General features: G+C 58.3%; 43 protein-coding genes and 3 pseudogenes (1 of these 46 running past the window's edge). 28 read left to right on the forward strand and 18 right to left on the reverse strand.

Annotated features, from left to right (window positions below):
• Positions 1-252, forward strand: a 252-nt coding sequence (locus YUU_RS60110; RefSeq protein WP_035661609.1) for a hypothetical protein, incomplete at its 5' end; no start/stop codon positions are given.
• On the opposite strand, the gene YUU_RS50235 is transcribed toward YUU_RS60110, so the two are convergent.
• The gene (locus YUU_RS50235; RefSeq protein ID WP_051389644.1) at positions 239-766 is read right to left on the reverse strand and encodes a reverse transcriptase domain-containing protein; all 528 of its coding nucleotides are present in this window, start codon (positions 764-766) and stop codon (positions 239-241) included. The two genes, YUU_RS60110 and YUU_RS50235, sit on opposite strands and share 14 nt — an antisense overlap.
• Before the next feature lie 1,918 nt (positions 767-2,684).
• Here YUU_RS50235 and YUU_RS0108040 point away from each other — a divergent pair.
• Positions 2,685-4,118, forward strand: coding sequence for an MATE family efflux transporter (locus YUU_RS0108040; RefSeq protein ID WP_035661616.1), 1,434 nt, complete (start codon positions 2,685-2,687; stop codon positions 4,116-4,118).
• A 379-nt stretch (positions 4,119-4,497) separates the two neighbouring features.
• On the opposite strand, the gene YUU_RS0108045 is transcribed toward YUU_RS0108040, so the two are convergent.
• Together YUU_RS0108045 and YUU_RS0108050 are read right to left on the reverse strand one after the other, a co-directional pair.
• Complete coding sequence (locus YUU_RS0108045; RefSeq protein WP_027521941.1) at positions 4,498-5,091, reverse strand: mobile mystery protein B; 594 nt, start codon at positions 5,089-5,091, stop codon at positions 4,498-4,500.
• Entirely contained in the window at positions 5,088-5,555 is a 468-nt protein-coding gene (locus YUU_RS0108050; RefSeq protein WP_027521942.1) for a mobile mystery protein A, read from the reverse strand. Before YUU_RS0108050 ends, YUU_RS0108045 begins: the two co-directional genes overlap by 4 nt.
• A 216-nt stretch (positions 5,556-5,771) precedes the next feature.
• On the opposite strand from YUU_RS0108050, the gene YUU_RS58430 reads away from it, so the two are divergent.
• From YUU_RS58430 to rfbC, 9 genes are all read left to right on the forward strand, one after another.
• Positions 5,772-5,945 carry a hypothetical protein gene (locus YUU_RS58430; protein WP_156944161.1) on the forward strand — a complete coding sequence of 58 codons (174 nt, stop codon included), beginning with the start codon at positions 5,772-5,774 and terminating at the stop codon, positions 5,943-5,945.
• Between the two features lie 271 nt (positions 5,946-6,216).
• Entirely contained in the window at positions 6,217-6,543 is a 327-nt protein-coding gene (locus YUU_RS0108060; RefSeq protein ID WP_027521943.1) for an HU family DNA-binding protein, read from the forward strand.
• Between the two features lie 444 nt (positions 6,544-6,987).
• Positions 6,988-7,224, forward strand: coding sequence for a hypothetical protein (locus YUU_RS58435; protein ID WP_156944162.1), 237 nt, complete (start codon positions 6,988-6,990; stop codon positions 7,222-7,224).
• Positions 7,225-7,633: 409 nt separating this feature from the next.
• Positions 7,634-8,827 (forward strand): hypothetical protein, encoded by a 1,194-nt coding sequence (locus tag YUU_RS0108075; protein ID WP_027521945.1) that lies wholly within the window; start codon positions 7,634-7,636, stop codon positions 8,825-8,827.
• A gap of 803 nt (positions 8,828-9,630) precedes the next feature.
• Complete coding sequence (locus YUU_RS0108080) at positions 9,631-10,854, forward strand: strawberry notch-like NTP hydrolase domain-containing protein (protein ID WP_027521946.1); 1,224 nt, start codon at positions 9,631-9,633, stop codon at positions 10,852-10,854.
• Positions 10,854-11,909: a toprim domain-containing protein gene (locus YUU_RS0108085; RefSeq protein ID WP_027521947.1), complete on the forward strand. Its 1,056-nt coding sequence runs from the start codon at positions 10,854-10,856 to the stop codon at positions 11,907-11,909. The genes YUU_RS0108080 and YUU_RS0108085 overlap by 1 nt, the downstream gene beginning before the upstream one ends.
• A 472-nt stretch (positions 11,910-12,381) precedes the next feature.
• On the forward strand, positions 12,382-12,969 hold the full coding sequence (locus YUU_RS0108090) for a LuxR C-terminal-related transcriptional regulator (RefSeq protein WP_245287966.1): 588 nt from the start codon (positions 12,382-12,384) through the stop codon (positions 12,967-12,969).
• A gap of 44 nt (positions 12,970-13,013) precedes the next feature.
• Positions 13,014-13,985: a glycosyltransferase family 2 protein gene (locus tag YUU_RS0108095; RefSeq protein WP_027521949.1), complete on the forward strand. Its 972-nt coding sequence runs from the start codon at positions 13,014-13,016 to the stop codon at positions 13,983-13,985.
• A gap of 177 nt (positions 13,986-14,162) precedes the next feature.
• Entirely contained in the window at positions 14,163-14,735 is a 573-nt protein-coding gene (gene rfbC / locus YUU_RS0108100) for a dTDP-4-dehydrorhamnose 3,5-epimerase (protein ID WP_027521950.1), read from the forward strand.
• A gap of 425 nt (positions 14,736-15,160) precedes the next feature.
• On the opposite strand, the gene YUU_RS50245 is transcribed toward rfbC, so the two are convergent.
• The 7 genes from YUU_RS50245 to rfbB all read right to left on the reverse strand — a co-directional run bounded on the left by YUU_RS50245 (position 15,161) and on the right by rfbB (position 22,967).
• Positions 15,161-16,168 (reverse strand): glycosyltransferase family A protein, encoded by a 1,008-nt coding sequence (locus YUU_RS50245; RefSeq protein ID WP_051389646.1) that lies wholly within the window; start codon positions 16,166-16,168, stop codon positions 15,161-15,163.
• A 279-nt stretch (positions 16,169-16,447) separates the two neighbouring features.
• The gene (locus tag YUU_RS0108110; RefSeq protein WP_027521951.1) at positions 16,448-17,230 is read right to left on the reverse strand and encodes an ABC transporter ATP-binding protein; all 783 of its coding nucleotides are present in this window, start codon (positions 17,228-17,230) and stop codon (positions 16,448-16,450) included.
• 2 nt (positions 17,231-17,232) lie between these two features.
• Entirely contained in the window at positions 17,233-17,952 is a 720-nt protein-coding gene (locus YUU_RS0108115) for an ABC transporter permease (RefSeq protein ID WP_371260475.1), read from the reverse strand.
• 205 nt (positions 17,953-18,157) lie between these two features.
• Positions 18,158-20,167, reverse strand: a complete 2,010-nt coding sequence (locus YUU_RS56125; RefSeq protein ID WP_084801349.1) for a glycosyltransferase — start codon at positions 20,165-20,167, stop codon at positions 18,158-18,160.
• Positions 20,154-21,026: a glucose-1-phosphate thymidylyltransferase RfbA gene (gene rfbA / locus YUU_RS0108130; protein ID WP_027521955.1), complete on the reverse strand. Its 873-nt coding sequence runs from the start codon at positions 21,024-21,026 to the stop codon at positions 20,154-20,156. The genes YUU_RS56125 and rfbA overlap by 14 nt, the downstream gene beginning before the upstream one ends.
• On the reverse strand, positions 21,023-21,916 hold the full coding sequence (rfbD, locus tag YUU_RS0108135; protein WP_027521956.1) for a dTDP-4-dehydrorhamnose reductase: 894 nt from the start codon (positions 21,914-21,916) through the stop codon (positions 21,023-21,025). Before rfbD ends, rfbA begins: the two co-directional genes overlap by 4 nt.
• A gap of 7 nt (positions 21,917-21,923) precedes the next feature.
• Entirely contained in the window at positions 21,924-22,967 is a 1,044-nt protein-coding gene (gene rfbB / locus YUU_RS0108140; RefSeq protein WP_027521957.1) for a dTDP-glucose 4,6-dehydratase, read from the reverse strand.
• Between the two features lie 1,379 nt (positions 22,968-24,346).
• Here rfbB and YUU_RS50250 point away from each other — a divergent pair.
• Entirely contained in the window at positions 24,347-25,585 is a 1,239-nt protein-coding gene (locus YUU_RS50250; protein ID WP_198031713.1) for an O-antigen ligase, read from the forward strand.
• Between the two features lie 458 nt (positions 25,586-26,043).
• On the opposite strand, the gene YUU_RS0108150 is transcribed toward YUU_RS50250, so the two are convergent.
• Positions 26,044-28,002 (reverse strand): glycoside hydrolase family 127 protein, encoded by a 1,959-nt coding sequence (locus YUU_RS0108150; RefSeq protein WP_027521958.1) that lies wholly within the window; start codon positions 28,000-28,002, stop codon positions 26,044-26,046.
• Between the two features lie 2,393 nt (positions 28,003-30,395).
• Here YUU_RS0108150 and YUU_RS61045 point away from each other — a divergent pair.
• Positions 30,396-31,031 carry a Ulp1 family isopeptidase gene (locus YUU_RS61045; protein ID WP_245287967.1) on the forward strand — a complete coding sequence of 212 codons (636 nt, stop codon included), beginning with the start codon at positions 30,396-30,398 and terminating at the stop codon, positions 31,029-31,031.
• A gap of 413 nt (positions 31,032-31,444) precedes the next feature.
• Here YUU_RS61045 and YUU_RS50260 read toward each other — a convergent pair.
• The 3 genes and pseudogenes from YUU_RS50260 to YUU_RS50265 all read right to left on the reverse strand — a co-directional run.
• Positions 31,445-31,594, reverse strand: a pseudogene (locus tag YUU_RS50260) (IS5/IS1182 family transposase); the annotation flags it as partial.
• Between the two features lie 263 nt (positions 31,595-31,857).
• Positions 31,858-33,585, reverse strand: coding sequence for an NEL-type E3 ubiquitin ligase domain-containing protein (locus YUU_RS0108175; protein WP_027521961.1), 1,728 nt, complete (start codon positions 33,583-33,585; stop codon positions 31,858-31,860).
• A 1,179-nt stretch (positions 33,586-34,764) separates the two neighbouring features.
• Positions 34,765-35,336 (reverse strand): annotated as a pseudogene (locus tag YUU_RS50265) (inner membrane-spanning protein YciB); the annotation flags it as partial.
• Between the two features lie 1,910 nt (positions 35,337-37,246).
• Here YUU_RS50265 and YUU_RS50270 point away from each other — a divergent pair.
• Both YUU_RS50270 and YUU_RS50275 read left to right on the forward strand, forming a co-directional pair.
• The gene (locus YUU_RS50270; protein ID WP_063621683.1) at positions 37,247-37,936 is read left to right on the forward strand and encodes a DUF6088 family protein; all 690 of its coding nucleotides are present in this window, start codon (positions 37,247-37,249) and stop codon (positions 37,934-37,936) included.
• A complete protein-coding gene (locus YUU_RS50275; protein WP_084801353.1) occupies positions 37,933-38,991 on the forward strand; it encodes a nucleotidyl transferase AbiEii/AbiGii toxin family protein in 1,059 nt (352 codons plus the stop codon). Before YUU_RS50270 ends, YUU_RS50275 begins: the two co-directional genes overlap by 4 nt.
• 975 nt (positions 38,992-39,966) lie before the next feature.
• Here YUU_RS50275 and YUU_RS50280 read toward each other — a convergent pair.
• Positions 39,967-41,826 (reverse strand): trehalose-6-phosphate synthase, encoded by a 1,860-nt coding sequence (locus YUU_RS50280; RefSeq protein WP_051389649.1) that lies wholly within the window; start codon positions 41,824-41,826, stop codon positions 39,967-39,969.
• A gap of 566 nt (positions 41,827-42,392) precedes the next feature.
• Between YUU_RS50280 and YUU_RS0108205 the strand changes: the two genes are divergently transcribed.
• Positions 42,393-43,331, forward strand: a complete 939-nt coding sequence (locus YUU_RS0108205) for a DUF2493 domain-containing protein (protein ID WP_027521962.1) — start codon at positions 42,393-42,395, stop codon at positions 43,329-43,331.
• Between the two features lie 277 nt (positions 43,332-43,608).
• On the opposite strand, the gene YUU_RS0108210 is transcribed toward YUU_RS0108205, so the two are convergent.
• The gene (locus YUU_RS0108210) at positions 43,609-43,941 is read right to left on the reverse strand and encodes a hypothetical protein (RefSeq protein WP_245287968.1); all 333 of its coding nucleotides are present in this window, start codon (positions 43,939-43,941) and stop codon (positions 43,609-43,611) included.
• 1,324 nt (positions 43,942-45,265) lie between these two features.
• Between YUU_RS0108210 and YUU_RS0108225 the strand changes: the two genes are divergently transcribed.
• The 3 genes from YUU_RS0108225 (at position 45,266) to YUU_RS0108235 (ending at position 47,625) form a co-directional block, all read left to right on the forward strand.
• Positions 45,266-45,511, forward strand: a complete 246-nt coding sequence (locus YUU_RS0108225) for a hypothetical protein (RefSeq protein ID WP_027521965.1) — start codon at positions 45,266-45,268, stop codon at positions 45,509-45,511.
• A gap of 812 nt (positions 45,512-46,323) precedes the next feature.
• Positions 46,324-46,749 (forward strand): hypothetical protein, encoded by a 426-nt coding sequence (locus YUU_RS50290; protein WP_063621675.1) that lies wholly within the window; start codon positions 46,324-46,326, stop codon positions 46,747-46,749.
• A gap of 555 nt (positions 46,750-47,304) precedes the next feature.
• On the forward strand, positions 47,305-47,625 hold the full coding sequence (locus YUU_RS0108235; protein WP_027521966.1) for a DUF736 domain-containing protein: 321 nt from the start codon (positions 47,305-47,307) through the stop codon (positions 47,623-47,625).
• Positions 47,626-48,009: 384 nt separating this feature from the next.
• Here YUU_RS0108235 and YUU_RS56155 read toward each other — a convergent pair whose 3' ends face one another.
• A complete protein-coding gene (locus YUU_RS56155) occupies positions 48,010-48,291 on the reverse strand; it encodes a helix-turn-helix domain-containing protein (protein WP_035661631.1) in 282 nt (93 codons plus the stop codon).
• Between the two features lie 103 nt (positions 48,292-48,394).
• Here YUU_RS56155 and YUU_RS56160 point away from each other — a divergent pair, with 103 nt between their 5' ends.
• The 3 genes from YUU_RS56160 (at position 48,395) to YUU_RS0108245 (ending at position 49,604) form a co-directional block, all read left to right on the forward strand.
• The gene (locus tag YUU_RS56160) at positions 48,395-48,673 is read left to right on the forward strand and encodes a DNA -binding domain-containing protein (RefSeq protein WP_084801355.1); all 279 of its coding nucleotides are present in this window, start codon (positions 48,395-48,397) and stop codon (positions 48,671-48,673) included.
• Between the two features lie 162 nt (positions 48,674-48,835).
• Complete coding sequence (locus tag YUU_RS61055; protein ID WP_084801356.1) at positions 48,836-49,024, forward strand: transcriptional regulator domain-containing protein; 189 nt, start codon at positions 48,836-48,838, stop codon at positions 49,022-49,024.
• Positions 49,025-49,082: 58 nt separating this feature from the next.
• Complete coding sequence (locus YUU_RS0108245) at positions 49,083-49,604, forward strand: DUF2285 domain-containing protein (protein WP_084801357.1); 522 nt, start codon at positions 49,083-49,085, stop codon at positions 49,602-49,604.
• 617 nt (positions 49,605-50,221) lie between these two features.
• On the opposite strand, the gene YUU_RS50300 is transcribed toward YUU_RS0108245, so the two are convergent.
• The gene (locus tag YUU_RS50300; RefSeq protein ID WP_051389650.1) at positions 50,222-51,427 is read right to left on the reverse strand and encodes a sulfotransferase; all 1,206 of its coding nucleotides are present in this window, start codon (positions 51,425-51,427) and stop codon (positions 50,222-50,224) included.
• Positions 51,428-52,711: 1,284 nt separating this feature from the next.
• On the opposite strand from YUU_RS50300, the gene YUU_RS0108260 reads away from it, so the two are divergent.
• The 6 genes and pseudogenes from YUU_RS0108260 to YUU_RS0108285 all read left to right on the forward strand — a co-directional run.
• Positions 52,712-52,990 carry an AlpA family transcriptional regulator gene (locus tag YUU_RS0108260; RefSeq protein ID WP_027521970.1) on the forward strand — a complete coding sequence of 93 codons (279 nt, stop codon included), beginning with the start codon at positions 52,712-52,714 and terminating at the stop codon, positions 52,988-52,990.
• Between the two features lie 91 nt (positions 52,991-53,081).
• Positions 53,082-53,893, forward strand: a pseudogene (locus YUU_RS50305) (replication initiator protein A).
• 331 nt (positions 53,894-54,224) lie between these two features.
• Positions 54,225-54,689 (forward strand): DUF2840 domain-containing protein, encoded by a 465-nt coding sequence (locus YUU_RS0108270; RefSeq protein WP_027521972.1) that lies wholly within the window; start codon positions 54,225-54,227, stop codon positions 54,687-54,689.
• Positions 54,689-55,195 carry a S26 family signal peptidase gene (locus YUU_RS0108275; RefSeq protein ID WP_035661635.1) on the forward strand — a complete coding sequence of 169 codons (507 nt, stop codon included), beginning with the start codon at positions 54,689-54,691 and terminating at the stop codon, positions 55,193-55,195. Before YUU_RS0108270 ends, YUU_RS0108275 begins: the two co-directional genes overlap by 1 nt.
• 188 nt (positions 55,196-55,383) lie before the next feature.
• The gene (locus YUU_RS56170; protein WP_084801358.1) at positions 55,384-56,106 is read left to right on the forward strand and encodes a lytic transglycosylase domain-containing protein; all 723 of its coding nucleotides are present in this window, start codon (positions 55,384-55,386) and stop codon (positions 56,104-56,106) included.
• A 241-nt stretch (positions 56,107-56,347) separates the two neighbouring features.
• Positions 56,348-57,671, forward strand: partial view of a DUF3363 domain-containing protein gene (locus YUU_RS0108285; protein ID WP_027521974.1) — the 5' portion only. 404 nt of this gene lie beyond the right edge of the window; 1,324 of the gene's 1,728 nt are visible here — the first part of the coding sequence; the start codon lies at positions 56,348-56,350; its stop codon lies beyond the right edge, outside the window.

Consider the following 57,671-nt stretch of genomic DNA (forward strand, 5'->3'; position numbering starts at 1 on the left):
ACACCTGGCGCGCCGTGGCGCATCCGTATCAATGACGAGTTGCGGTCGCGCTTTGTGGAGAGCGCGCCCGAAGGTTACGTGAAGATGTTCAGGGCCATGAATCTACTCGGCGTCTCGCGGCAAACCATCTTGCAACGTGTAAAGCGCGGCGAGCTTAAGGCCGTTCACGTCTATCGCGGACGGGCAAAAGGCATACGAATTCAAGTACCTGCAGTTGCTCCGGACCTCTTCGACCCTCTCAAAAAAAACTGAAGGTGTAGTATGACGCAACATCCAAGAACCCACGCACATCCACTTCGACCAACCACTTGCAGCCCGTCCAGGTCTTCTTGATGGACTTGAGTGCGGTATGACAGGATCGTCTCGGGCGGAACCCATGCGACTCATCGAGGAACACAGGCTCGTAGATCGCTTCGAGCAGAATCCTGACCGCCTCCTGAACGAGCCGGTCTTCCACCGTTGGGATACCCAGCGGTCGTGTTTTGCCGTTGTCTTTTGGGATATAGACCCGGCGGACTGGTCGGAAGCGATAAGTGCCATCCGCTACGCGCCTGGCGATGTCAGCGAGCTTCGCCAGCGACATGCCGTCGAAGGTCTTGCCATCTACACCGGGCGTCAGGGCTCCCTTGTTGCGGGAGACCTTTTCGTAGGCCCGCTCGAAGAGATGCGGAGATCTCATCAGGCGGTGAAGGCCATTTACGCACTTACCCGACCGCGACAAAGTCGGCAGTGATTCAATTCTTCTCTGGATGGTAGCGGCCTGCATCAGCAGAACCTCTCCGTCGAAGAATCTCTTCTACGCATACTGCAAATGCCGTTGTTGGCGGCATCGTCCTTCCCCCGATCGGAGGCGCTTTCGGTCCGGTCACCCGGCCTTATACGCATGATCGTCCACCTCGCGGCGGCTGTCCCGGCCATTACGCCGGGCGTTTGGGTACTATGACGGCTCCGTCGCCATACAGGTCCTCGAAAGAGCCTGCTGCAGGCGATCCCGTAGTTGCGTGTGCAGGAAGTTGTGGTGTGTTTAGATGTCCCATTCGTCTCCTTGACCCACCGATGGTGGTCGTCCCACGCGGACTGGTGGCAGGTCGCACTGGCCGGTGCGATCCGCCCCGCGTGGCATAGCGTGTCAGCCGCGTTCGCTACGGCCAGCCCTTTGGCAACTGGAAACTGGGATTCAGGCAATACAGCTTTCACCATGCACACCTTACTCTGTGCTCTCCACCGGGCTGCGGCGCCCGATTTTGAGACGTTTCCCGGCATGCTTTGGTCCCGTTCTCCTTTCGGAGTTTCAGTCGTTTCCGACACCGGTAAGCCGGGCAAGTAAGAGCCATAACCAGCAGGCTCCATCCTTTCGAACACTCCCTTCTTCTCCACGCCTCAACGGCGCACGCCATCCGGCTTCGATCCCGCGCGCTCAAGGTTGTGTCCCTCGCCGAAGGCACTCGGGTCCCGGGGGCCCGGCGGGTTCCGCGCCCGTGTATGTAGGGGGGCGCCTGCCGGTGTCTTTTTAAGCGATTTTGAGGACTGTCGTCGATCCTTGCGTCCCACCAACGGGTGACGCCGTGCAGCGCGCCAGCGGCTGCCTCCCTTGTGAGTTGCCGCGCCTAGCCCCTCTTCTTGCACCACACGATACATTCTCCCGGCTGCTGCAGCTCCACGTGTCAAGGAAGACCAGCAAGGCGGCAAATTGGATTCCCCGCTTTTTGTCGGAGGCCTGCCGACAGAGCTGAAGAGAAGAAGGTTGCGGCCCCGCGATCTTGCGCGAACTCTTCCTTTCTTGTTCGAGAGCAGAGTGGGACGGGTGGTGGGGCTTCCGCGACTGTTTGAGGGCGGGCCGAAAGCGAGGCTCGCGAGGCTCCTCGCCGACCGCCGAGGAGTATCGAATGATCAAAGCTATCGCTCTCCTATTCTTTCTCAGGCGACATGGTCTTCAACACAGCGGGTGCTGAGCCAGCCAATATTCGACCCATGAAGGCTGTCGCTTCAAGCCATTGGCGAAAGAGCATCGTGCCGCGCCCTTTGCAGGCTCAAAAGATCCGAGCGGTCGATGCCGAAGAGAGGACAGTGTTGGGCCACGCCTGAACGGTTTGCCTCAAACCACTGCAAGATCGAGATCACGCATCCCTGATGGCGGCTGTCGGATTTCTGACGTGCTGTCAGAGCCGCGACACGTCCGCTTCAGCGGATCGCCTTCTCGTTCAAGGCTTTCGCGTTGGCACGAGCTTTGAAGAGAGAAACTCGTTCAGGACGGAAGTTCAAGGATTCTCAGGTGACCGACGATATCAATTACCCGTATGCGAGGAACGTGATTTCGGGACATTTAACGCCGCTACCCTTTTGGCTGCGCGCTCTTGCGAGATTTTCCGACTAGATCGAGCACGCCGGGATCCAGTTCGCGCCGATACCCGTGTGCGATGTTGGTGATCGAGCATTTCGGTGTGTCGGCCAGCAGCCGCATCTCCTTCACACGAAGGCGGTGCCGCTGGCGGCAGTGACGGAGCGCTCTCATCAGTCGGCGAGCAGCGGGCGGGCCACGAGCTCAATGCGGATCTATCGCGCGCAATCGCTGATGTGAGCTCGCCTCAGTAGTCATCGCGAGTTTTAGGGCAGGGAAGCGAATCCTCTTCTCTGTGAAGCAGAAGTTGTGGGGCCGGCAAAACAAACCGGACAGCGTTATTTCTATGGACAAACTCGTCGAAAAGCCCCAGCTCACCTTCCAGCACAAACGGAAGACATGGGGGAAATACCATCACTTCGCTGTCGAGCTTGCCGAAGTTGCGAAGCTCGCATGGCCGATGGTGTTGACGCAGCTTGGGCAGGTCGCGATGATGACGACCGACCTTGCCTTGATCGGGCGCATCGGTCCTGAGGCGCTTGCTGCAGCAGCGCTGGGGGCCACGACCTACCTCGTTGGCTTCACTCTTGGCGTGGGTTTGCTGGCGCCGATCGCGCCCCTGGCAGCCCAGGCGTTCGGGGCGGAGGATCTTGCCGCGGTAAGACGCACGCTGCGCATGGGACTCTGGGCGGCGCTGCTGCTATCGCTCCCGATCATGGCATTCGCGTTTCACGGTGAGCAAATACTGCTCGCTTGCGGCGAAGCGCCCGACGTGGCGCGGCTTGCACAGCAATACCTGTTCGGACTAGCCGTTGGCGTGGTGCCGGCACTGTGGTTTCAGGGTTTCCGCAACTTCATGGCCGCGGTCCACCGGCCGCAGCCGGTGTTGTGGATTACGCTTGGGGCCATCCCCTTCAACGCCCTCATGGCTTATCTCTTGATCTATGGGAGGCTGGGCCTGCCGCCGCTTGGCCTGTTCGGGGCCGGTCTTGCAAGCACCTTCATGAACTTTGCGATGTTGCTGGCCGTTCTGTGGTTTACCACAATGCGTCGCCCTTTCCGAGATTATCACGTCCTTGCGCATTTCTGGCATTTCGATTGGCCCTTCATGCAGCGGTTGATCGTGACCGGGATTCCGATCTCACTGATTGTTTTGCTGGAATACGGATTGTTTTCCGCCGCGGGGCTGCTGGCCGGACTGGTCAGCGTCAGCGCACTCACTGCCCATCAGATCGCATTCCAGGTCGACTTGATGTTGTTCGTGGTTCCGCTAGGCATCAGCACGGCGGCGGCCGTGCGCGTTGGCCATGCAGTCGGCCGCGGTGACGGTCCCGGCGTCAAAAGGGCAGGGCTGATCGCTATACTGCTCGGCATTCTGGCTGCTGCACTGCTGACGACCGCGGTCGTCGCGATGCGTTTTCAGATTACCGGTCTTTTTCTGGACCAGACGGCTGACGGCACCGGCGCGACGACAGAACTGGCGGCAAACCTCCTTTTGATCGGCGCGAGCTTCTTTATCAGTGATGCCGCACAGCACATTGCGGCGGGCGGTTTGCGCGGACTGAAAGACACCCGCATCCCGCTACTGTTCGCCTGCATAGCCAATTGGGCGATCGGCTTCACCCTTAGCTACGTGCTTGGTTTGAAGATCGGGCTTGGCGCCATTGGTATCTGGATCGGATTGTCAATTGGGACGACCGTCTACGCGGGCTTTCTCGTTTTGCGTTTCCTGCTGCTGGCGAGCAGGTTTGCCCTTCAGAGATGTCCGTCAATCTCGTAAGTCAGGTTATTTGCGAGCCAGAATGCTCGGACCATCAACAAGGTTGGCTCATCCGATTAACCAATCAAGCCCTTTGCTTCGAAAGATGATGCTGCTGTCGGGCAACCTCATCCGATTGGGGGAGCCGAGCTGCCGCCAGTATTGTGTTGCGCAGACTGGCAATCTCAGCTTCTCGATCACGCAAGCGGCTTTTTAGGTGCTCTTCGCTCTCGCGCAATTCTCCTCGCAAGTGTTCAATCTTGCGATGTGCTGAACGCCTTTGTCGCGCGCGGTTTTAATCGGATCGTGCTTCTTCCGCGTGGTCTTAGATTTGTGGTTGAAGCCATGTCGGTCTTTTCTTTCTTGTGTTTTCGTAGTCAATCATTTGGCCGAGTGTTCATCACGCCTCGCCTACAAATTTCATTAAAGGACCGATATCATCCTGGTCCGCCGCCTTGAGCGCCGCGGTATACGCAGTTCGCCGTTCATTCATCTTTTGAAGTTCATGCCCGCCCGCCCAATCAATCGGCTTTGCGTTATAGACACGATCTAGAACCGTATCCGCCATGATGCGAGCATGCCTGCCGTTGCCGTTAGGAAACGGATGAATCTTTACAAGGCGATGGCGCAGGCGAACCGCTGCCTCTGAAGGCGAGTAAGTTTTGTTGTCAGCCCAGTACTTCGCATCGCCCATAAGGGTACGCAGCTCGACCGGGATGTGAATAGGATCGATGCCGAAGTTCTTGCCTGTCCTTCGCAACGTGCCCGCCCAGTCCCACACGTCACCGAACAGGCGCTTGTGTAACATAATGGCAAAATTGTCGGTAAGGACGTGTGCCCGCTGGCGACCAAGCCAACGCAGGCCAGACTCGATATTGGCCTGTTCCAATTGATCGAGTTCGCCTTGCGTTGTGATGTGCTTATGCTTCAGCCCGCCAAGCTCGTTTGGGTCAAGCGGCATCGCCCCTTGCGGATACTGAATATCCTCGATCATTTATCGTTCCAAAAATTCGGAGGCATTTCCAGCGCAATCTCTCGAGTGAGACGTTCGACTTCTTGAGCGATCTTGTCGTCTGGCAATTTCTGGTTTTCGAGGGCCATATGCTTGCTGGCGGTGCCGACGATCGCCATGGCCTTTTTGCGTGCCTGGGTCGTGATTATATCTTCGATGCGCCCCGACGCCGGGATGATCGCATAAACGAAGCGGCATCCCATCGCCTCGGCTGCCGTCTGCATGGATTTCAGGGTGACACCGCCCGTGAGTTCGGCGTGTTCTGCTTTCGTGATGCGTGCGCGGGTGACACCCATCTTCATTGCGACATCAGTACCCGACATACCGAGCGCACTCCGAACCGTGCGCAGCCAGCCTTCCGGCGGCGTCTTGAGACCGGCAAGGGTTGAGGCAGCGCTGTCGACGATGCTGCGGTATTGCTGCTGGACAATGGTTTTGATGCCCATCTGTTAACTCTTATGTATACACAATAGCTGAAATTGGATACTTATATATATCCAAATACGTCAAATTGTCAACTTATATGTATCCAATATCCGATGATGCGGCTACATATAAGTATACGAAAATCGCGGCCAATGGCCTAAATCCGCGGAAAACGCCTTTCCAGCTACCTCAGCGCCAACAGACCAACGGCCGGGACAGGACTGGCAACCAAGCCCATGCCGCCGACGATGATCAGTGCCGGTCATCATCGCGCTGATAATGATACGGCGATTATCGCGCCGATGATGATGGCGATCCTGATCGTGCCGAGGATTATGATCCACGGCGATCCTCGCGCTTCATGGATCATCCCTCGTCTGGCCTGTAACCCCCGGGGCGGGTTTGTTTAGGGTCAGCGCTCGCCCGATCTGGCGGGCAAGGCTGTGCACTTTGCCGAGGTCGATGGCCACGTAACATCCGACGTAAGAAGTGGGCGGGATGTCGGAAACACCTCGAACGGATCCTTGTGTTTTGGCTTCCGATAGGTTTAAAGCCCGTCACCTCATGACCTCGGCGTGAACGAGAAGCGATTCATGCGGCTTTGCCGTGCTCGAACAAAAGTAACGATGCCGGCGTAGCTCACACATTTGAATCGATTTGCGGCTCTCAAAGGAATCCCCCATGCCCAAGATGACCAAGAACCAGCTAATTGACGCGATTGCTGAAGGAACGCAGATTTCCAAGGCTGACGTAAAGGCCGTCATCGAGCAGATGGCGAGTGTAGGCTACAGGGAGTTGAACCAGTCCGGTGAGTTCGTCATTCCGGGCTTCGTAAAGATGTCGGTGGTGAACAAGCCCGCTACTGAGGCCCGTAGCGGAGTTAATCCCTTCACGAAGCAGCCGATGGAATTCGCGGCCAAGCCAGCCAGCAAATCGGTTAAAGCGTCACCGCTCAAGGTTGCTAAAGACGCGGTGCGTTATGAAGAGGCCCCCGCTCTCAGTGGCTAAAATGCGGCTGGAGTAGCCGAGGCGGACGTCGGCGCCAGAGGCAATCAACGGAGTCCGCGTTGGACAGCCTCGCAAAGCGAGGCTTGGCCCACAAACAAAGGGCTACGAAATGCAGCTACTCGGCCCGCGCTTGGCTCGCCTCAGAGGTCTGGATACGCTCGCGACGCAGGTCGGGGAGTGGGTGCAGCGACGGATTACAGTTGGCGTGCCGCCAATACCCGAAGCGGAAGCGCGCTGGCCGACAGCCGGCCGAAATCGACGTGGCGGTCGGCCATGCTCTTTCCGAGCAATTGGCGGATCGGTTTCCCATGACAGTCGCGGCTAAAAAGAAACCAAACCAAAGCGATAGCGTCGTTGCCCTGACAGACGTGTCCATTGTCATCCACAAAGTCGACCCGGAGAAATCGAGGCTTCTTGTGCACTGCCCGAAGCATAACAGCGAAGATGCGCGAAAAGCTTTACATACTTCGCCGCGATCTGGTCGAGGATGATTCCGATCCCGCCTCCATTCGTCCAGCAACAGGCAAGCCCTTTCGCCAATATCGAATGGGCCGAGAACGTGGTGCTAAAACCGATCTCCGGATCGTTCAGAATTTCGGACCCGAATCGCCGCTGAAGGGGAGCAATGGCCAAGAAGCAAAGCATTCCGAGGCGGCTGTTCAAATACCGCGCGTTCGATAATCGCACATTGGGTATGATCAATCTCTTTTATGCCGATCCGAGCACGTTCAATGATCCGCTCGACACGCGGCCATCGCTTTGCTGATTCCGCATGCGGACCTTCGTCGGCGCTCAGCATCACATCGCTTCAAAAACGCGCAATGTATTCATCTACGGGTTTTGCTGATCAGCCCCCCAATGGCTTGTCGTGTCCCTGCGGGACCGGGCTGTCGGCTGGCGCCGAAAAACCCGGCTTGAGCCGGGTTTTCACCCTTCAAGCTTCCATCCCTGACAGAAGCTGCGGCGGGAGCGGAATTTCGTAAGGCTTCGGCGACAGACGATGTAGGAGAGGAAGAGTGGAGCGGTGTTGGCCGTGACGGGTTGAGGGCCGGAGGAGAGTCTTCCGGCGTCCGTCATGGAGATTGCCCCCATGAATACGCAGGTTCTTGATGCCCACCGCGATACAAGCGGCGGCTACAGAGTGGATGTAAGTCGCGGCGAGCGCGTCGGTCGGGTGTCCTCGGAGTGGTTTTCCCGTCCCGCGGATGAGCGTTATCTCTCGCTCAACGAACTGGCCCGCACGGTGCGCGCGCGCACGGACCGCAGCAGGACGCGCGTGGTCGAAAGCGCGCTCATCCATGTGGAAGCAAGCCGTACCGACCCCGAACGCTTGGCACTGATGCTGCCCGGCTCGGACAAGCCAGTCGCGCCGACCCACTGGAGCTTCGGTCAGCTTGCAAGCCAGGTTGGCGCTCCAGCCGCTTACCTACGACAGCTCCCCGCGGCACTCGCAGGCATCAACCTGCAATATGGTCTGACCGCCAATCGCGTCGAACAGATCAAGACGCTCGAGACCGAGGATAGCCGCGTTGAGCTGCGCGCCGTCACCGGTCCCGACTACGGGCGGATCTATGACCACGAGTTGGTCGAGGCCGTGCAGCGCATCGCCGGCAATGGCACGGGCGATACGCGGTGGAAGGTGCCGGGTGTGCTCGACTGGTCAACCGGGATCTACAATCCCCGTGTCGACATTTCCAAGGACACGACCACCCTCTATGCATCGGACAGGGACGTCTTCCTTTTCCTCGTCGATGACCTCAACCCGATCGAAGCTGGTCGTCTCCGGGACGGCTCGCCTGACCTCTATTTCCGCGGCTTCTACTGCTGGAACTCGGAAGTCGGGGCGAAGACGCTCGGCATGGCGAGCTTCTATCTCCGTGCAGTTTGTCAAAACCGTAATTTGTGGGGCGTGGAGGATTTCGAGGAAATCACCATCCGCCATTCCAAATACGCAGCCTCCCGCTTTGCTCGCGAGGCCGCTCCGGCGCTGCTGAACTTCGCCAACTCCTCACCCATGCCATTCGTCAATGGCATTAAGACCGCCCGCGAGCGGATTGTGGCGCGCGGCGACGAGGATCGTACCGAGTTTCTGCGCCGCCGCGGTTTCTCCAAGGCCGAGACAGGCAAGGTGATCGACGCGGTGCTGGCGGAGGAAGGCCGACCGCCTGAAAGCATCTTCGATTTTGTGCAGGGCATCACTGCAGTCGCGCGCGACAAGCCGCATCAGGATGCCCGCCTGGACATGGAGGCCAAAGCCAAGAAGTTGCTCGATCGGGTGGCGTGATTTCCGCGACGCCGGGCATTTTTCGGATCTTAATGCTCGGTGCGTCTGCGCTTTTCCGATGCGCGGATTTTAGTTGTGCTTCCTCTCGAAAAGACCGGAATGCGACGCCGTCGCGGGCCCATAATCCCGCGACGGCTTTCGGCGGGGACCTGTTGGCAAACTCGCAGTTGCGTGCCGTACCAGAAAGTGCACCGCAAAATACTGCTGCAGAGTGTCGGGGGCCGCCGTCATCGCGCGCTTGGACTCCTGGTGAAGTAGAATCGCCTTCTGAAGACCGCGTTGGTCCCCTGCATCGTCGGTGATGCGATCACCGAGATCAGCGCGGAAGAGGACTGTAGCTCGCCGATATCGTTCATCGCGTCGCGCCTCATCCCCTCGGGCCAGTTTCGTGCATCCCAGACGTTGCGCGAACAAGGCTGTTCCGAGCAAAAGGCTGTCCCGAGCAAGACATCGCGGCTATTTTCCTCGTTTCCATCGACATGATCAAATAGCAGCTCGCGGCTCGCGGCAGTCTGTCCGGCAGCGCGTTTCGCCGTGTTCGCGCGCGAGCGCGGCGTTTCCAGTACTCGATGAGCTGCAGGGGCACGATCTCGTGTGCTTCCGCGCGCCGCGGCGCTGCCAGGGCGATCCGTTGTTGCAGCTTACGAACGCGATGCGCGAGGCCCGTATCGCCTGGTGGCCCGGCGTGAGGGCGGCCGCGTGATAAGAGCTGAGAGGGCCGCCGTGACGGGTTTGAGCCGGCCTGGTCCAGAGAGAGCGCCAGCCGGCTCGACCCGCTCCTGCTCTCCGAAAGAAATCCTGCCATGACCGAATCTCTCGCCGGCGGCGCTGTCGCCGCGCCGCTATCGATGCGTGCCGCTGCAAATATCACCTCCGCCGTCGTCAGGGCTGCGCGGCAGCTCTTGACGGACCTCGAACGCGACCGTCGTATCGATGTCGGTGTCCTGCGCAGCGCTATGAAGGCTGCCTTTGGTGCCTCGGACGCGGACGGCGCCTGGAACTGGAAGACCGCCTATGACACTTTCGAGGCGGCGACCGTTCTATTTGTGCGCAAGTTTGGTCCGGTCACGCGGTCCAAGCCTGGTTCGACGGTCGCGATGCTGCCCCTGCTCGCGAGAATTATAAATTGTCTGCAGATCCATACGCGCCGTTCCGAGGACTGTCAGGCGCTTCAGCAATGCTCGACCCCGATCCCGCTCGGGCTTGCGGCATGCACCGCAGCCGGCATTACGCCGGCCGACCGCATTTTGAAGCCCTCCGCGCGGACCGGCTTGCTCGCCACCTTTGCCGAAGAATTGCAGTCGATCCGCATTCCCGGATCGTGCGCACATCCGATCAAGCTCGTGCAATCCGCGGCGGTGGAGTCCGTTGCGTTACCGAAGCCGAACGACCGTCCGCACCGGCCTTCAGGTCTTATGGCCGATGGTGTTCTGTCGGACGTCCGGCTCGGCGCAGGCAAGGGGCAGGTCGCCGGTATCCTGCTCGACAATTGGCTCAAGGGCCGCCGCCGGGCGGTCTGGATCAGCAAGTCTGACGAACTGATCGAAGATGCGCAGCGCGACTGGTCCGCGCCCGGCATGGCGCGGCTGCTTGTGAGACCGCTGTCGCGTTTCCGTCAGGACACCCCGATCCGGCTTTCGGAAGGCGTCCGATTTACCACCTACGCTACGCTGCCCATCGACGAACGCGGCGAAAAGCTTTCGCGTGTAAAGCAGATCGTTGAATGGTTGGGCTCCGACTTCGACCGAATGATCGTCTTCGAGGAGAGCCACGCCGGGAAGACCGTTTTCGAGCTCGCCGAAGATCTTCAGCTCCGCCGCGTACGAGTGATGGGTGTAAACCGCACTGAAGTCTCCGGGTTCAACGGCACGATGGGGGACCGTCCCAAGTCTTACGGCCTTTTCCGCGAGATCGTCTCCTGGAAGCTGCGTGGGTTCGTCCCGGCAGATGCGACCCGACCTGGGATCCGCGCCCAAAAGCGGGAGCGCTATCCGCTTAGGCGGATCGCTGAACGCGAGGCCGCGTGATGGGACGCCCGCTTTCCGAACTGGCACATCGTCTCGCGCGTGAGGCCGAGGCGGTGTGCCGCCATTATCTCTCCAACGGCCGGCGCCAAGGCCGCTACTGGATGGTTGGTGATGCCCGCAACACGCCGGGACGCTCGATGTTCGTGCGACTGATGGCCTCCCCCAAGGGGCCAGCCGGCAAATGGACCGACGCTGCAACGGGTGAGCATGGCGACCTGCTCGATATCATCCGCGAAAGCTGCGGGCTTGTTGATTTTCGTGACGTTGCCGGGGAGGCGCGGCGTTTTCTCAACTTGCCTCGCTCGGCCCCCGCGCCATCCTCGAAGGTTGCGCACAATAAAGCACTGGCGGGTTCGCCCGAGGCGGCCGTGCGCCTCTTCGCCATGTCGCGGCTGGTCGCCGGAACTCTCGCGGAAGCCTATTTGCGTGGCCGGGGCATTGCACCTTGCTGCATCGATGGTGAGCTACGCTTCCACCCGCACTGTTACTACCGATCCGATGAGGATACCGAAACAGAGATCTGGCCGGCATTGATCGCTCGCGTTACGGATCTAAATGGTCGGATTACTGGCGTGCATCGCACCTGGCTTGATCCTCACGGCTTCGATCGCGTGCGCCTCGGAAAAGCGCCAATCGACACGCCGCGACGTGCCATGGGCGATCTGCTCGGTAACGCGGTCAGATTCGGTGCCGCCGATGAGGTGCTTACGGCGGGAGAGGGGATCGAGACGATGCTCTCGCTCCGCTGCGCGGCTCCGACGATGCCAATGGCTGCTGCGCTTTCCGCAAACCATCTTGCCGCCCTGCGGCTTCCGCTGACGCTACGTCGCCTCTACATTGCACGCGATGCCGATGCGGCAGGCGATCTCGCGGTAGCGGCCCTGACCGAGCGCGCCATGCAGGCCGGTGTCGAGGCGATTGCCTTATCGCCTCGACTTTCAGACTTCAACGAGGACCTGCGAACGTTCGGCCTCGGCGCGCTGCGAGCGGCACTGCGCATCCAACTCGCGCCGCAGGATGTCGTTCGCTTCATACGCCGGGGAACGGCCAGGTGACAGATGTTTGTTCTGCCGTCCTGACCGATCTGGTGAGGCCCATGCCCGACAGAGCCGCGCCGACTTCAACAAGGCGATCTCTGCGCCGCAGCCCAAAGCACGTTCGCATCGTGGATTAGTCCAAGGCTGATAAAGCGGCACGCGCGGGAGTAAGTCGGTTCTGTCACACAACCAAGATCCAGCACTCGTTCTTGAAGTCACCTTGCCTCAGCTGCTGCAAATTCTCGGACCTGGCGAGGCGAAAATCGGAACGGGTAGGGAAAAGTGGAACTCGCGTCGTTGTTCCGGAGTGGGAAGCTTTATTCTCGCTGGGCGGCTGATCGGAGAGAGATCCGCCAATTGTTGGAAATTCACTTGAACCGCACCTTACGTCAGGTTGTAGGCACGCTTGGAGACTTGCTCATGACCAACGACGCGTAGAGTTGAAATGCTTGATTTGTGCGCAGGAAGAGCCGCGTTCCCTCAGTCCTCCATGAACCCGGAGGAGTATTCGAGCATCATCAGCGTGCTCGACGTTATCAACTGTCCGGCCATTTGGATGGATCGAAACGGCTCGGTGCTGGCTGTAAGCGCCAAGGCTTCAAAGCTGTTTGACGGCGAGCTCTTCGTGCGGGGGCGGCGTCTTTACGTCACCGACTACCAATCGCGCATGAAATTGGAGGAGTTGCTGAATCGGGTCCGTTTGGCGTCCTGCTCGCAAGAGATTTTCGCTTCGCAAGTCGTAATCCATCGTTCGGATCGTCGACCGATCATTATCGAAGCCGTCTGGCAAGAGTGGCCCTGCAAAAGCTCGAGTTGTGACATCGGCGCTCTTCTTCTCCTGACGGATCTGAATGAGATGCCTGTCATTTCTCAAATTTCTCTTATGGAGATCTTCGGCTTGACTCGCGTTCAAGCACATCTTGCACGACTCCTCGTCATGGGAAAATCGCTAAAGGAAATCGCCCGCGAAATGAACATTTCCGCGGGAACGGCTCGCAATCACCTCAAAGCCGTTTTTGTGCGGACCGCGACCAAGCGACAGGGCGAGTTGATCTCGCTGTTGTCCCGCCTTCGTTAGTGCTGCGAATAATGTGTGAGCAGCTTGCATCTTGGGCCGCCTTTATGAGAAATAGCCGACCGGCTTTCGTTGTTGCCAGCGATCGCAACAGGGACAGCCCACACGTAGCTATCCTGCTTGCTGTTAGGAATGGCGCACGTTTCCTGTCCGAACAACTCCAATCATATGCGGAGCAGACCCACCCCAACTGGTCCGTCCATGTCTCGGATGACGGATCCAGCGATGGAACCCACGATATAATTCAGGACTTCGCGGGCGGCGTGCCGCAGGAGGTGACCCTGCGCTGTGGCCCTCGCACGGGAGCTGCGGCCAACTTCTTAAGTTTGTTGTGCGATGGCAAAATTGAAGCGGATTATTTCGCCTTCAGCGATCAGGATGACATTTGGTATGCCGAAAAGCTCGGCAGGGCGATCAACATGCTGCGCACCGTGCCGCGCGACCAGCCCGCGCTCTACTGTTCGCGAACTGAACTGATCGATGAAGCAGGGCGCCATCTTGGATACTCGACCGCATTCAAACGTCCTCCGAGCTTTCGAAACGCGCTTGTCCAAAATGTCGGCGGGGGAAACACTATGGTGTTCAATCGGCTTGCCGGCGATCTGCTCCGGCATGTGCCCGATGAGATCGTTGTCGCCCATGACTGGATGACTTATCTTACGGTCTCTGCAGCAGGCGGGATGATCTTCTATGATCAGACTCCTTCGGTGAGATATCGTCAGCATCGGGACAACTTGGTTGGGTCAAATCTGGGCTTTCAAGCCGCCGTTCATCGCGCGAAGAAGATCCTTGCGGGTCAGTGGCGAGGCTGGAATTCCCTCAATGTCACGGCACTGATGCACCACCTATCACACCGCATGACAGAGGAGAACATGAGTGTTCTCGAGAGATTCGTTGAGATGCGCCTAGCGGAAAGCCTCCCGCGACGTTTGTGGAACTTGTGGCGGTCCGGAGTTTACCGGCAGACGCCGCTCGCAAATCTCGCAATGCTGTTGGCTGTGATCGCGAACAAGGTTTGATGATCTGCTTCCGACGTAAGCTTAGGCGCTTGCGGCCTAATTTTGTTCGGCTATCACCTCGAAGCCTCCCTCATATCTGATCGGCCTGCCCACTCGCCTTCGTTTGCTATTCGCAGCGCTCACACGCTCCATGGTGAAGACCCGCGGTCGTGTTCAATACCATCGAAAGGAAGTCACATGACGGTCGAAATCCAGTCTCTTGCCATCGCGGAGGTGAAGCTCATCCGGTCACCGAAGTTCGGCGATCATCGAGGCTTTTTTTCTGAGACCTGGAATAAGCGCGCCTTGCGGGAAGGTGGTCTTGATCTTGATTTCGTGCAGGACAACCACTCGTTCTCGGCTGCGACAGGCACCGTGCGCGGGCTACATTTTCAGATCCCACCGCGCGCGCAAGCAAAGCTTGTGCGTGTGGTACGCGGCGCCATCTTTGATGTTGCGGTCGATATACGCGACAACTCACCGACCTATGGTCAGCACGTGAATGCTGTGATTTCGGCTGAGATAGGGAGCCAACTGCTGGTACCTTCAGGCTTCGCGCATGGCTTCATGACTCTCGAAGAGAATACGGAGGTCCTTTACAAGGTCACCGACTATTACGCACCAGACTGCGACAGGGGCATTCTCTGGAGCGATCCCGACCTCGGGATCGAGTGGCCGCTACGCCGTGCGAGTGTAGTTCTTTCGGACAAGGACAGCCGGTATCCGCGCCTTAGGGACTTGACAAATGTATGCTCCGAAGCGCGGGTTTGACATCAGCCTCCAGCCTTCGCTTTGGAACAACCGGCCAGGTATCTGCAGCGACAGCACCGCGCCTGGTCTGGTGTTGATTGGCCGTCGATCACCCCCTAGCATGGCGCATGTATGCTCGTGGCGTGAGCGTCATCTCAAATCCTGGCGAAGAGAGCACCTCTCAGCATGATCGCTTGACCTCCGAGCTTACTATGACCGGTCCCCGAGCACGTAGCCGCTGCCCTCTATCGGTACATCGACGCGACCAATTGAGCCCCGTCGCGGCATCTTCCAAGAACCAGTGTGTTGCGCGGGGCAACCACCGATGCATGTTCGGATATATTTCTGACCGACGAGGAGATCGCCCCCCCGTTTTATGAGATCATCAACCGTTGCGATCTGCTCAGAGACTGTCTTCGCTGCTTCGTGGATCACCGCGCCTGCCTTCACGACGCACGAGCCCGGATCAGTCCTGTCAGACAGTGCCTGATACCGACACCTACGTAGCCGATTATTGGATCGCGCAGCAAAGTGCCCATCGAACGAAACATCAAAGCATGTCGCTTCCTCAAGTGCGGCAGGATCGCTCCGATGTCGGTAAGGACACGGTTGATTGCCTCGCGGTCACCGCGGCGAACAGCCGTTACGTATTCGCCGTGCAGGTTTGCGTAGAACCGCGGCGCGATCAGGTCACGGACGAAATACCGATTCTGACGAGGATTGTCGGGAAAGGTCGTCGCAAGCTTGTATGCGTAGATCATACGGGACCTCGCCATGCGCGGGCTATACGATGTCGAGCCTGGATAGATGCGCCATTTCGAAAGAGGTTCGTCAAGATAGACGTGATCGTATCCGGCGCGAAACAGCCGCAGAAATAGGTCATCATCCTCATAACCGGATAGCCTTTCGTCGAATCCACCGACGGCCTCGAATGCTCGGCGCGAGATGAGTGAGGCTGATGGCAGGATGAACATGTCCCTGGCCAGACACTCGATAATGCTTTGTTTCGGGTGTTGAGCGGGCACCCCATCCAAATAGCGCTTTGTGACCATTCCGCCGCTTTCATCGATTTCATCAAGGTTGCTGTAGACCCAGCCAAGCGGAATTCCGCGCTTCTTCTGGAATGGCTTGGACAGCCTCTCGAGGTGATGAGGATGCCAGACATCATCCTGATCAAGCAGGGCAATCAGACGACTTTTGGAGTGGGAGACACCAAAATTGCGAGCAGACGATTGGCCGCCGTTCGGCTTGCGAAGCAGCCTGATCTTCGGATGTACCATCGCCAGGCTCGCGACGATGGCCGCTCCATTATCGGTTGAGCCGTCGTCCACAACCAGAACCTCGCTCGGGGGAAGGGTCTGAGCCAGCACGCTTGCGACAGATTCTTTGATGAACGTGGCGCCATTGTACATCGGAATAATAGCCACGATCGAGAGATCATCGGACGCGCCCATGGGAACTCCTAGTTGTCAACCTGCAGTGAAGGGGATCTAATCTAAAGTTGAATCTATCGCAATCCGGGTGCCGAACAAGTTGGCGACAGCGCTGTGCGGAAGTCGTATCGCCGATACAGATCAACGCTCCCTAGACGAGCAAGACACGTAGTCGGCCGACATAAGCAAGCAGGCCACCCCGACCGCGCCGTCTGGGCGCCGTCCATCCTGCGCCGCGCGTTGTCGATCTCTCTTACGGCGATGTGCTGATGCTCAGTCCCGAACAGACGCTAGCAAGTATCAAGTACCGCCGGCACAGATCTCCGCGTATGCTTGTAGGACAGCCTCAATTTCACCAAACATCTGGAGTCGACCGCGCTCCATCCAAATGGCTTTGGTGCACCACTGCCGACAAATTTCGAAGCTGTGAGAAGCAAGCACCAGGATGCTGGCTCGTTCTACGAAGGAAGCTACACGGTGCTGCGCTTTGGCAAGAAAAGCTGCATCGCCAGCCATGATCCACTCATCCATCAATAGGATTTCCGGCGAGAAACAGGTTGCCACGGCGAACGTCAATCGCGTCATCATACCCGATGAATAGGTCCGTACCGGGATGCTCAGATAGTCACCGAGCCCGGTAAAATCGCCAATGTCCGCCATGTGCGATTCTATCTGGCTCGAGCTTAGCCCAAGCAGCATGCCACGCAGCCGGATATTGTCGTATCCGCTCAAGTCAGCGTCGATTCCCAAGGCGATATCAAACAGAGGTGAAATCCGGCCACGGGACGTTACGTTCCCGCTTGTCGGTTGGTAGACTCCGGCCATTGCTCGAAGCAAGGTTGTCTTACCGGCCCCGTTTCTTCCGATGAGAGCTATGCGATCACCGGCGGTCAACCGCAAAGAGACGTTTCGGAGCGCCTCGACGACGATCCGATGACTGGCATCTGTTGCAAGCTGGCCGCCTGTGCCACGAAACAACAGATGCTTTTTGACGGAGCGCGAACCTGTTTGGTAGATAGGAAAGGAAACGCTTACATCGTCAAACGCAAGCAGAGCCGTCCGGTCAAAGGCTGATGTAACCATCCTTAGATCCAATACGCGATTCGGCCGCGGAAGCGCGAAAGCAGATAGACTGATACGCCGATGTTGAGGACTGTGATCAATACGACCGCGCAGTAGTTTTCCGTTGATGGCATCTCTCCCAGGAGCGGCGCGCGCGCCACCTGCAGCAGATGAAAGAACGGATTGTATCGGGTGATAAAGGCGTGTCCCCTCAGTAAGTCCGGCCGCCAAAAGATCGGTGTGAGAAAGAACAGAATTTGGACGACCGAATTGATGACTTGCGGAATGTCGCGAAATCTCGCGGAGACCATTCCAATTGTCAGGCTTGCAAAGATCCCATTCACGACAATGGCCAAGAGGCCAACGATCGCTAAAAGGGCAACCGATCCGGGCCAAATTCTGAAATAGATAACAACGCCCAAATATACGATGAAATTGTGCGCAAAAATGATCAGCTTGGTCCAGTTGAAACGAAAAACATAGACCGAGAAAGGCAAGCTAATTTGCTTGATGTAGCACTCGGAGCCGGTGAACAGCGTCCCGCTCTCAGTCAAATAGCTCGCCATCAACGTCCAGACCAACATGCCGGAACAGAAGAACGGAATAAATCGGTCGACTTCCTGCTGAAAGAGCTCCGCATATACCACGCCCAAAGCGATGACCATGACGCCCATGCTGGCGGTCAACCAAAACGGGCCCAGAACGGAACGCCGATACCGCTGGACGATCTCGTTCCAACCCAAGGACCCCCAAAGCCTCCAATGGGTTAGGCCATCCAGGAGATCCAAGCGGGCACTCTTGAAGCCTCGAGCGGTAGTCGTTGCCGGGAGGCGGACGTCGAACTGACTTCGATCAACAGACAATGGATGCATCGGCTTGCTCGGTTACTTCGCGGCGTGCTGAGTTTGTCTCAAGATTGCAAAGACTTGAGGTCTGAAGTCGGTTGCATCAATCATGCAGTCGGCCCGCGGCAGTGGATCTGGATGCTATGCGCGCCTGAACCGGAGCCTCTTTGCTGAAGGGCTTCCCAATCACCGAATGATCTCGCGCCGCTAGTTGATCTTGCCACGGCTTCCGGCGTCGCGGAGGAAACGCGAGTTCAAAGGAGGTTGTCGCGTCATTGACGAGATTGTCGTTGTGAAAGGGATCACGCGACAGCTCCAGGCTCCATGTTTTGAGCATGTGGGCGGCCTCGGCTCGCACATCTTTCGAATTATCTAGGTGCGCGTCGGAGTTTTCGCCCCTCGATTGATGATGATAGAGCTCCGCATGCGGGGTCCAGATGTTCCGGTACCCGCAGCGTCTGACCTTCAGACAGAGGTCAACGTCATTGAACGTAACGGGCAGGTTGATGTCATCCAGTCCGCCGACCTGTTCGTACACCGATCTTCGTACAAGAAGACAGGCTCCAGCTACGGCAGAGACTTCGGAAACCAGCGCGTTCCGACCGAAATACCCGGCCGCATTTCGGCGCAATCGATAATTGAACGGATTGGCAATACCGGGCAAGGCGAGCGCCAACCCGCCATGTCGAACGCGACCATCCGAATGGACCAGCTTGGCCCCAACTGCGCCCACGTCGTCCCGAACGGCCCATGAGACCATTTCGGAAAGCCAACCCGGATTGATGACCTCAATTTCATCACTCAACAAACCGAGTATTGCTCCGTTTGCCCGACGGGCCGCCATATTGACCATTGCAGAATAGTTGAACGCCCCCCTGTAGGTGAGGGTACGAACGCGGGGATCGTCACTGAGCCTATGAAGCAGCGATTGGCGTTCCGTGGATCGGCTTTCGTGTTCGACGACAAGAAGCTCGACGTTGGGATAGTCGGTCTGCTCAAGGAGATCTCTTGCGCGAGCGGCTGGCAAACCGGTTCCGACGAGCGTTGGGACGATGAGTGTGACGGTCGGCGCCGTTGTTGGAGGCCTTCGGCGAACACGCACCCAATGCGGCAAAACAGGATGTGATTCCGCGACGGCGTTCTCATGACCTCTCTGCAGGTGCTCATCGATGGCCCGCCGAGCCGCTTGAGCACACCGCGCGGGTGTTGCTTCGGAGAACGACCTCGCTCCAAAATCGCGACGCCAGTGATAAAGGACAGTTGGAATGTGGTGAATTCGATCGGGTGAGCTGGATTCAACACATCGCAGCGCGAGATCGTAGTCCTGACTTCCTTCAAAGCCCAATCGAAATCCGCCGACACTCTCCAGGAGAGAGCGCCGATAGACTCCCAAATGACTAATGAGGTTATGGCCTAAGAACAGTTCTTTGTTCCAGTCGGTCTTAAAATAGGGTGTCTGACGGCGGCCTCGCCGATCGATCTGATCTTCATCGCTGTATATGATGTCGAGATCGGAGCGGTCATTGAGCGCCACGACAACTTCATAAAGGGCGTGCGCAGAAAGGACGTCGTCGTGATCCATCAAGGCGACGAACTCGCCTTGAACGAGCGATAACGCAGAATTGGAGGCGGCCGAAATGTTGCCGTTAACGGCCCGCCTGACCAGTTTGATTCGAGGATCTCTCGTCGACTCTTCCAGCAAGGCTTGTACATGCCGATCCGGCGATGCATCGTCGGCAATGCACAGCTCCCAGTTAGGGTACAATTGCTCGCGAACGCTTTCAATTGCCGCACGGAGAGCCCAGGTCGGTGGGTTATAAACCGGCATAATGACCGACAATAGGGGCTTGTGTCGTAAGAGGTCTACATGGCGACGGATTGCGTCAACATCTGAAGGGGTGAGCGTGTCATATTGTTGTACCCACCTCTGGTATTGTCGAGTTTGCAGTTGGTTCGTAGCGTTGAATAGACGTTTGAGCGGCGAGCGCATCCAGTTCGGTAAGCGATGCGCGCGCGACCTCAAATAGTCGAGGTGTTCATTTGAAGCGAGTTTGTGGAACACTTCTGCACGCTCTCTATGCTGACCCAATGTTCCAATGTCAGCTGTGGCCATCGGCGACGCCAACGATGTATCGCGCGTAGTCACCTTTTCCCAACGTTCCGGAAAGCCGGATCAGTTGGTCGCGATCAATGAATCCCTGTCCGAAGGCGATCTCCTCTGGGCACGCGATTCTGAATCCCTGACGTCGCTCGAGCACGGAAACAAACTCCGCCGCGGTGAGCAGGCTGTCGGGCGTTCCGGCGTCAAGCCAGGTGAAGCCGCGACTCATGCGCTCGACAGTAAGCTGCTCCCGATCGAGGTAAGCCCTATTCAGATCGGTGATCTCCAGCTCGCCTCGAGCCGACGGCCGTATACCGGCTGCCAGATGGACAACCTGCGGGTCGTAAAAATAAAGTCCCGTCACGGCAAAGTTGGACTTAGGTTGTCTTGGCTTCTCCTCAAGGGAATTGGCCTTGCCGCTCTCATTAAAGGTGATGACGCCGTAACGCTCAGGATCTGAAACCTGATAGGCGAACACGGTGGCGCCGATTGTGCGTGCACGTGCGTTCGCAAGCAGCGCAGGAAGACCGTGCCCAAAGAAAATATTGTCGCCTAAGATGAGCGCTGAATTGTGCCCTTCCACAAACGTCGCACCAATAATAAAGGCTTGCGCCAACCCCTCAGGCTTTGGCTGCGCCTTGTACGACAGTGACATCCCCCATTGAGTGCCATCTCCAAGGAGGGACTGGAACAACGGAAGATCGTGGGGCGTCGCTATAATCAAAATGTCTCGAATACCTGCAAGCATCAGGGTTGTAAGGGGGTAGTAGATCATTGGTTTGTCGTAGACCGGCAGAAGCTGCTTGGATGTCACTGCCGTCATTGGATAAAGGCGAGTACCGTTCCCACCGGCAAGGATGATTCCCTTCATAGTCCTTTCTCCTCGTGCGAAATGCGATCCAAGCAGGCCGAGATGGATGATGGTGTCGATGGCAAGCTGATCTCGAAAAGTGAGCGCAACCGTTCAGTGGACAATTGTGAATTGGCTGGCCGTACGGCCGCAGTCGGATATTCAGCGGACGAAATGGGTTCGACCTCGGCCGAGGGACCCGCTCGTTTCGCGCTTTCGCTAAAAATCACACCGGCAAATTGATGCCACGTCATAGCTTCTAACCCGGCGAGGTGGGTGGTCCCGCTATATCGCTGCTGCCAATGTCTCAATCTTCTGGCGATTGAGACGATCGAAGCTGCGATGTCGGGCGCATAGGTCGGGCAGCCCCGTTGATCGTCCACCACGCGAACGCGCTCTCGTTCCGCGCCGACCTTCAGCATCGTGCGAAGGAAATTGTGCCCAAACGGCGCATAAACCCAAGACGTCCGCAAGATCACGTGGCGAGGATTGGCGGCGGCGACAGCAAGCTCGCCCTCCAGTTTGGAGCGTCCATAAACGCCTTGCGGATTAGGTTGGTCCGTCTCTACGTAAGGGCCCGGCTTTTTGCCGTCGAAAACGTAATCAGTGGAGAGATGAATGATAGTCGCACCAATCGCGTTTGCCGCTTTCGCGACTTCGCCGGCCGCGTCGCGGTTTATGGCATAGGCTAGTTCGGGTTCCGTCTCCGCCCGATCAACAGCTGTGTAGGCAGCTGGATTGATCACGATATCCGGCCTGAACGACGCAATTGCACTGGCCACGGATTGGGGCCGCGTGAGATCGAGCTCGGGCCGGCTCGCAAAACCAATCACCAAGTCGCTCACGAACGCAGCCAACTCTCTGAGGGACCTCGATACTTGTCCCTTCGTCCCGATCACGTAGAGGCGCACGATGTCCTCATCCTCTTACAAGACCGAGGCGTTCGCCGGCATATATCTTCTCTCTTAGAGGCTGCCACCAATGTTGGTTTGACAGGTACCAATGGACCGTCTTCGCAAGTCCGCTCTCAAATGTTTCTTGGGCCCGCCAACCCAACTCATTTTCGAGTTTCGAGGCGTCGATAGCATAGCGGCGGTCGTGACCCGGCCGGTCCGGCACGAATTGGATGAGCTCGTGATGCGACCGATCAGTTGGACGCAGGAGGTCCATCCACGAGCACACCTGGCGCACCACATCGATGTTCTGGCGTTCATTTCTTCCGCCGATATTGTACGTCTCGCCCGGTCGTCCGCCCTTCAAAATGAGACCAAGCGCGCGCGCATGGTCTTCAACGTGGAGCCAATCGCGAACATTCGAGCCAGTCCCGTATACGGGAAGCGGCTGGCGATCCAGGGCATTGAGGATCATCAACGGGATGAGCTTTTCCGGGAAGTGATAAGGGCCGTAGTTGTTCGAGCAATTGGAAACGATCACCGGCAAGCCATACGTTCGATACCAGGCCTTCGCGAGATGATCTGATGCGGCCTTGGTCGCAGAGTAAGGAGAGCTTGGATCGTACGGCGTTGCTTCAGTGAATAGTCCGCGCTCTCCGAGCGAACCATAGACTTCATCAGTCGAGACGTGGACAAAGCGAAAGTCTGGCACGTTTTGAGATGAGAAGTGTCGCCGGGCAGCTTCGAGCAAGGCGAAGGTCCCGATCACATTGGTTTGCACGAAGACATCAGACCCTGAAATCGATCGATCAACGTGGCTCTCAGCGGCCAAATGAATCACGCCATCGGGGCGATATTTCGCAAACAGAGCGTCGACGGCCTCCTCGTCACAGATGTCCCGCTGCTCAAAATGATAGCGCGGATTGTTGGCAATCGGTGCCAATGACGCCAAGTTCCCCGCATAGGTGAGCTTGTCCACCACGACCACTTCGTGGCCGAGCTCTAAAACGAAATGACGGCAAACCGCCGACCCGATAAAGCCGGCGCCACCCGATACGAGAATGCGCATTCAATTGCTCAAGCTTCGGCAGCTGAAAGGCGGGATTACGCCAGCCCGTCTTGGCTGCCCTTGTCCTTTGACACCGGGAACCGCTCCACGGCATCCTGCAATCGACCTCGAAAACGGGATCATCTCGAGCGATGGCGCGATCGCACCGAAGTGATGAGTTCGTCGGTTAGCTTGCATATCCCGGCCGTCGGTATCGATTTACGTACCCATGCGGGAAGCTTTGAGGGAGCGCCAGTCCCATTTGAGATAGGCGGGTTCGTTATTGTCGCGCGCAGCGTTCGCCGCGGATCGGCTGCTCGGCCTATCGGCAACAGTTCGCCAGCCGGGTGAAGCGTGAAGTTTGCGCGGCCCAAGGTCTACACTATGTAGCCGTGTCTCAAACGCACCACGATCATGAACGGCGTGAGGTTAGCCGAGTACGCCCTTCGTGCTCTTGGCTATCATCTCGGTTGCCCCTCTGCCGTGTATCGTGTGGAACAGCGGTTCTGGCCGGTACGCTAGCGATGGTGGGCTGGCCAATATCACTGCAGCGCGCGTTCGCCTGGAATGGACTCGAAACAAGACCGCTCAATGCAAAAGGCGCTTGTTCATGGAAGGGCCCTGACTGTTGCGCGAGTGGGGCCGAGGCACGACGTGCCCGGGGCCTCACATGGAGACTGATGTTCAACGGACTATTTTTCCGAGCTAGTGGAGCCTACGCCCCTCGCGAGAGGAACCGCGGCAGGTAGATGCCATCCCAAATGGGACGCGCGGGGCGTTTATTCCACTGCTATGTGCCTCGCCGGGATTCCCAAACCAGCGTGTGGCCTCGCTGCGCCGATCAAGGACAATCCCGTTGAGCGATTGGCAGGAGCGGGGCAGCAGGAAGCGTCGACGTCCATGACCCGAGAATGACACCACCTGCGCGCTCTTGGAAAAGGGCCTCACGTTTGGTTGACATCGCGGGCTCGACAACAGGGTTGGCAAAGACAACGAAGGCCGTCAGCTCGTGGATTTGCCATCACGAAATCTCACTGGATCATCTTCCGCGCATCACCGACACAGAAAGAGCCTTTCTTTTCTGAGTTTCCTGCTTTTCTGAGTTTCCTGCTTGGGAAATCGTGCAACAGCTAGGTGGAAGTTGGCAGTGACAGAAATTGTAACCGCCTGTTTCGCGCTTCCTTCCAGAACACCGTCAACCAATTACGACATGGCGATCGATCCGCTTCATAAGCCTCAGCGCGACCGCGGTCGGCCGCAATGGGACACGGGTACTCAATATGCAGACAATGTCAGCTGTTCTACTTTGTTCTCGGCGATTTGTGACCGAGGCGTCGCTCGCCTGCACAATTTGGAGCGGCCCAGAGGTCGGCCGTGCGGACAGCCTGAGGCTGCGGAATGTGGACATCGTCGTGCTTGCGCTTGTGGCCGGACTACCCTGGTCGACGAGCCTAACCAGCATACTTGGAGTCGTACTCTTCTTTGGCATTTTGACAACGTTCCGTACCGAGCGGATGCTCGCAACTATCAGTCATCCCGCCGGCGCGCTGCCGCTCGCGCTCGTAATGCTAGCGGCGATAGGGGTAACCTGGGCAAGCGGAGTACCTTGGCCGGAGCGGCTCAGTGCTTTGGGAAAAATGACCAAGCTGCTGTTGCTCCCGCTCCTGTTGTTCCATTTCCAATCCAGTCGGCGCGCCAAATGGATGTTCGCAACCTTCGTAGGCTCAAACATGATTCTGCTGGTCTACTCGTTCGTTTCATCGGCAGTGCCGGAATTGGCGATTGTTCAAAGAATCGGTGGCCACGGCGTTCCCGTGAGAAATTACATTGACCAAAGCCAAGGGTTTTCGCTTGTTGCCGTGGCGTTGGCAGGCCTGGCATTCGAGGCTGCGTCTCAGCAGAAACATTATTGGGTTGCGGCGCTTGGAGCGGTCAGTCTCCTATTCTTTGCCAATCTTGCCTTCATCAATGTTGCCCGAACGGCGTTCTTCTATTTGCCGATAATGCTGGTCCTCCTGACAATACGTTACTCAAGCCCAAGAACTGCGTCGGTTGGGTTCATCGGAATCTGCATCTTATGCGGGGCGTTGTGGCAGACATCTCCCAATCTCCAACGAAAAGTCTCTGCCATTTTCGTAGAAATGGCTGCATTCCAGCCAGATGCCGAGATCGGAGAGAAAGAGCCTTCGGCAGCTGAAAGACTTGAATTTTGGCGCAAGTCGTTTCAGTTCATTGAAAGAGCACCGGTCCTAGGTCATGGGACTGGTTCGATCCGACGCCTTTTCGGGCAAGAATCGATTGGGCGAACTGGAATATCGGCCCTGGTTGTGAGCAATCCTCACAATCAGACGCTTGCTGCCGCGGTGCAATGGGGCAGCGTTGGAATCCTCCTTGTCTGGGCAATGTGGATAGCGCACGTACGGCTGTTCTGCAGCAGGGCCCTAGTCGCCTGGATCGGAATGCTTGCGACAGTGCAGAATATTGCAAGCTCTATTTTCAATTCGCACCTGATGGACGCGTATGAAGGCTGGCTTTACGTATTGGTGGTCGGGATTGCAGGCGGAGAACTGTTGCGGATTGAGAGTCGTAAGCCGGCCCCTTTGGATGCCGCCATCGCGCCTGGTTCGCGCAAATGTTGAGTAGGCAAGATCTATCCGCATCCGCGTCACGTCCAAGCATCTTTACGATTTCTGGAACGCTCCGGCGCGCACCCGGTTCATTTCAAGAATGCTTTGGCGGAACGCTCTTCAATGGCCATCGGTCAAGTGTGCTTAGCCCCTGCAGCTCCAGTTTACTCTGCAGGATGTCGCGCGCTCAGTATGCCCGGCTGCAATCAAGGCCCGCTGAATGCGATCCTTCAATTGGCCATGCTGATGCCCGTCAGCTTCTCAAAGGCTCACCGCTTCCAACGCCGTCTTGAGGGTCGATGGAGTTGGAATCGCTAAAAGGCCGAAAGTCGAGTTGAGACATCGGCCTGGCCGTCGCTCTTGAAAAGGCCAACTGCCCTGCATGCGACGGGCCAGCCCATGCCGGCTCTCAACCACTCCTCTCCTCTTCGGCCAGGTTTGCTTCAAACAGCTACCGCTCTTGGCCCCGGTTACCACTCATTGATCCAGATTCGCATTTCGCCTTCGCCACGGTTGGCCCAGCTGAACCACGGAATGAATGTCAACCGCTGCGGTTGCCGCTGTCCAGGCACCTCGTCGTAGTGATAAAGCGGTGCTTCCTCGGAGAGTGTATGCTGCAAACGGAACCCCTCGGCCTGCAGCAAAATCTTGCGGGCAAAGAGGCCCTTGCCTTCAACAAGCGAAAGCCGGCTGTCTGCATCCAGCCAAATATTGTGTAGCTCCGGCCCATTGTCGGCTTCTTCCAGACAGTAAACCAGAGGACCACGCTGAATAGCCACTTTGCCGGCCAAATGACGAAGTTGCGGATGACCGTACACGCGGCGCACTTTCATGGGCAGCAGCAATTCGACGCGATCGCCCCGCCGCCACGTGCGCTGAATGTGCAAATACCCTTTGCGCGACTCGCAATTGACCGGTTCGCCGTTCAGCCTGGCCTCTGGCGCGCCGCACCAATCCGGCAGACGCAGGGCGAGGGTATGGGTGATGGGCTGCTCGGATTCCACGGCGATCTCCACCTGGTCCTCCCAGGGATAGTTCCCGCTCATGCGCAGGCGCAGCGTATGCTCTCCGACCGGTAGCGCCACGCTGTTGCCAATGTAAAGATTGACATAGAGCGCGTCGGAGCGTGACGTATAGATGTAGTGACCGATTGATGTGAAAAGGCGCGCGATGTTCGGCGGACAGCAGGCGCACCCGAACCAGGGCTGGCGTACCGGTGTGACATGACTGAAGATGCGATTGGACCGCAGCGATTTGGGGTGAACTTCAAGCGGATTGACATAGAAGAAATGGCGTCCATCCAACGCAATGCTGCCCAGAACGGTGTTATAGAGCGCGCGCTCCATCACGTCGGCATAGCGACCGTCCGCCTCAATCTCCAGCATCCGGCGGGCGAACATCATCAGACCAATCGAGGCGCAGCTTTCCGAATACATGGTATCGTTCGGCAGATCGTAGTCGCTGCTGAATGCTTCGCTGGCGCTTTGCGAGCCGATACCGCCGGTAATATAGATCTGCCGCTGCACCATGTTTTGCCATAGCCGCAGGCAAGCTTGGCGTAGCCGCTCGTTCTGGTTCAAACGCGCCAGATGGGCAACCCCAGTCATGAGGTATACAAACCGAACCGCGTGACCTGTTGCAGTCCGCTGCTCCGAGACCGGCAGGTGCGCCTGGCTATAGGCTTTATCTTTGACCACCCAAGGCGTTACGTGTGATTTCCGGTGACCGGAACGCTTCTCATATTCTATGTCATAGAAGTGCGGCTCAATGCCGCGTTGCTCGACGAAATAATTCGCGAGGGTGAGATATCGGCGCTCCTGCGTCACTTCGTAGAGGCGCGTCAATGCAAGTTCGATTTCCGGATGGGCATCATAGCCATGTAACTGATAGCGCTCCGGGCCAAAAACCACGGCGATGTGGTCAGCTAGCCTGCAAACGACGTCCAGCAGGCGCCGTTTGCCGGTAGCACGAAAGAAAGCGACGCCCGCTTCAATCAAGTGGCCGGCGCAATAAAGCTCGTGGCATTCGCTGAGATTGCTCCAGCGCTCCCCAGGCGCCTTTACCGTGAAGTAAGTATTGAGATAACCATCGCCGCACTGGGCGGCCGCAATCAGGTCAATCAGGTCATCGGCGGTTTTCTCCAGTTCTGGATCGGGTGTTTGGCACAGGGACCAGGCGACCGCTTCCAGCCATTTCGCCACGTCACTGTCCTGAAAAACCGTGCCGTAGAACTCGCCCTTTGCTCGGTTGGCGGCGATCCGGTAGTTTTCTATCGCATGGCTCGGTGGGACTTCGGCAATACGATCGTTCAGCGCCTCCCACTCATGAGGAATCGTCACCTCCCTCACCAATTTCTGGTATTTTCCAATGAGCGGATCCGTGATCCGTAAGTCATGGAGATTTACTTCCGTAACCATCGGACCATTCATCTCGCTCTCCTTCGTGTTGGGTGCACGGGCCCATAGTTCACGAAAGCCCACGCCATATCTTATCGTCATGATTGCCGGGTGCGAATTGGCGGCCCCAGCACGTTCTGCATGCTGTGGTCAGCTCATGCGCCTTCCGCGTCGTCCAAATTCTGGCGTGACGAGAAATTGAAGCGTCCCGTCGGGCATGTCATCTGGGCGAACGCACCCTCTTCAAATAGAATGGGACGTTCTATGACGCTCGACGCGAACGACATTGTCGATCTTCCTACATCACGCTGACCAGCACGCTATCAAGACTGCAATTTCTGTGCCGGGAACAGGCGCAGATCGTTCGTCCGAAACTAACATGCCCTCGACCTGGTGCAGGTTCAACGCGGATTCTGCGCCCCACGCTCGGCCCAGAGGCTGCGTGGCGCCTTGCGATCTCCTTCGCGTGACAGCGCCAAAGCCGCCTCCGCCATGCACGATTGTTTCGCGAGCAAGCGTCGCGCCGCCCTCAGCCGTTGGGCCTACCGTCCGGTGATGACGCGATCAAAGAGTTGTCTTTTGCGTTCAGGGAGCCAGGACGCCGCCCTGTGGTGTGCCAGTGCACATGCGTCCACTGACCCAATCTTCCCTGTAGCCCACTTCGTGCTCATACTCCGGGCGCATTGCAGCCGCTTCGCGGAGTCGACGACGGGGTGCGCATGAGAAGTGTGGCGACCGCGTCACTCACCGGCCGAAAGGCTCGTCAGCCTCTCGACAGCTAGCCCATGTAGGCACCGTGATTCGGATTGACTTCGGACAGGAATGTTAGTGTGCCCCCAGTTAATTTCGTCCATCCAGATTCTTGGCAAGCGTGCGATGCCATGTTTCAAGAGCAAGAGGTGGAACGGGACAGGCCCGAAAGCTTCGAGCAGCACTTGCACGGGATGCGCCGAGCCGACGCTCTGGTTTCTGGAGGGGCTTCCCCTCAAGACCGATATTGGCCGCATCTATCTGACAAAGATCGTCGCTACATCGAGGGCGCGGCACAGGAGTTTGCACGCCGGGGGCTGCGACCGGGGACCGTTACTAATTATGCTCGAGCACTTCGTAGATTGGGGAATCATCTCGGGGAACAGGGCCAAACGATTCTTGGAGTCGAGCACGGTTTTTTGGTCGCTCACGCCGAAAAGGCTTTCCCGCGTGACCCGCAAATGGTTCTCGCGCTAAACGCCCTTCGGGCGTATCGCGATCCCGGTCCTCCAAATAAGAAACGTCCACGTGACGAAATCTCTGTGGAAGATGCGAGGCTGATCGACGAGGCGGTCCGGGCTGATGCTACTTGCCGGAATCTGAAACCAAGAACAAGCGAGGGTTACGCTGTGGCTCTTTGTCGCTTGGGAATGCATCTCAAGGAGCAGGGCCATACGATCGCTGGAGCCGATGGCGACTTCCTGGTCGCCCACGTTAAAAAGTGTTTCCCGCGTGACGCGGAAATGGGTACCGCGTTGCACGCGCTTCGGAAGTATCGCGACCCCGGTGCTCCAGTTAACCAGCGCCCAGTTATGGAAGTCTCTGAGGAAGACGCGCGTCTCATCGACAGCGCGATCCTGGCCGCTACTCTGCGCCGGGGATGGAAACCGAGCACCGTCGAAGTGTATGTTAGGAGCTTGCGCAAGCTCGCGGACTCTCTCGGGCCTCAGCAAACGATAACTGCAATCGATCACAACTCTCTAGTCGCTCACGTCAATAAGTCATTCCCGAATAGCTGGACGATGAAGACGGCGTTGGTAGCCCTTCGTGAGTATCGTGAGCCCCAAATTTTACCTGATCTCGGGCCCCGAGGTCGTCGCCCCTCCGGGGAAGGCGGGCATGTTACCGATGATGTGGCCCGTTCCAGCGGGCGCCCAACAGAGAACAGGGACTCGATCGATTCTCGGCTTCTAACCGCTCCACGGTCATCAGCCGACGATATCCTGGAGTTCCTGGGACAATGGGAGGACCCTCACGCGGCGCTCGGGGCATCCCCGGCGGAACAAGGGCAGGTCCCCGCGGGGGCGCAATTTGCCGATTACGATCAGGAGCAGCTTTGGCGGGATGTGGAGCAAGCCGGATCGCGGGCGACGGCCGGGTGGGACGGTTCTTGGTCGGGACCGTCGTTGCAATCGGATCAAACTGCCGGGTCGCAAACGGTCAGTTACGACCAGGATCAGCTTTGGTGCGAGGTGGACCAAGCCGGAGGGCGGCCACCTGCCGCGTTGGGCGCGCCCCCCTGGTCGGGGCTATCGTCGCAGTCGGATCAATCTGCGCGCTCCGAGGCAAGTTGGTCGCCACAGATACCGCCCAGCTTTGATTGGAGTCTATTTCCCGACGGGACGCCCGCTTGGTCGCCGTCCATCTGGCAGGACCTGCGAGATGATGCTCATGATGTGTCGGCGTTTCCGAGCACAACCTCCGATGCGTTGGAAGCGCCGTCCCCCGATCGCAGCGGGCGGGTGCTCGGCGCTAGGGAATGGCTGGGCGACCAGCATATCCTACGGGATTACGAACTGCTGATGCAGGACTTGCAGCAGAACGATCCGGACCTTGCCGCCCGGACGCGGCTCGTCGATCCCCTCATCGCACACTATCAACTGCGCCTGGGACTTGCGAGCGTGATGCTCGCCGCCTTCCAGCGCATCGCAAATGTGGATGGTAACGATACAGCCGACTTCCTGTTCATGCCAGTGAGCGACGCCAGTGCTTCGGATCCTGTTCGCCGCGGCACCCACTGGTCGCTGCTGCTCGTTGACCGTCGCGAGCGGGCAAGTCCAGTTGCCTATCACTACGACTCTCACCGGGGACAAAACGATAAGCTTGCAGCAATACTCGCACAACGGCTGCGTGCGCGTCCGGAGCCCGTCCGCATGACCCAGCAGCGGAACGACTATGATTGCGGCGTCTTCGTGGTGGATGGCACGCGGACGCTGGTTAGCCGATTGTCGGAAAGATGGCGGCCGGCCGAGCTGCACCTTGACAACCTCATCGTCGATCGGCTGGCACTGCGAAACCGACTGGCGGGTTGACGTCAGCCTCTACTGATAGAGCTGGGCTTGGAGCGGCTCTCGCCGAGACCTGGGCTCCCGGCACCGGTCCCTTGTCGCTGAGGCCATGGTCGGGCCGCAGCCGTCCACCGAAACTAATGCGTCACAACCGTCAGATTAGCCGGCCACGGTCAAAGCGCTCGCGATTGGGCCTGCCGGCCAAAGCTTGGCGCACCATCACGTGGCGGCAAGGAGCGAACGAAAAACTGAGCTCGCGCTTTGATGGCGTGCGGGTCCGTGCGGGCGTACCGTGACTATTGGCAAACCTCCCGATGATTGAAGCAATGATTGCTGCATCGAATGGTACGCATCCGACGACGGTCCGTGGGTAGGCCGTTTTGGAAGGTTGATCGCGCTTAAGCGGCGCGACCAGTCATGGAAACCGAGCTGCGAAACCCTGCTTGGCAAACCGAACTGAAGCGCTCATTCAGGATGTTCCAGTCGATCAGCGATGCCAACCGCACCAGCGGATGACCCATGTCGATGATCTGATCGAGCGCCGGAAGCAACAGGTCTTTCTGGCGATCATCCCGCGGCTTGCTCATCGCATTCCCCAATGTCGACGACGCCGTCAGGGAATCGCGAATCGCCCAAAGGAAAAATCCTAAAACGCAAGAAAGCGAGGTCCAACACCCCGCTTTCCTGCAAGATCGAATACTATATCAAGACCAACCCTGCTTATTTCTCAGGTCAATCCGCATTCTTCACCGACGACTCATCTGGCGCCGTCCCGTCCTCCCAAAGATCACGATTGCGACGGAGTCACGTGGAAGCGGACATCGTCAACCGTTTGCAATCAAGGAACGCTTCACAGTTCGATGTCGCGATCGCTGAGCACCTGGTGCATGACCTCACTTTTGATCTCGCGGGCGATTTCTTTAATGATCTCGGCTCCGAGCCCCCGCTCGGCATCGAGATCGCCTATGAGACCACGCTCGGCGAGCCCCTGGTTCAGGCGGGTTTGAAACTCCTCGCCCGACGCCTCGGCGAGCCGCGCCTGCATCTCGGCATGGTCTTCGGGGGCGATGCGCCTCATAACCGTCTCCCACGGTTGCCAGCTCGTTGCCAGATAGTCCGCAAAGCCCGTCGTCTCCTGGCTCCGCACAGAGGTCTCGGCGCTGGCAATGTCTTCCTCGTTGACGTGAGAGACATTCAAGAAGCGCATGTCCGGGGCGATGTGCCGGAGCTCCAGCGGCTCGCGCAGCTGCGTCTGGTAGGCAAGATAGACCTCGATCTCGTCGACCTCGGCGTCCGGGTCGGCAAGGCGGAGCGAATCGACCCTCTGGCGCGCGATCCTGTCCAGCGCTTCCAAACGGAACATGACACGGCCATTCTGGAGCAATTCGTCGAGCCGACCGTCATAGGCGCCTTCTTCGACGTCAGCGTTCACGCGTGCGGTCTGCATGCGGTTCCAGGTCAAAGTGATACGATCCTCACAGCTCATGCTCGCTTCGGAAGCCAGCTCGAAGAGCTGCTCGCGCAATGGCGGCCTTGCCATCCCCTGCCGCAGATCCTCGATCACCGCCTGCCGGAAGGCGTCATTGCTATAGTTCACAGTGCCCCGGAGCCTGTCGAGGAAACGTGCATAGTCCTGGGCACCCGGCTCCAGGGCGAAGCGTTGCCAGGCGGCTACCGCCGCCGGCTCGCCCTCCAGCCAGTCCGCGACAACCTCGTGCAGGGGCCGCGGCTCAACTTCCTCCGCGCCTTCGTCCATCGAGAGAAAGATCTGCGGGCCAGCATAGTCCCCGGCGTGCATGGCTGCCGACAGGTGGGTCACCACCGGCTCAGGCAGCGGATTATTTTCCAGATCAACGCTGGACTCGCGACCTAGGTGCGTCAGCAGGGTGTCGGGAACGCTGGTCAGCTGATTGTTGCGGGCGCCGAGCCAGAGGAGCTCGGCGGGGAACGTCTCGGGCAGGTTGGTCAGCCCGTTGTGGCCAGCGCTCAGCCATTCGAGCCCTGCGGGGAGGGGCTCGGGCAGATTGGTAAGCTGATTGTAGTCGACGTTCAGACGCTGGAGCCTGGCTGGTAAGTCGGGCAGACTGGTCAGCCGGTTGCCGCTGGCATCCAACTCGCGAAGCGTTGGCGGAAGGGCGGTCAGATGCGTTAGCCGGTTATTGTCGACCATCAGGCGCCGGAGCCGGGGTGGCAGGCCTGCGGGCAGGCTGGTCAGCCTGTTGCTGATGGCGTAGAGCCGCCGGAGATCGGTCGGAAGGGGGGCGGGCAAGGCGGTCAGGGACAAGGAGGATAGATCCAGACTCTCATGGACATCGCCCTGCGCCCGCCAATCACTCGTTCGACTAACCGCCTCTTGCCGGTTCTCGCCTTCTGCCTGCCTCTCTTCGGCAGGCCAACCCGCCAAGATCTGATCCTGGGACGAGCCGGGGTCGGCGGCAGATACCCGCGTATTCGTCAAGGCTTCGGCCCATCGCGCCGCGGCGGGAGACCCAGGTTCGGAGGTTTCGGAATCGGACGTTTCGATCTCGGAAGATTCCGAGGCGGCGCCGGCGCCAAGCTGCACCTGTTCTGTATTCATCGTGGCCGTCTCTTCGGTAGCCAAATCATAAGGGAATGCGCCGGAGCGGCGCTGTTCGAAGCTCGCGGCCGTCACCGCTGGTGATGATCACCACGACTGACGAAGCAGGCGAATAAAAGATCGGCTCCCGTCAAACACCGCCCAACACGTTTCTCCATTTTACCCACCGAGCAGTGCTGCCAGAGATAGCGCGTCCGCACCAAATCTCAGTTCTCCAATCGCATCAGATTGTTAAAGGGATCCATCATTACCGTCTGCCAGATCTGAGCAGATTAGGCCGGGCCTGTCAGTCCAGATCGAGACGTTCTCATGCTGAACGGTTTTGCTGTCGATAAGCTGACTAACCCCATAGCGATCCCAAACTGCACGAATGGAACTCTCGAAGATTTCGAAGCGAGCAGTGCGCTGAAGAAAAGCCGGCAACGGTCAATCAGAGCTTCGAGCTGACAGGTGCCGATGGCGGCGCGCCGGCAGCTTGTGCTCACGGTCGGCGAGCTTGGTGCGCTTTGGGGGACGCGGCCGGCGTCGTGCTGTTCGGCCCGCGCCTGCCAGACGGTGCGGACGAAAGAAGAAAAGCAAGGGCTGCACGTCTGAACGACAACTGCTCGACTTGATCGAGTCCACTCCGCCGCACGAGCGCGCCGGGCATGCGATGCGGCAGTGACGGTCGCCCGCTTGTCGTTCTTCAACGCGCAGAAGCTCATGTGCGAAAGAGCGCCGTGACTTCCGCTGCTGCACGGCCATAGTTGCCGACCTCCTCCACAAAATTGCGCCGATTGCTAGAGGTGAGCCGCTCCCCCCACGTTCCAGCGCACAACTTCCAGCAGACGCTCACTCTATCGGCGCCGTTTCACGAGGCGCAAGACATCAGCTCGCCGCTGCCGAATCAGCAATGCTGCAGCGAATTGCAGCATTGACGCATCCTTATCTGCGAATCGAGGTTCATAACGGGCAACGCCGAACGGACACGCAAGGCAAGAACTTCGCCGGGAGTGTGACGCCGGATGCCTGCGGCTTTGTGCATCGCTTTGTTTCGATTCTGATCCAATCAGTCTTTGGATCATGCCGAAAGCTATGCCGCTTGATTCAATGTTCGCCGGTCGGTCCAATCGAATCATGTTCGCCTGGCACACCCTCGACATCTTTCGACTCGGGCAATTGCTGGTGGACTTGGACAGGAGCTGATTGAGCGGAACGCGATACAGGTGCGGCATGGTAGCGTTTGGTCAGCGGCATCAGACCGGTCGCGAAGAGCAGACTCAAGATCGTTACGCCGAACACCCTGAAGGTCACCCAGGCATCCGTACTCTGGGTTCGCCAGATGACCTCGTTCAAGATCGTCATGCCTGCGAAAAACGCTGCCCAGAGGAGGGTGAGGATACGCCAGCCCTTCGGTGTCAGATTGAAAATGTGATCCAATAGCACCACAATGAAGGAGCGGCCAAACAGAAGTCCACCGCCGAGAACCGTCGAAAGCAGTGCGCTGACGACCGTTGCATCGAGCTTGATGAACGTCTCGTCATGCAACACCAGCGTCAGCGTACCGAATACCAGCACGCTGACGCAGGTGATCAGCGCTGTGATCGCCATGTAACCCTTCACCACGAGGGAGACGATCTCTGCCAGGACAGTCACCCCCATGAATGCGGCGGTAGCCGCGAACAGCTGAAATTTCGCGTTCACACCATAGAAGACGATCAGCGGACCGAGCTCGGTTAAGAAGAACATCTTACGCGGTGAGTCTTGTCCATTAACTGCGCTTGTCACCATTCCCAATCCATCTTGCGTACCCGTATAACGTTAAGACGTAGAATATGCAATTTAATGTTGCGTTGGCAGGTCCCGCTCTTCGCATGGCATGCTTGCATTAACCGCAGCCTCGGTCCGGCACGCTGCTTGCCTCGCTCAAGGCAGCGTCACCAAGTCGCCCGGTGATGTAGAGCCTGACTCGGTGCGTTCGGCGTCAAATTGTAGTCCCGAGCGAAGACCTGGAGCTTCCACCCAATCGATATGGAGACCTCATCAATCGTCCCGTAACATCGTGTCCAGTGTCGTCCGGAAACTTGGCAGGCGAGTCCATGTGCCTAAGGTCAAGGCCCGAGTAGCGTCTGTTGTGGCTGGTCGCCAGATGATGAAAATCGTCGATGTCGAGCGACAAAATTTTCTCGTCAGGCTGTGTGTTGGCGGACAGGTGGTGAGGAGCTACCTGCTGATCGTATTCCATTAGACTGGATGGAATTCCTGCTTGCCTGGCACGCTCCGAGTTTGAGCGAGCAACTCGAGCTTCTCGTTAATGCGTGGTGAGCGGTCACGGCTCGATGTGTCTTCATCGCCGGTCTCTCCAGATGATTTTAGCGAGCGCTGCAATTCAATACTGGATGGAGGCGGACTTGATCGCGCGGACTTAGGGTGAGCAGCAAACTCGGTTTCCTGAGTGGGTCCATAGTCCTGGCGGCGCGCGCGCCGTACGTTCAGTCGTGAAATGCAGCCGCCCATATGTAGACTCCTGTGACACGTATTATCCGACGGCGCCATGAATTTGGCCCCGAAGGCAGCCTTGGAAATCGTGACCTGAAAAGCGTGACTCGAAAATCGCGACTTGGAATCGTGATCCCTCTGTCTCAATCGCCGCTTTCATATCCGCCAACGGCAGATCCAGCAGATCATCCACCGTTGATTTTGGATCTGGCGGCTTTAGATCCGCCGGCGTGGAGGGGGCAATCGGACTGGTCTTTGTGCGCGAATGGACAAGATTGCCTCGAAGGGAAGGTTGCGCCTTGCCGAATCTGGCCGAGCGACTGCACGGATTGTTTCAGGGCCGTGGTGCTGCGAAACAAGCACGAATCGAGCTGGATCCGCACTCGCGGATGTGAAGAGTTGTTGAGCTGCATAGCGCTATATTTGGATGTGAGGACGGAGGACGTTTGAGGAGCCCGCGTCCAATCCGTCGGTTGGAAGGATGCCGAACTTTCGGTTGATGTCGAGCTTTGCGTAACTGTTCATTTCACAACACGCTCACTCAACTGCCTGCAATCCAAAGTTCCTGGCTCTCATGCTGGCAGGGTAACCTTGCGAGAAGCTTACAAGATCGGCAGGTCTCACAATGGATCAACGGCGACCACGTTCATTTTTTCGAGAAGAACCCGCATGATCTGGACGGCGTATTCTCAATCTCATCTCCAAACCCGCCTTGGGCATAACATTAGTTTGACGTGGCTTGTCGGAAGAATAGGAGCGTCAAGTCCTCATCGCCACTGACACATCATTGATGGAGCCGCGCGGAGTGGGCTCCACAGGTCGGTGCGTCCAGCTCTACGCGGCGATCGCCGAGCAATTCGGCAAGGTCCCCTTGAAAAGGCCGCTCCGGCGCGCTGTCCGCCGCAATCGGGCATCGCCGAGCTAGCCGCGTACTTGACTAAGGACTGTGCGAAAACATTGGAGCAGGCGGAGCTCGATCCCATTTTACCGCGGCTTGCGCTCCGAAGCTGAGGGCGGAGCCACGTTTTCGCCTGGCGAGAGCTACGAACAGATTTTAGTATGTAAGAAATTTGCAGATTTTTTCTTACAAAATGGCCGGTTTGTAAGAAATATGCAATATTTTTCTTACAGCTTGCTTCCTTGTGTAAGAGTTATGCTGTGTATTTCTTACAAGGAGTTCTCCATGGCCAGCATTGCGGACCGCATCTACGATCGAATGACTCAAGATTCCCAGTCCACCAAAGTGTGGACTGCACGCGACTTTGCGGACATCGGAACGCGATCGGCTATCGACGTCGCTCTTCACAGGCTTCAGAGCAATAAGCGGATACGTCGCATCGATCACGGTCTGTACGACGTTCCCCACACGAACCAACTCACGAAGAAGCTCTCGCCACCCGACTACAAGTCGGTGATCCAGGCTGTCGCACGGCGAGATGGCAGCAAGGTCCTAGTCGACGGAATAACCGCCGCCAACAACCTTGGCCTCACCAACGCGGTTCCCTCAAAAGTCGTCGTGTGGACGGACGCTCGGGTCAAACCGATCAAGCTCGACAGAATGATCATCGAGTTTAAGCAAGTTGCACCGAGCCGCCTCGTGTGGGCCAACCGACCTGCTGCCCAGGTCGTACAGGCTCTCATTTGGCTGCGAGACGTTCTTTCGTCAGATGGGGACAGGATCACAAAGCGTCTGAAGGCCATCTTGAACAAGGGTGATGCCGGAGACCGCATCCGGAAGGATCTGCAAGACAACCTTGGCGATCTGCCCGTCTGGTTAGTGCCCGTCGTCAAAGACCTCCTTAAGTCCGACACGATGGAGCCGGACACCGATCCTTCGCGGCGGTCCACGCATGCCCTGGGAATCCGCTCATGAACGACATGCCGAAAATCATCCAGGCAAGGACCGAGGACCGACGGGGGTTGTTCCAGCAGACCAGCCAACGTCTCGGATGCGCACCTGAGAACGTCGAAAAGGACTTCTGGGTCTGCTGGACCCTTGATGTGCTCTACAACAAAGCTCCTATCAAGCCGCGGCTCCTCTTCAAGGGTGGTACGTCCCTATCCAAGGCATTCGATCTGATACAGCGGTTCTCAGAGGACATCGACATAACCGTGTTCCGCACCGACCTACTGGGTGAGGACTTTCCCTCTGACGATGAATTGCGTGCGCTGGGGTCCAAGCAACGGAGCCGAAAGCTGGATGAGATCAAAAGGCGCTGCGGCGGCTTCATCAATGGCGATTTCAAGAGCGCCCTCACGAGCGTGGCCACCAGAGAACTCGAGGAATTGCAGTTCAAAATCGAGCCAGATCCAGACGATCCGGACGGCCAGTCACTGCTATTCCATTACCCGAGCGCGTTCAGAGATTCTAAGGACGGTTACATACGACGCGTCGTGAAGATCCGAATCGGGAGCGAAGTCGGCGCTCGATCCCCACGAAGCAAGGACCATCGCTCCTTATTCTGCAATAGACGCGGAGGGGCTAAATCTTGCAATCCAAAACGTGCTCACGATCAAGCCGCAACGGACATTTGGGACAAGATCATCATTCTTCACGGACAGCGGCACTGGTTTCAAAACAGAGATGAACTCTACAAGGACGGGCAGCGGCTCTCGCGTCACTATTACGACGTCTATCGGCTCCTCGCTTCAGAACATGGTATGAGTGCGATGGCCGACCTCGAGCTCGCGAAGAGCTGCGCTGATCTCGCTCGTCTTTATTTCGATCGCAAGCCTCTCGGCCTCGATCTGGCTACTCCCGGGACGTTCGGCATCGCGCCACCCGAGGGCATGCTCGGCCCCTTGAAGGAAGATTACGACAAGATGGCCGGCATGATCTTCGGAGAAATCCCACCGTTCGAAGACATCATCGAACGAATCGCAGAAGCGGAAGCGACCTTGAACACTCGACCTAAACCCGGAAACTAAGGCGCGATGAGATCAGGATGAATCATCATCGCGCTTTAGGTTGTTGTTTGCGCATGATCTTTCCGGAAAACCGCTTCGCACTTTTCCGGATCATGCTTTAGAACGTCGGACTCGGCCATCCTGCCGGATCGAACACCGGCCGCCGCCGCCGACGATCAGCACCGGCAAGCCGCGCTCTCCTAGCCAGAGCATGATTCGGACAAGTGTGAAGCGGCGTTCCCAGGCGACGCGCGCGGCGCGTTCGTGCGGAAATCATAATAGTCCGAAGTGCGAAGACCACTCCTCCCAATCTCATTTCGCTTTAGGCATGCCGATCGCGCTGACAGCCATGCGGGGGCGCAAGGTAAGCACGGCCCTGCGGATGCTCTGAATCGGCGCGAGCCTGCCGATCCTTTCAACGTCATGATCGCGGGAAGCGGTGTGCGGACTGGCTTTGTGGGTCCTAGCTTTGTGGGCGCGTCCGCCGATGGCGGCCCGGCTTTACTCGCTGCGCTCACCGAGCCTTGGGTCTCGGCCGCTTCGGGTAGCACTCGGGTCTCGGCCCCTTCGGGTAGCAATCCCTCGCGTAAGACGTCCTGAGCTCCTCGCCGGGGACACTCGGGAAAGGGGCCCGCCGGCATGACGAAGTATGCCGGCGTCGCTATCACTGCCCCTGTCCCGGGTGCCTTTTAACCGGTCTCCTCACGGCACTCGGTCCCGCGTGCCGCCTTCGACGTCGCTATGCTCACGCTCTTGCGGGTGCCATTTTCAATGAGGCGATGCGCCCCTGGCGCACGCCTGGCCCCAGGCGACAGTCACGTCATCGGCCACAGAATGACACATCGCGCTTTTGTGACTCTCTTGCTCGCGCTTGCAACTCCTTTCGTTTTCGAGGCGGAGGTCAGCGCAATTCCACGCATCGATGGCAAAGCCGATCCCAGGTAAAAATGCAGCTGGAGTGCTGAGGGCATCTTTCAGTTTTGACCAAGGACGATCCTATTGCTCGATCGATCCTTCGGTCGCGCCTCCCATTTGGTCTACATGATTGTTCGGCAGCACCCAAAGTCGATCCTGTGTGTGCGTCAGCGGGCCCGCTAACTCGTCAAAGGCCGTCTTCATATTGGCATAGGCTGCCTGCTTCAACTCGACATCGGCCGGATCCACCGCCGCATAGGCGACCGCCGCCTCGGAATAGTTCGGGTACAGGGGCATTTGACTCTCGTTGGTCCAGCCTAGACCGAGATATGGGAAGTGATCGGCCGGCAGGGTGACCCGGCTGTCGTCCAGCTTCGCAAGGTAGTCCGCCGCCCAATCGTGGATTGTATAGGCTTCAAGTTTGTCCATCATCGACCGCCAGCGCTTGATCCGCTCATCGCGCGGCATCTCTGCCGCCTTGGATATCGCGGCTGCGATGTCTTCCGGGCGGTTCGGATCTATGAGTAGTGCTTCATCCTCATTGAAACCTTCAGCCGCACCGGCAAACTTCGACAAAACCAGAACGCCGGGATCGTCCGGATCTTGTGCGGCAACATATTCTTTTGCCACCAGATTCATGCCGTCGGCCAATGGCGTCACAACACCAACGTCCGCGGCGCGGTAAAGACGGGCGAGTGCAGCCTGGCTGAAGGATTCGTTCTTGTAGTGGACCGGTTTCCAATTGTCCGTGCTATGCTCGGCATTGACTTGGTCGATCGCTTTCTCGACATCTTTGCTATACGCCTGATACGCTTCGATGTCGGCGCGTGAGGGGGGCGCGATCTGCAGGAGCGAGATGCTGCCCGGATTGGCCGTCAAGACGTGGTTGAAGGCTTCGACCCGCTTGTCGATACCCTTGGTATACTCGAGCCGGTCGACGCCGATCGCAAGCTTGGGGCCCCTGAGCTGCTCCAGCAAAGACGAGATTTTTGCTTCCTCCTCGGCAGGAAGCTCTGCAAGATGTTCTGTGAACTGCTTCGGATCGATACTGATTGGAAAATTCTGACATCGCGACTGGCCACGCTCCGTGAGCACTACGCCATCCTTGCTCTCCAGCCCGAGATGTGACTTCAGACAGGCGAGGAAATTGCTCACGTCCCGTTTTGTCTGAAAGCCGATCAGATCGTACTCCAGCATCGATTTCATCAGTTCACGATGATTGGGCACTCGTTCGATCATGTCAGGCGTCGGCCATGGCGTATGGAGGAAGAAGCCGGTCGGCCGGTCGACGCCGATTTTATGCAGATCAGCCGCGAGCGGAATTAAATGATAATCATGCACCCAGAATGCGTCCCGATCCCGCAAGTTAAACGCCACGTGCGCCATATGGTCGTTGATCGCGCGATAGCTTTCGTAGTCACCTTCCTCGCCCGAGATGCGGTCGGCGAGGGAGTGGAGCACCGGCCACAGCATCGAATTCGAAAAACCTCGGTAATAGCCACGATGGGGCCCTTTCGGCAGATCGAGCCTGGCCACGTGACCTTCGCCAATCTTCTCGAGTGACAGGGACCGGTCAATCTTATCGCTCTGCTTGTCCGACGAGCCCATCCAGATCGCGCCGGAACGTTCCACGACGGGCTCGAGGGCCGCGGCAAGCCCCCCGGTCTGGGCTTTAGTGGGGTCGAAGGGCGAAACGCGGTTCGAAATGACGACAAGCTTCATGTCTGATTGCTGGGCTGTCGCATTGCGGTTGACCTCGGACTGCACCGAGACACCAGGGCCGGCAGGACCTGTATCGCCTTGTGGCTCCCGTCCCGGTGGTGGCGCGCTCAGCTGCTGGTCGAAGACCGCCTGGTCTATCCGTTCATGTTGCTCAGTGGCGTATAATGTACTATCGGGAACCGACGCTGCTGCGTTGAGTGTGTCAGAAATTCGGTCCATTCCGTATCTCCGTTTTGATACAGCCTCGCAGTTTCTCACTTTGTCAGCTAGCAGGCATAGCTTTCTGGAATCTGACGAGTGTTAGGGCCACTGCCCCGCATCGTGTCCTTTCGCCACCTTCACGCTTCTTGCTCCACATGTTGATGCCGGTATCGCGCTGAAGCGCCTGCTACGAGAGCTGATCTCGTCGATCAGCTCCAAAATGAAAGCCGCCGCGCAATTCATGCGTCCGGTCGCGTGTCGATGTCGGTTCAATGCGGATGGTCTTGCGATGCTCGTCATGATCGCTCCCTGTGGGGTCGCCGCGCGGATAGAGCCGCCCCCCTTGCCTTCTAGAAGGCGATCGAACGGCAAGCGGTACGGGCCGGCAATGGCAGCGACACAGCTATTTTCCGCCGGCGCGTTCCGCGCCTTTGCATCGCGAATCAAAATAGCTGTGCCTCTGCCATCCTCCGCTCTGCTTCGGCCCTCCGCTTTGCTACGGGTGCTGATCCGTTCCGCTCGCCGTCATGTGATCGCCACGAAGGCCGCGATGGGCGCGGCCGATCCGGCAAAGGACCTCACCCATGACGACCGACAACGACGACCCTCAATTCGAGCCTTTTTTTGCTGCGTCCCCGATCGATCACGTTCTCGCCGAACTTCAACTCTTCGGATATCGTCCCTTGGATGACGAGCCCGATCCACGGCTGCTCCCCGAAAGCATGGCGATCACCGGCGCCGTCGCCGATATCTTCGATGCGCTCGTCTCGACGTTGAATGACACGCGCCTGGAACCTGACCTCGAGGACTTGCTCTGGTCGACCGTCAATCTCTTCCATCGCGCAGCGGGCCGCATTGAACACGAGCTCGACGCCAACGAGCAGGCGCAGCAGAAGAGCCAACGCGAGCAGAACGGCTCGGAGGTACGATCCGTCGAGCTCGAACGACTCATCGCCCAGGGCATTACGCTCATCGAACGCCGCAACGCCATGGAGCTCTTTCGCGACCAGGCTGCCGAACGCTTCGAAGTCCACACCGGTTCGCCTTGGCGGCCGCGCTCCGGGTCAATCGTCAGCCATCGTACCCTCACCGCCGCGATGATCGACAGCCGCGATTTTCTCGCTGCCAGGCGTAGGGCCGAAACCGAGGTGTTGTTCCCACCTGGGCCAAAGGTCGCACTCACCGGTGGGCTCGAATTCAACGACGTTTCGCTCGTCTGGGATCGCCTCGACAAGGTCCACGCAAAACATCCCGATATGGTTCTCCTGCACGGCGGCTCACCGAAAGGCGCCGAATTGATCGCTGCCAAATGGGCCACCCATCGCAAGGTGCCGCAGATCGCCTTCAAGCCGGACTGGACGAAACATGCGAAGGCCGCACCATTCAAGCGTAACGACGCGATGCTCGACATCATGCCGATCGGAGTCATGCACTTTCCGGGCACAGGCATCCAGGACAACCTCGCCGACAAGGCGAAGAAGCTCGGTATCCCGGTCTGGAAGTTTGGCAAGGACGGCGCGTGAGCGCCGTCCTGGTTGACGCTGAAAGCTATGGCGCGGCACGTTGCAAGGATCGATGGCGCAGGGTTCGATGGTGCATCGAGACACCGAGCCGGTGGGCCGGTCCTCTTCGTTCCTTGTTCGCTTCGTTGGAGTTCCACTATTCACGCGGACAGTGATCCAGAAAGAGTGCTGCTCCGGTCGTTGCCGTGCCGAAAAAGCGCACGCATAGCGGGCGCCGAGTCATCCCGGCGGTATCTATCAATTATTTTCCAGCCGGCCTTTGATTTGGATCGCCTGTCTAAGCTTCCGTGTACGAAATAGCGAGATTTTCGCAGATCGACGCAAACGCCTTTTTCGCTTCGGCGTCCTCGAAGCAAAAGCTTACCCCTTTGTCACCACGCTCGATCCACCAGTCCGTCCTGTGTCCTTTCGAAACGCGGGATGCCTCCTCGCGCAACTGATCCAGTACTCTTCCGTAAGCACGCACAATCACACAGTTTTCCATCTCAGCGCTCATTGCAGGAAAGTAACGCAGGCCAAGAAACACATACCAAGCAACACATACCCAGAAGCCGCCGCTATGACAAATGTGAATCTTTGGCCGGCCGCCGCCCCAAGTTTCCTCGGACATGATGTCGAACTCTGCGCATGTTTTCCTCGCGCACTCGGCCTTTTACGTTGAGTTCCTGCACCTGCCGGTGTAGGCGAGCGAAGAACTTCTGCGACCTCTTGTGCTATTATTTTGCTCGGATGGGCAGCTTTTGGTGCGCGCTCAGGCTGGGCGATTTCAAAAAAAATGCGATGGATCCGCAAAGGTGCGATGCTGGTCGCGTTTTTCCCCGTGATGGTTTCGAATGTCTACTGGAGTTGGACGAACGATTGTATGGCCGGCCTATTTGCGCTTGCAGCCTGCGTAATCGTGGACCGTCTGTTCAAGTGCGCAATGATCCGCCGTGCCTATGCCGAGATGCGTAGGCTCTACGGCGCCGAATGGGGAAACGGATAGGCAGTGCCACCATCCGGCGAAGGCGAACAGCGACCGCGAGCTTGCCAGAGCAAGCCAGGCCAACCTGATCGCGATCTGACTCCGTCGCGTGTTCGGCAAAGCTGTCGACCGCTACCGCGAAAGCGGTTCTTTCGGATTCCGCCAGGCGAGCCGGTTGCGAACGAGGCGGCATCGCCGACGTTTGTTACCGGTGCGCCGCCGGTTCCGGTTTGTGCTCACGGCAAATCACCTCCCGCATCATCACGACCTCGCGCCCGCCAGCACCAACGTTGCGGATGACGAGCGCCAACTGATCCCAAAAGCGCGTGCTCGTCCGTTGCCGCCAGTTTTCAAGATCAGTGAGCTGTGGGCTTACGAATCGCAGCCTACGTAATGATACGGAGGTCGGCCGTCGTACTTTCTTGATCTGCGAAATGCATCGTCGTCGACATGCCATACAGACCAATCTACGATCCACACCTCTGGCGCAGTCGTGCGCTCGCAACGCGTCTCAAAGCGGATTCGCTCAGCCCCGGCAAACCCAGAGACAGGCTCCTGAAAGTCGCCGAGGAATACGACAAGCTAGCCCGGTACGCGGAACGGTGCGACGCGCACAGAACCGACCAAGATTCGGATTCGTGTCACGATTTCTGATCGTCCTTTCGCTGTCTTGACTGACTCCTCGAGCGACACGCTTCGAGCCAAGACGGATGCCTTGGGCAGATACCTTGGACGGATGCCTTGGACGGATGCTTTGGACAGATGCCTTGGCCTGATCTTTGCTAGCTGCTTTCCGATGCCAGCACTTCTCCGCCCGCGGATGTCGGGGCCTTCGGCGAAATCCTCCGCATCATGCGCGTTGCCAATCCACAACGTACGCGCCAATCGGTGCGCCGATGGTTCGGAATGCACACACTTTTGCCGATAATCGATCTCAAAAAGTCGAGAACGACCAGAGAGGCAAGCAGTATTGATTCAGGCCGAAAAAAGCGTGGTCGAGCACATGCTCGCATCATTGACAATCAGCGCGCTGCAGAGCCGGGCCGCTCCTACCAACGAACAGGTGATGCATCATTTGGAGCTTGCGTACGAAAGAGCGGGTCTGATCCCGACGCAGGCATCTACGATCCGGGTACTGGAGCGTATCTCACGTGAGATCAACAAGGCCGAGACGGTGTTGGAGTTCATCGGCCGAGGCGAGGGGCACCCACACTGAGTTGACGCGTGATCCATCACGCCTCGCTCATCACACGATCTGAGTGACGGAAGGAAGCAGGATGTCGGGTCCAGCTCGCAGTCTGACAAGCCCATCCTGTCTTTGATCTGTGCAGCGATGCCAATCATTGTGCCTTTGATACCGTTGCGAGGGAGCCTAAGGGAGCTGACCGGCATCCCTCGGCGCAAGGGCGGGGCACGATCACAGCACGATTTCGATCGGATGCTTTTTCGTGTTCGGCTCGCAGGATCACAAGTGGCGAGCAGCGCCTCGCTATCGTCGAACGGCCCTTTCGATCACCTTGTCGTGTTTGAGGCACCAGCCAAGCGGGCGCTGCAGGTGAATGCAGAGCTGGCGTCGGTCTCATGTCAATCATCGATGGGTCGAACCGTTCGGACGAGCCGCTTCGTTCCTGTCCAGCGCTCGAGCTCGCCAAAACGCTGATGTGGTGCCAGACGCATTTTGCCAGTAGCGGCACTTGCGGAGGGGGAAAGGGGTTTCGAACTCCGCAAAAGCTATCGGGCTAGAACGCGATCCGATTTGGAAGTTTGCCAAGGACCGCTCGCAAGCCCGCTTTGGTCGATTCCAACAAGAATCGGACGCAGCGGTCGAATTGTCCTCGAGACCTCAATCGCTACAAAACCTGCATCTCCATATGATGCGGAGTTTGCGCCGCGATTTGATCACGTTTTGGTTCTATACAATCAGTCGCGCCGTGGTGGTGGTGGAAGGCGCAGTCCGTACTCTCTTGAGCGGGAACCACCACCGTGCTTGCCCTTGGACTTGCCCTCAATCTCGTTGGGCTCGGCCTCTTGTTCTGGCTGATCTTTGCTCTCGCAGTCTATGCCCTCCCATTCTTTGTTGCGGTCAGCGCCGCTGCAATGGCATTGGAGCGCGGCGCCGGGATGACTGGCGCGCTCATTGTCGCCATCATCGGTGCCGCCTCGATGCTCGCCATTGGTCAATTCGCCCATTCTATGGCGCGGCCGATCATCTTGCGCGGCATGATTGGCGGAGTATTTGCCATTCCGGCAGGAATTTCTGGATACCATGTCATGCTCGCCTTATCGCAGATCGGCGTATCCTCGCCGTTCTGGCGTGAGGTCTTCGCATGCGTCGGCGCAATCTTCATCGCCGGGAAGGCCTGGACGCAGATCACTGCCTTGAGCGGGCCAGATGCGGCGTCGGGCAGGTTGACCCATTCTGCATCAACCGGCTCTCGCGTCCGCGACGCCTGAGGAATCGTCTCTGGCCGCTACATCTCGGTTGCTTTTCCTCTGTGGGCGCCGAGGCCTCATTGCAGGAGCTCTTCGGGAAAGGGCGGACTTCGTAGCGCTCAATCGGACTGTGCCGGCCTCATTCGGCCCTGTCACGGGCCAGTGGGAGGGGCTTGGTTGCGGCTTTTTACCTGGCGGCAATGTCGCCTTTTCCCGCACGCTCTTTCTTTCTCTGCGCCGAAACCTGCCGCCTTCTTGTGTTGCAAAGCGAGGTCTGCCACGTCTTGTCCCGCTTAAGTCTGTGTTCAGCGCTCGGACGCACCTCGCCTCGTTGGCTTGATCTGGCCGAAGACCGGCTGCGCCTCGATCGTCTGAGACGCAACGCCGCCGGGGAGACTTTCTTCCCCTGGGCTACGCCCATTCCTCGCGAGGCAAGAAAGTCTCCCCGCCGGCATCCTCCGCTTAACGCTCCGGCCCGCGGGAAGACGCGGGTGCGTCGCCGATCGTCTTCGGCCGTCAGATCGCCATCGAGGCCGCGGTGGTCGCGGGGCTCGAAACAAACCAAGGAGAAGTCACATGGCTACCATCGGTTCTTTCAAGAAGGTCGGCTCNGATTTCCAGGGCGAGATCGTCACGCTGAGCCTGCAGGCNAGGGGCGTCCGCATCGTCGCCGAGGCCAACCGCTCNAACGAGAACGCTCCCAGCCACCGCGTCTATGTGGGCCGNGCNGANATCGGNGCGGCNTGGTCCAAGCGNTCCGAGGAAGGCCGCGACTACCTCTCGCTCAAGCTCGATGACCCCTCGTTCAACGCGCCGATCTACGCCAACCTGTTCGACGATGAAGACGGCGAAGGCTACACCCTCCTCTGGTCGCGGCCGCGCAAGTCCGGCGAGTAAGCCCCACAACACCTACGCCCCGCCCGATCTACTCGGGCGGGGCGTTCTTTGAAGCCGACTAAAGAGATCGCTGAACGCCACCTGATGGATCCGCATTCACTTGATTACGTGAATTTCGCTTCGCGATCTTGGGGCATGCTTTGCAAAATTCTTCATCAGGCAAACAAGATTGCTGTGGCTGATGCCTACTGGCTTGCAAGCTCGCACAGGGTCACCACAGTTGGATTGCGCCGACCACATTTCAACCCGCTGATGTATTGTTGAGTAACGCCAAAGGCCTCGGCGAATTTTCTCCTGCGTGAAGCCTTTTCGCTTCCGCAGCCTTTTCGAAACTCTGGCCGTCCAAACTGTGATGTTTTCGGCGAACTTATGCGAGCAGTCCCGCTATTTCTTCTTGTGACGTGGACGAGCCGGCTTGCGACCTTTGCGCAATGTCTTGTGGGAGGTTGCTCCCTTGGGTGGTTGGACAAAGAACTCAGATAGATGAACACCAAGCGTTTTAGCGATCCGGTCGAGAAGATCGATTGTCGGGTTCTCCTCTTGCCGCTCTACGCCGCCCAGATATGAGCGGTCAATCTCCGCATCGTAAGCCAATTGCTCCTGCGGAATACCAAGATCCACGCGGATCCGGCGCACATTCCAGGCCACAAGCGCACGAGCTTTCATGCGCCAAAGCAGCCATTGGGCCGGCCATCAAACCACTGGCTATAACCGCTCTATTACGGTAAGTTCGTCAACTGAAGATAACGAACTCGCCGCGTGAGCTGACATGAAAGAGCCGGCGTTAGATCCTGATGTCGCGGACGCGGCGCCGAATGAATCGGAGCTGACGTCCTATGACCAGCAGCATCTGGTGACGTATTGGCGACTCCTCGATGCCGAGGCGGATGGCGCTGATTGGAGCGAAGTTGCCAGGATCGTGTTGCACATCGATCCGGATCGCGAGCCAGGGCGCGCTCGCAATGCATTCGACAGCCATTTGGCACGCGCAAAATGGATGGCGGACCACGGCTACCGCGACTTGCTTCGTGTTGGCGCTCCAAAATAGCAAAAATTCATCGCCTGGATTGCGCAGGGAGAAAGAACCTCTCCCGTTGATGGCGTGATCGACTATTTGCATCACGCGTGATGCACAATTTGTGGCTACCACAACAACCCCAGGATTTATAGACACTGCGCCGCAATTTCGATTTGGCGGGAGATCACAGCAGTGTCTAAATTCGACTGGCGCTCACCGGCGTCGTATCAGAGCGTCAAAGATGGCGAGACGTCGGATTTCGCCTGGGAAATCCTCCGTCGCAATCCCAAGTATCAAGCTGACTATCGGAACACGGTTTCGAAACACGGGCAGGTGACTCCTGAATTTCGGAGGAGATGGGGCCTCTGCTTTCGCTCATGACCCGCAGAGGTCCTTTCATCAGCAGGCCATCTTCTGGGCGCCGGAGGCTTTACCGGCGGTGCTACCGATCGTTCGGAGCGCTTCCGGCTCGGATATCGTTGCCGCTGCGCTTGCGCTTGCCGAACCTGCATCGGACAGGATCAGAAAGGCAGCGGATGGTTGGCATGTTGTATTGCGCATTCAGGGAGCCAAACATCATCTGTGGCTGAAACAGGCCCCGCAGTTCGGTGCCACTTATGCATTCGAACTGCCGCCTGACGCGTTTGAGATCCGTGCCCATGCCGCAAATCGGTTGTTGCGTGCGATCAACGGTCGCCCGCCAGGACCTCCGTTTCATCATCTATCGGTACAACGACGTAAGCGATTGGCGCTGGCGCTGCGCGCCCTCGATGGATGCATGGATGGCGCCTCCTATCGAGCCATCGCCGAGGTGTTGTTTGGTTCAAGACGCGTCTCCGAGCGCGCCTGGAAAACCCACGACCTGCGCAGCCGAGTTATTCGCCTGGTTAAGGCGGGTTTGGCGCTGATGCGCCGCGGCTATCGTGCCTTGCTCCGTCCTGCGTCTCGCAAAAAATCGTGAGGCGAAAATCATTGCTCAACCTGCGAGAGGAGTCCTTTAAAGCATGATCCGGACCCGAAGGGCCGCGTTAGCGCAAAGTGTGAAGCGGTTTTCCCTCGCGACAACCGCGGAACGCGTTTGCGTGGAGATCATGCGCAAACAATAACCTAAAGCGCGATGACGATTCATCCTAATCTCATCGCGCTTTAGTGCCATCGTGACCGAACCTGGGATGCAAGTCTTGGCGTGTTGCGGAGCCATCGCCGGGTGCCGCAACACGCTGCGGGTTCATTTCGCTTGCAGTAAGCAAACGTCAGCTCTGACGCCAGACTGGCTGGACTGGGTAGGTCGGCCGAGGTCAAGCCCTCGGACGCGCTGAGGTTCCCTGAAATTTAGCGAGCTCAATTGTAGAAGAGCGGCTTGTGCATTGCCTATGCGCCTGGCGCTCAGGAAATTCTGACGAGAGCAAGCGAGCAATCGTTCTGACCTGTGCCGAATACCTCGGCCATCTCTGTCTCAAATCTCGCAAGTGGTTCTCCATGATAGCTGAAGCGGTGTCTCAGATTGCCATCTGAAATGACGAGGTCTGCCCGAGCCGCATGATCTTGCCCCCGCAATGTCATCATGCTGGCACGCCTTCACGAATGGCCTCCCGGCAGCGCATCTCGATCGACCTTCGAAGCCGTGAGTTCCTCATTCAACTGCGCCGCGATCGAATTTGCCATCCGCAAATTCTCTTCCTTCTTGGTCGCGGCCAGACGTTGCGCTTGCTGAAATACCGAGGGCCCGAAAGCCAACGAGGAGTTTTCCTCAGCTTGCCGACCAATACTGTCCAGCTCGGCGCCATCAGCGGGGATGTCGAATGATCTCCCTGTCTTGCCGTCCAGAAAATCCCAGCAGGTCCGAAACAAGTGGCGATAGCCTTGGGTTGCTTCCGGACCCCTATCAACGACGCCGGCTTGCCTTGCGAACTGAAGGTCCTGCTCATAACCGAGCTCAATCAGGAGCTCCGCTCCAACCAGGTCGGTCACAACCTGCATCTCTTCGATGCTAAGGTCAGTTTGCCAAGCCTGCACTGAGCGGTCATCGACGGTTTTCTTCTCCAGGATCTTGCGATCCCCGAACGTGCTGGACCGAAGATAGTCCGTTTGCCCCATCGGCGCCGATCCCATCTCGGTCGGAGTGTAACCAAGGCCGGCAAGCACGCGCCGAATTTCCTCGTCGGGGTGCGCCACAAGCACCTCGTAATGTACCACCTGCGTCTGAGGTCGACTGCGGTACGCTGCTAGCGCGGGCAGGCCCAGAACGAGGTCGGCGAGAGAAGATGCGATTGCGGGCGTGGGCTGGCCCAACGCAATATCGGCGAGACACGATGCGATCGCGGACGGGCAACTTGCGGCCAGGAGAGGGACGCCCCACGTCGATTTCAGTGATGCGGCAATCGCGTAGGGGTTACGCATGAGAACGAGTCGCGGTGCCTCCGGATAGAGGGAATCCAAGAAGTCGAGCACCGTCCAATAGCGCGGCGTCTTGTCGATGAGGGTGCGTTTGCCTGCAGCGGCCAAATAGCGGCCATAAGCTGCATCGGCAAAAGCGCGGGTAACGATCGTTCGATCTATTCGTCCCAAGAACTCCGAGGTTGCGGTGTGAACCAGTGATGCGCCGGCTGGGTGACGGTGGTCCACTTTACCGAAGGCCTCAAGTGCCAACATGAACCAGGGCTCAGGCGGAGCCAAAATATCCGGGTGCCGCTGAAGCAAATGCGCTAGCAGCGTCGTCCCCGAGCGCGGAAGACCGAGAAGAAAGCACAGCGCAGGCGAATGGCTTACATCGTGGATCATCATTCAACATCCCATCCTTGGCCAGACCGAGCGTCCGTCCTGAACCCTTCGTCCGGTCGAAAGAAACATCGCCAGCAATGGCGATTCAGATGGGTTTCAACCATCCCCATCCTCAGATGACGTGCCGTTCGCGAGGATGACATCATGCCGCGACAACATCCGATGACATTGTGGTCGCGCTCTGGCTTCTTCGCTGCATGATCGCCCACCGCGCGCTTCAGATCGACGCAAGCACGGCACGTCCGATTAAGGCATTGCGTACATAGATTGCTGGTTGTTCAGTGTTGTTGCGCACAGATTGGATCTTCTATCGCTCCCAATCGCAGCGCCTCTCGAAGACGAGCCGATCCATGTTTCGCACGATCTGGGTGCGATGAATTCAAACCATCTAGCCAGCCACAGCACTGGACCTGCAATCGGCTGCGACCAATTCCTTGCGAGGCCAGAGATCCCGAAGCATCGCTCAGTCGCACGGAGCTAAGCGATATAGAGAGCCTCTGAATACCTATACCGTGGTTTATTGGAAATAGGCGGCTACGCGACAGAGGAAGTCCGTCGCTTCGAGCCGACACGATGCCGTTTTCCTCGCCAGCCAAAGAGTCGCAATGGGCTGGTGTTGGCCGATGCTCGCCGCAAACGTTAGAGTTCTTCTCAGAAGCCTTGGCAAAGATGATAATCGGTCCATTTCTGTGTGCCGACCTGACCCGTATTATCCGCCACTCTTAAGATCGGCAGAAATCAATAGTTTTGATCGAACACATTCAGAGCGTGGATTGACGCCGTATCGTTCAACGACCCCCCTCTGAAGGAGACACGGCAATCAGTCCTGTGCGCGTTATCCAGTCAAGCTGCCGCTCGATGCAGCTTTCGATACTGGCGCAGACGCCTTATATCGTCCGTGGCGCACCATCGCGCGCCGCGCACCTGGACCTCTGTTCATTTACCCCAGCGCCGCGAAGGTTTGAGGTTGATGCTGCGAGCCGTCGAAGGACACATCGATGCCTACCGCGCCATCGCACAATTGGTGTTCGACCTCGAACGGTTCCTCAGCGCGCCCCTAAACCCACGAACGACCCAGCTGACTATCGCTTTGCGTGACCTGTTTGGTGCTGAGGTGCGGAGATCGACGGAAAGTGCTCTGCCTGTCATCTCGCAAGGAACGGAGTAGGGGTGCCGAAAATCATCCCCACATCTTCGGCATCCCCTTAAGTGCTTCTACTCCGCCATCATGCTCCTCGGCGCGCGATCAGACGCGCGAGCCCTCCAGATGAGCACGGAGCCCCTCGAATGCCCGATCCGACCGCCGGCTTGCCGCCGCGATACTTACGAACCCCCGAAGCGGCACGCTTTCTCGGCCTGTCCGGCCGAACTTTGGAAAAGCATCGCACCTATGGCACCGGGCCGACCTATCGCAAGCTCGGTGGGCGCGTTGTTTATGCGCTTGAAGACCTAAAAGCCTGGGTGGACCGCGGAGCAAAGAAATCAACCAGCGATCCCGGCATAGGCACGGTCTTGCCTGCAAAGCGGCATCCACCCATTCCGTATGCGGGCAAGGAGCGGCGATAATCCATGTCGAACGACACATGCTCTGCTCATGGGCAACGTCACTCGGAGCGCGGTCAACTCGGATCTGTTTCGCTCATTGCGCGGCGATCTCATGCCGCGCGATGCGCCAGACCTGACGGCATATCCGCTCTTCTCGCCGGCAAAGTCGAAACGGATTGTGCCGATCGATCTCCGCGCCGGGACAAGCATGATTCGTGTGGAGGCTGTGCCGGAACATGGCATGGCGCCGATTTGGGATGCGGACGTTGTGATCTGGACCGCTTTGCAGATTGTCGAGGCTCGAGAGGCCGGCTTGAAACCATCCGGATTGATGAACCCACCTCATACGAGATCCTGACCTACGTAGATCGCGGCACCAGTGTGCGCGACAGCGAACGTCAAGGCAGCACTCGACCGGCTGCAATCAGGAACGGTCATGAACGCGATTCGCCGGACGACCGAGCTCCGCCAGTACCACTTCTCCGGATCGACAAATGGAAGGAAACGGCAGATATGCACCGCCAAGCCTGCGGAATCGAGCTGATCTTACCGGATTGGCTCTACACGGGGGTTCTCGATGATGCGCTCGTGTTGACGATCGACCGAGCCAATTTCGATTTGACTGGCGGATTTGAACGCTGGCTCTTTCGCCCGTGCGAAAATATGGCTGCCGTCAAACGTGCGGCTGCAGCTTTGATTTCGTGCACCTCCACGCCAAGTCGGGCAGCCGATCCTCGCTCAAGCACTTTACTTACGACCTGCGCCAGTTCGTCTGTCTGCAGACTTCACCCGCGTATCGGCTTGTTATTACGCGTGACACTGACGGTGTGGCGCGATCGAACTTCGCGCCACTTCAGGTCCGTCTCCTTTGCAGAAAGGCTGCGAAGGTACGGGCGCATCTCAAAGCCGGAGGAAAGCCTGTGAATTGCATCGTGCTATCACTAACCAGAATTTTCGTACCATCGGCGGCCGCACCTTCGTACTATCGGGAACGGAAATCACTGCCAAGGGTTTGCTGTGCGATCGCTTTCCAATCCCCTAACTCTACTAATCCAGAATCCCTCGGATTGCTTAGAACGGGTCAGATCCGTTCGTCTGCGATCGGCAAGGCAACCGCCGCGAAAATTCAGGAGCGGCGCCGGCCTCCAGCTCACGACAGCCACCCAGCTGCAGCCAACGTTATTACTGCCATTTGCCGAAAGATAAGCGCCTCTTGGCGCGGACCAGAGACGTCTGTGAACAAAGGAGCCGCTAGATGAGCGATGTCACAACCGTTGAACTCTTGTGGGTCGAAGGGCGGTTTGAGAACCGAATTCGGTTCGGCCGGCCCGTATCGGAAAAGATCATTGACCGCCACCGCCGCGTTCTGTCATTCGCAACCGGCAGCATTTTCGCTTTCGTGCGCTGGACGTCCAACGAGTTTGGAACCGTTCTGTCCCGCATCGACATTTTGCGCGCCGCAGCGCCGCGGCAGCGATATGCGACCGTCCCTTGGGTCAATCCCGGCGGCGAAAGTCTCATGCGATTGTCCGGATGGACAAAAGTCGAGCGCGCACTGCAATTGATCGATGCGGTGGAGGCACTTGGTATCAATCCTGCAGATGCTGCGCCAGACTACTGGCATCACGTTCACAACCGTCTCTCTGTCAACGAGAGCCCGCGAAGCTACACCCGTGCGCGCCATCAGGCTTGGCTGCGACGCCGAAGACGGGAGCTCTGATGGGACGGCTATCAATTATGCTTGCGATCTGCGGATCGGCAGCTCTGGCGCTGTGCTCGGACAGAGAGGGGCCGCCATCGTACATCTGGAACGCTTCAGACAGTGTTCCGATCGGCTTCTATCGACTGCAACCAGCGCGACAATTGACTGTCACTGAGCTCGTGGCGGTTCGGCCGCCCGAGCCACTTGCGAGCTTCCTGGACTTGAACGGTTATCTGCCGACCGGTGTTCCCATGCTCAAGCGCGTCCTGGCGCTGCCGGGACAAACTGTTTGCAGAACTGGCTTCGTCATCTCCGTCGACAACATCGAGATGGGACTGGCGCGGGAGCGCGATGCACGTGGCCGGCCGCTGCCGGTTTGGCTCGGATGCCGCCTCATAGCGTCAGATGAAGTCTTTCTCATGAACTGGCAGTCGGCGGACTCCTTTGATGGCCGCTACTTCGGGCCAATTCCAGCATCCGCCGTGATGGGACAAGCGCTCCCCGTGTGGACAAAGGGAGACTGATCTTGCTCAGGCTACCTCGTGGATATGCAGTCTCGCCGGTCGATGGATCGCCGCACCTTCGCTCCGTCCCGGCCAGATTCTTGAAGACGATCGTGTGGGGTGCATGTCTACGATGGCCTCGCACGCAGCGGCCGAACCCGCTACCCGTCACCATCGCGCGCGCAAGCGGCTGCGTTTCAATCCTTACCATGGCGGTCTGCGTCTTGGGAGCTGTGCTGGTCCTCGAATTGCACTCGAACGCTCGGGCTGAGACCGCAATCCCGGCGCTTGATTCCCATTCGCTCAGCTCCCTGGATGTCAATCCATATATCGCCTTCGTCGCCGAAGCTTCCCGCCGATTTGCGATCCCGGAGCACTGGATCCGTGCTGTCGTGCGGGTCGAGAGCAGCGGAAACGTGGGCGCCGTATCCTCTCGGGGAGCGCTGGGCCTGATGCAAATCATGCCCCAGACCTGGGTCGACCTGAGTATTCGCTACAGGCTCGGTGTCGACCCCTTTGACCCCCGCGACAACATTCTCGCAGGCACCGCCTATCTTCGCGAGATGCTCGACCGGTTTGGATGGCGAGGATTTCTCGCAGCTTACAACGCCGGTCCAGAGCGGTACGAGGCGCATCTGGCTACGGGGCGACCACTACCTCTGGAAACGCAGGTTTACGTCGCCAGGCTCGCAGGATTGATCGGCATTAAACGGGACGAGCTTGCGAGTTTGGCCGCCCGACGCACTCTTCCGTGGCGGCAGGCAGCACTATTCTTTGATCGCTCCGACGGCGCGTCGGTCAATGCCAGATCGACATCGGCTCTGCATTCAATGAACAGCCCGAAAAATCTCTCGAACCTGGGAATGCTTGCCTTCGTACCTGGCGCGACCAAGCTCTTTGTGCAGCGATCAACCGAAGCGGAGTCCCGATGATCGCAATCGCATTTCGTCGCGTGTTGTCGAAGCTTGTCGCGCGTTGGAGAGTGCTGGGGAGGGAGCAGGGAATAGCCGACCGCGGATGGCAGGATAAAAGCCGCAAGGTGCGGCCGGTCGGTCGGGTGAGAATTGTCAGTAAATTCAGATACGCTCCAAACATTGCGATGAGCCAGCACAACTTGTCATTTTCGCCACGACACTGTTTTGGCTCGGCTTTCTGCACATTGCGGGGACCAAGATGACGCGTAACGATGATTTTCGCGTCCGCCCAGGCCAAATACGTTCGACACGCTGGCCGCGGGCAAAGCCCTTCTTGGCGCAAGCGCTCCAAGCCGCGCAGAAGGCCGGCGGTCTGTCACGTCGTGCCGGCAGTCGTGGCGGCCGGTTTGGGCGTGGGCGCGCTGCGACTCTTAGCGCCAACCGGCTCCTGCAACATCGAGGCCGCGGTGCCATGGTCAAGGCGCGTGTCGTGCGGCGGATGCGCTCGCCAGGCAGCCTGCGGGCCCATATCGGTTACCTGCGGCGTGACGGCGTCACCCGTGACGGATCGCGTGGCGAACTATTCGATGCTGCCGGAGATGGCGCAGATGGCCGAGGCTTTGCCGAGCGCTGCGAGAACGATCGGCATCATTTCCGCTTCATCGTCTCGCCGGATGACGCCGGCGAATTGGGAAGTTTACGCAGCTTTACGCGCGAGTTGATGGATCAGGCCTCACGCGATCTCGGTACGCGGCTTGACTGGGTCGCCATCGACCATTGGAACACTGAGCATCCGCATATCCATATCCTTGTGCGCGGCCGCGCCGATGATGGCTCGGACCTTGTGATCAGCCGCGATTATATCAGCAAAGGCCTGCGGGCCCGCGCAAGTGATCTCGTCACGCGCGAGCTTGGTCCCCGATCGGAGCTTGAGGTTCGGCGCGGCCTTGAGGCAGAGGTTGCGGCCGAGCGCTGGACGCGGCTCGACCGCGTGCTTGCTCGGGAAGCGGGACGGACGGACGGGGTGATCGATCTGCGGCCAGAGCGCGGCGGCGGGTCCGACCCATTGCGCGAGATCCGGATTGGCCGGATGCGGACGCTCGAGCGGCTGGGGCTCGCTGAGCCCGCCGGTCCCGCGCGTTGGGTTCTCGCCCCCGATACGGAGCTGCGCTTGCGTGCGCTTGGGGAACGCGGCGATATTATCAAGCGGCTGCATAAGACACTCGCAAAGGATGGCGCATCTCGTTCGCCATCCTCCTGGGCGCTCGAAGGCGAACGTCATGGCGAACCCATCATCGGCCGCCTTATCGCCCGCGGGCTCGATGATGAGCTCAGGGGATCGGCGTTCGCCGTTGTCGACGGGATTGACGGACGTGTGCATCACCTCAGGCTCCCCGACATCGATGCGGCCGGTGACGGTCCACTTGGCGGGATCGTCGAGCTGCGTCGCTTCGAGGATACGAGGGGCCGGCAGCGGATCGCGCTTGCCGTCCGCTCAGATCTTAATCTCGACCAGCAGGTGGCTTCGGAAGGGGCGACCTGGCTCGACCGGCGCCTGGTCGCTCGTGAGCCCATCGATCTCA

Source organism: Bradyrhizobium sp. Ec3.3, from assembly GCF_000472925.1.
Lineage (GTDB): Bacteria > Pseudomonadota > Alphaproteobacteria > Rhizobiales > Xanthobacteraceae > Bradyrhizobium.

Excerpts from the sequence above, each read along its gene's own strand:
- YUU_RS50235 (WP_051389644.1), bottom strand. The coding sequence starts at position 766 with ATGCAGGCCGCTACCATCCAGAGAAGAATTGAATCACTGCCGACTTTG.
- YUU_RS0108040 (WP_035661616.1), top strand. The coding sequence starts at position 2,685 with ATGGACAAACTCGTCGAAAAGCCCCAGCTCACCTTCCAGCACAAACGG.
- YUU_RS0108045 (WP_027521941.1), bottom strand. The coding sequence starts at position 5,091 with ATGATCGAGGATATTCAGTATCCGCAAGGGGCGATGCCGCTTGACCCA.
- YUU_RS0108050 (WP_027521942.1), bottom strand. The coding sequence starts at position 5,555 with ATGGGCATCAAAACCATTGTCCAGCAGCAATACCGCAGCATCGTCGAC.
- YUU_RS58430 (WP_156944161.1), top strand. The coding sequence starts at position 5,772 with ATGCCGCCGACGATGATCAGTGCCGGTCATCATCGCGCTGATAATGAT.
- YUU_RS0108060 (WP_027521943.1), top strand. The coding sequence starts at position 6,217 with ATGCCCAAGATGACCAAGAACCAGCTAATTGACGCGATTGCTGAAGGA.
- YUU_RS58435 (WP_156944162.1), top strand. The coding sequence starts at position 6,988 with ATGCGCGAAAAGCTTTACATACTTCGCCGCGATCTGGTCGAGGATGAT.
- YUU_RS0108075 (WP_027521945.1), top strand. The coding sequence starts at position 7,634 with ATGAATACGCAGGTTCTTGATGCCCACCGCGATACAAGCGGCGGCTAC.
- YUU_RS0108080 (WP_027521946.1), top strand. The coding sequence starts at position 9,631 with ATGACCGAATCTCTCGCCGGCGGCGCTGTCGCCGCGCCGCTATCGATG.
- YUU_RS0108085 (WP_027521947.1), top strand. The coding sequence starts at position 10,854 with ATGGGACGCCCGCTTTCCGAACTGGCACATCGTCTCGCGCGTGAGGCC.
- YUU_RS0108090 (WP_245287966.1), top strand. The coding sequence starts at position 12,382 with ATGAACCCGGAGGAGTATTCGAGCATCATCAGCGTGCTCGACGTTATC.
- YUU_RS0108095 (WP_027521949.1), top strand. The coding sequence starts at position 13,014 with ATGAGAAATAGCCGACCGGCTTTCGTTGTTGCCAGCGATCGCAACAGG.
- rfbC (WP_027521950.1), top strand. The coding sequence starts at position 14,163 with ATGACGGTCGAAATCCAGTCTCTTGCCATCGCGGAGGTGAAGCTCATC.
- YUU_RS50245 (WP_051389646.1), bottom strand. The coding sequence starts at position 16,168 with ATGGGCGCGTCCGATGATCTCTCGATCGTGGCTATTATTCCGATGTAC.
- YUU_RS0108110 (WP_027521951.1), bottom strand. The coding sequence starts at position 17,230 with ATGGTTACATCAGCCTTTGACCGGACGGCTCTGCTTGCGTTTGACGAT.
- YUU_RS56125 (WP_084801349.1), bottom strand. The coding sequence starts at position 20,167 with ATGGCCACAGCTGACATTGGAACATTGGGTCAGCATAGAGAGCGTGCA.
- rfbA (WP_027521955.1), bottom strand. The coding sequence starts at position 21,026 with ATGAAGGGAATCATCCTTGCCGGTGGGAACGGTACTCGCCTTTATCCA.
- rfbB (WP_027521957.1), bottom strand. The coding sequence starts at position 22,967 with ATGCGCATTCTCGTATCGGGTGGCGCCGGCTTTATCGGGTCGGCGGTT.
- YUU_RS0108150 (WP_027521958.1), bottom strand. The coding sequence starts at position 28,002 with ATGAATGGTCCGATGGTTACGGAAGTAAATCTCCATGACTTACGGATC.
- YUU_RS0108175 (WP_027521961.1), bottom strand. The coding sequence starts at position 33,585 with ATGAATACAGAACAGGTGCAGCTTGGCGCCGGCGCCGCCTCGGAATCT.
- YUU_RS50270 (WP_063621683.1), top strand. The coding sequence starts at position 37,247 with ATGGCCAGCATTGCGGACCGCATCTACGATCGAATGACTCAAGATTCC.
- YUU_RS50275 (WP_084801353.1), top strand. The coding sequence starts at position 37,933 with ATGAACGACATGCCGAAAATCATCCAGGCAAGGACCGAGGACCGACGG.
- YUU_RS50280 (WP_051389649.1), bottom strand. The coding sequence starts at position 41,826 with ATGGACCGAATTTCTGACACACTCAACGCAGCAGCGTCGGTTCCCGAT.
- YUU_RS0108205 (WP_027521962.1), top strand. The coding sequence starts at position 42,393 with ATGACGACCGACAACGACGACCCTCAATTCGAGCCTTTTTTTGCTGCG.
- YUU_RS0108210 (WP_245287968.1), bottom strand. The coding sequence starts at position 43,941 with ATGTCCGAGGAAACTTGGGGCGGCGGCCGGCCAAAGATTCACATTTGT.
- YUU_RS56155 (WP_035661631.1), bottom strand. The coding sequence starts at position 48,291 with ATGAAAGCTCGTGCGCTTGTGGCCTGGAATGTGCGCCGGATCCGCGTG.
- YUU_RS56160 (WP_084801355.1), top strand. The coding sequence starts at position 48,395 with ATGAAAGAGCCGGCGTTAGATCCTGATGTCGCGGACGCGGCGCCGAAT.
- YUU_RS50300 (WP_051389650.1), bottom strand. The coding sequence starts at position 51,427 with ATGATGATCCACGATGTAAGCCATTCGCCTGCGCTGTGCTTTCTTCTC.
- YUU_RS0108260 (WP_027521970.1), top strand. The coding sequence starts at position 52,712 with ATGCCCGATCCGACCGCCGGCTTGCCGCCGCGATACTTACGAACCCCC.
- YUU_RS0108270 (WP_027521972.1), top strand. The coding sequence starts at position 54,225 with ATGAGCGATGTCACAACCGTTGAACTCTTGTGGGTCGAAGGGCGGTTT.
- YUU_RS0108275 (WP_035661635.1), top strand. The coding sequence starts at position 54,689 with ATGGGACGGCTATCAATTATGCTTGCGATCTGCGGATCGGCAGCTCTG.
- YUU_RS56170 (WP_084801358.1), top strand. The coding sequence starts at position 55,384 with ATGGCGGTCTGCGTCTTGGGAGCTGTGCTGGTCCTCGAATTGCACTCG.